Raw genomic sequence first — 46,652 nt, forward strand, 5'->3', positions numbered from 1 at the left:
GTCCAAATCCCGATAGGTCAAGCCGAGCCTTCGGCCCAGTATGTATGAGCTCATCATCAGGCTTACCAAACTGTCCCCAACCTTTGTAGTGCTGCCTTCCCATAGAGCTTTAAATAAGCGGGATACATTGTCAATTACTTCGGTTTTGAGCCACTCAATCACTTTGGCACGTTTAGCTACATCCAAGTCCTTCGGCATATTTGGCATATCCATCTCTCCCTGAAAACAGCTTTATTCTCCATTATAGCATAAAAAAAAGCCGCCCACACAAAGGCCCATGCACCCTGTCCATCCTTAGTCCCGGTTGGTACTCTGTAATCCACCTTCTCTTTGTACTCCAATCGGGCCCAGGTTATTCCTCCCCGCCTTTTCGCTGCAGCTGGGTTCTATAAAAATAGGGCGTGTTACCCACATTGTCGTCCGTGGTCCCACGCCCTTGTTTATTTTCAAGCCTGATTGATTATGATGCCCCGTGGGACTCCATCGTCTCCTTGGAGACAATTCGTTCACAGTACTCAATGATGAGGCTTCTGCGTACAATTCCGATAAAGCGGTTCATATCATCCACGACAGGTACAAAGTTCTGCACCTTGGCCAGATTAATCAGATCCTCCATCCGGGCGTCAATCGACACCGGCTTGATATCCATACGAAAAGGAACATCCTTCAGCAAAAATTTCGAAGCGTTCTCAAAAGTGATTTTGCCTTCCGAATTCTTCATATGCCATAACAGGTCACCTTCCGTTACAGTCCCTGCGTACTGGCCGTTCTTATCCAGTACGGGCACTGCTGTATATCGGTGAAACTCCATCCGTTCCAGCGTCTGCCTGAGCGTAGAATCCAGTGTTAAACAGATCACTTCCTGCTTCGGTAACAGAAAAAAAGCGATATTCATAATGCATTATCCTCCTTATGACTCCAACCTTAGAAGTCATGTTAAGTAACCTTCCTGATTTAAAGCCTAGGTATGCAGGTTACTCCTTCCCCTATCCATACTCATACATACGTTAACTTCGCCATTCTGATTCCTTATATAGGGCACAAAATCAGCAGCCATCCGACTGCTGATTGAGATGAAGCAACGTACTATGACATCATCCGGGTGTACCGGTGTTTATTTATTTCAATTTTTGCTTCTCAGCATCTTTGGGCTGCAGCAGCTGGTCAGCCGGCGTATCGGGGTTCATCCAATTGTCAATTAGATCCCGGGCTTCCTGCACGTCTTCCATGTCGGGCTCGTTATAATAGACGCCGCCAATTTTCATGCCTTCCCCCATGATCGTATAGCTGGTCATATCCACTTTGCCACCGGTCAGCATCTGCTTCGCCAGGTCAATAATGAACTTAGGCTGCATATCGGTCTGGAAATTATCACCCATGATCTCAATCAATTCAGGCACCTTGCCGATCTGATCAAGTTTCATCACCCGCTTGGCCGCTACGTCCAAAAACACTTGCTGTCTCTTCGCACGATTAAAGTCGCTGTCCTCCCGATAACGGACATAATTCAATGCTTCTTCACCGTTATAAATCGGTTTGTTGGCTTCAATCGTGAATTTCTCATGGTCTCTGCCTTTATTAACGATATCCTTGCCGATCGGCAGCTCCACGCCCCCAATGGCATCAACAACATCCTTCAAGCCCTGGAAATTAATGGAAGCATAATAATTAAGCTTCTCCTCGAAAAATGCCTCCATCGTATCTTTGGCCATTTGATGACCGCCAAAGGCAAACGCGTGGTTAATCTTATCTTTCTTGTCCTTACCGATAATATCGACATACGTGTCCCTTGGAACCGAAATTAAGAGCACTTTGGACTCCATGGGACGCACAACCGCATAGATCAACGTGTCCGAACGCGCAGGTTCATCCTCACGCTGGTCACTCCCGAGCAGCATAACCGAGAACGGCTCGCTCTGGAGTACGACAGGTTCAGGTGTCTTGTCGCTCTGGAGCGGTTTATACGATTTCTGTAATGATTCCTCTACATCCTTTGCCATAAACAGATCAAATGCAACAACCGCTAGCTGCGTTCTGAACAAAAAAGCGGTTGAGCCAAGCAGTATGACCAAAGCGAGAGTAATATATATTGATTTCCTCTTCATGAGTTCAATTCCTTCTTTATTATAAAATAAATGAATAGATAAGTCAGATCGTTAAAGGTCCATGCTTGCACCTCAAGCTACTTGGCTCACCCTCCTCTCCTTATTAAACGGAAACTCCTACCGTTGACTCACTTCATATCAGTAGGCCAGTTTCACACATCTTCTATTGTAAACCAGATTATTGTCAAATGTGAACCCTTCACGGGCAGTTCTATAAATCTACCAAATCTTCAGCGATCTGCTAAACAGGTCTCTTATCATGCGTAAGAGCGGCTGAGATCCCCGAATATTGAAACCAGTCATCCAGCCGCTCTCTCCATGTTAACGTTTTGGCGAATCCGTAGTCAAATAGCTTGCGCGTCTCTTCAAATCTTGCTTCTTTGGACTCGGTACCCATGACAACGGCAACAAGCCGACTGCCTTGTTTCTCCGCAGTACCCGTGAAGCAGTATCCTGCATTCGCCGTATACCCTGTCTTTAATCCGTCAGTGCCTTCATAGGAATAAGGGCCTCCTACCGATGGCAGCATCCAATTGGTATTGCTTAAATATAAATTCCGTCCGCTGATCTTGGTTTGGGTCTTGCTGGAGGTGCTAAGAATATCCGGGTGGCTGCGAATCAAATGCACTGCCAGCTTTGCCGTATCCTCTGCGGTCATCGCCGTTTCTCCATCCGATGTCCAGGCTTGATCGTTGGCTGTGTTTCGCTCGACTCCCGACGCATTCACGAATCGCGTCGCGCTGGATAAGCCAATCTCTTTTGCCTTGGCATTCATTTTTCGGACAAATGCTTCCTCCGAGCCTGCAAAATGCTCGGCAAGCGCTACGGCCGCATCATTGGCCGAATAAACCGTTATGCTCTGGAACAATTCGCGTACCGTCACGATTTCGCCGGATTTCAAGGCGATTTTAACGCCGCTTACGTTGCTTGCGGAATCGCTTATCCTGACCTCATCGTCCCAGGATCGGTTCCCGGTTTTAATATCATCCAGAATAACCAACTCGGTCATCAGCTTGGACATGCTTGCAGGCGGTAAAGGTATATCGCCATTTTTGCTGAGCAAAATACGCCCGGTGTTTAAATCCATCAAGACAACCGCTCGCGCGTCCACCTTCGGTTTAAACCCCGCTCGTTCTATATTTCCTATGACAACCGCCCCAATCGGGACGATTATTAACAACATCATGACCAGCCAAAGCCACCGTTTTTTCATAGAATTAGCCCTCCATAATAATAGACGGATAAAAAGGGCATTTGGTCTGCTTTTTTTCGAAAATTTTATTTAGGAATTTTTGTAAAAAAGGCCCGTTGGTCCTCTAAAATGAAAAAGACCCCCATCCGTCCGCAGACGGAGGAAGTCCCCCTAGAATTTTTTTCTAATAATCGCTCTGGTTGCTGTCAGAAACTTTAGATATGAACAGTCATATTAAGCGTAGTGACAAGCAACGAAATGATTGTTACCCATATCGCGATACTCTGGAATCTCCTGCTTGCACAGGTCTGAAGCCAGCGGACAGCGAGTATGGAACTTGCAGCCGGATGGCGGATTCGCCGGGCTTGGGATGTCTCCCTGCAGTACGATCCGATCGCGCTTCAGCGTTGGATCCGGTACTGGCACAGCCGATAGCAAGGCTTTCGTATATGGATGCAGCGGGTTGCGGAACAATTCTTCCTTGCTGGCCATTTCCACCATCGATCCCAGATACATTACCCCAATTCGGTTGCACAAATGCTCTACAACACTGAGATCATGCGAAATGAACAAGTAGGTCAACTGTTTATCGCGCTGCAAGTCACTAAGCAAGTTGATAATTTGCGCTTGAATCGATACATCCAGCGCGGAAACCGGCTCATCAGCCACAATAAAGTCTGGATTCAGAATCAATGCGCGGGCAATCCCGATCCGTTGACGCTGTCCACCTGAGAATTCATGCGGATAACGATCATAATGATAGGCCGCAAGGCCGCAAATCTCAAGCGTTTCAATCACGCGAGCCTTAAGATCCTTACGGTTAACTAAGCCATGATCAATGAGTGCTTCGCCGATCGCTTCGCCAACCTTGATTCTTGGATTCAGGGAGCTGAAAGGATCCTGGAACACGATCTGCATCTTCGGACGCAGTGCACGCATTTTCTCTTTGGACAAGGTATGGATATCCTGACCATTAAAGATAACCTTACCTTCCGTTTTTTCCAGCAGACGGAGAATGGTTCGGCCAATGGTGCTTTTGCCGCAGCCGGATTCACCTACAAGCCCGAAGGATTCACCTTTGTTGATGGTAAAGCTGACTCCGTCAACTGCTCTTACATTACCCACCGTCCGCTGCAATATGCCGCCGGTGATGGGAAAGTATTTCTTCAAACCATCGATTTCGATCAGTGCTTGACTCATTACGCTTTCCCCTCCTCTTCATACAACCAGCAAGCGACCTTATGGCCGTTAGGATCCGTACCGAGCGGAGGCGTCTTCTCTCTACAAATCTGCATGCATGATTCACAGCGATCATGGAAGTGACAGTTGTCACCAAGATCTACCGGATTGGGTACCTGCCCCGGAATCGAATACAGACGTTCCTGGGTCTGATTAATGATGGGCTTAGCTTTCAAAAGCCCCCTGGTATATGGATGCTTCGGCTGCTTGAAGAGCTCAATGACCGGAGCTTCCTCAATAACTTTTCCTGCATACATTACAACAACATAGTCCGCCATCTCCGCTACGACGCCCAGGTCATGCGTAATCAGCATAATGGATGTATTCAACTTCCCCTTGATGTCGCGCATCAGATCCAAAATCTGGGCCTGAATCGTAACATCAAGCGCTGTTGTTGGCTCGTCAGCAATCAGAAGCTTGGGATTACAGCTAAGTGCAATCGCGATCATAATCCGTTGGCGCATACCGCCGCTGAGCTCATGCGGATAGGAGTCGAAAATCTTCTCCGCACGCGGTATTCCTACCAGATTGATGAGGTCGATGGCTCGTTGTTTAGCTTCTTTGCGGTTTACGAGCTGATGCAGCAGAATCGGCTCTACAATCTGTTCCCCGATCGTTAATACCGGGTTCAGTGAGGTCATCGGTTCCTGGAAGATCATGGCGATATCGTTACCGCGAATCAAACTCATTTCGCGCTTGCTCATCTTCAACAGGTCCTTGCCTTCATATAGAATCTCTCCTCCTACTGGAGGTGTATCAATTAAACGCATAAGAGACATGGCTGTTACGCTTTTACCACAGCCCGACTCACCAACCACGCACAGTGTTTCACCCTCACGGATTTTGAAGCTTACATCGTCGACGGCTTTCACGGTGCCTGCGGAGGTTTGAAAATGCGTTTTTAAATTGCGGAATTCAACTAATTCTTTTGCCATATTCGCATCTCCTACTTCTTCATTTTCGGGTCAAGTGCGTCGCGAAGCCCGTCACCGATCAAGTTGATTGCAACTACGGTAACCAGAATACACATACCTGGCGGAATCCATAGCCATGGTCTCTTCCGGAAATCAATCAAGTTGTTTGCCGCAGAAATCATATTTCCCCAGGACGGTGTTGGTGGAACAACCCCAATTCCGAGAAAGCTTAGCGAAGATTCAAAAATAATCGCGCCTGCTACCCCTAAGGTTGCAGATACAATAATGATAGGAATCGTATTAGGAAGCAGATGGCGGAAAATCTTCCGACGATCTTTAAGCCCTAAAGCTTCTGTTGCTTGCATAAACTCCTGCTCGCGGAGCCCCAAGATTTGACCACGTACGAGACGGGAGATGCTGCTCCAGCCCAACACACCGATAATCAACATCAAGAAATAGATACGATCCGTTGGCTCCACCTTCAGGTCTGACAATATCGCGCCCAGAATAATCAGGATCGGCAGCGTAGGCATTGCCATAAAGATGTCAGCCACACGCATAATCAGCGTGTCCACCCATTTACGATAAAAACCCGCTAAAGCTCCCAAGGTTGCTCCGATGATGACCGAAATGCCTGTGGCAACAAGCCCAACCAAAAGAGATATTCGTCCAGCAAGCATCATACGCAGTAAAATATCTCGCCCAAGCTTATCGGTACCTAGCCAATACTTCGAGCTTGGAGGCAAATTCTTATCAGCCACACTGTAATCATATAGAGAATAAGGTGAAAAGTACGGGCCAATAAAACATAACAAAAACATAAATACAACTATGAAAAGTCCGATGACAGCAAGACGGTTTCTGGAAAAACGACGAATAGCAATTCGCCATGGGGAATCCGGCCGCTTCTTCGGAACTGGTAGATTCGTTTTTAATGGTGCAGTCTCTGCGGACAAATGAATCTCCTCCTACTTTAAGCGAATTCTTGGATCTGCAGCTCCATACAGAACGTCAGACAACAGGTTGCCCAGAAGTGTCAGTACGGATATGAATACTGTGAACCCAAGCATGAACGGATAGTCCCGCATATTGATTGATTCCAGATAGACTTGACCGACCCCGGGCCAGATGAAAATTTTCTCCATGATGATGGCTCCACCAAATAAAGATGGAAGCTCAAAACCCATGAGAGTGATGGCAGGAAGCATGGCATTACGCAGCGCATGCTTGAAAATAACCGTACGTTCTTTCAATCCCTTTGCACGGGCTGTGCGGATGTAATCCTGACGGATAACCTCCAGCATGCTTGTACGGAAATACCGTGTCAAACCGCCTGTGCTCAGCATCGTAAGTACAGTAACCGGCAAGAACATATGCCATGCAATATCGATCAGTTGATCCCATGTGTTTCCGTTCAGTCCTGAAGTCTTCATTGTACCAACAGGAAACCATCCTAAATCCAAGGCAAACACCTTGATAAGTAAGAGTCCGATAAAGAAGGACGGCAGTGACATACATAAGAAGACTAATAAAGTTATGATCTTGTCAAACAATGAATATTGAAACTTCGCTGAGAACACGCCAGCAAAAGCAGCTATAATCCAACTCAATATTAAACTGAAAATCGCAATGAAAAAGGAATTCCATACGTAATTATTCATTACGGTCGTGACAGGTTGTTTGTGCACAAGGGAATCTCCGAGATTGCCCTTTAACATATTACCGACCCATGTAAGATAACGCTCAACAGGCGGCTTATCCAAACCATAAATTTCCCGAAGCTGAGCTGCTTTCTCAGCAGTCATCGTCGGGTTGTTCACTGCAGTGATATAATCACCTGGTACCAAAGATGATATTGCAAATATGAGAATCGAGATCCCGATCAATGTCGGGATTATCTGCAGCAGCCTCCGGATAATGTACTGCTTCATAATATTCCTCCCGGCTTATAAGTGCATATGCCCAGCTCTTGCGAGCTGAGCATATGTTTCTTGATGCTATTGTTGAATTTCTGCTTTGTACAGGTCAATTGCGAAATCTTTGTACGGTGTGATGTCAATGCCGTTCAATCTGGAGTTGATTGCCCATGCATCACGTCTTTGGTAAATCGGAAGATCCGGAACGTCTTTATTCAGCACTTGATATGCTTCAGCATAAGCCGCTTTACGCTCTTCCAAATCAAAGGCGTTCAGACCTTTTTTCATTGCTGCATCATAGTCAGGGTTGGAATATCCGATGTCATTTTGCTGTCCATCTGTGATATATACCGTGGAGTCTGGATCTGGAGTCAAGCCCCATGCAGCAAAGAACATGTCGAACTCGCCTTTATCCTTCTTATCCATAATTGCATTAAAGTCCAAAGTTTCAGCTGTCAACTTGATGCCCAGCTCTTGGTAGTTCTGTGTCATAACCGGAATCAAAGCATCAATTACCGGGTTGTCAGCAGTTGCAGAGAAATGAATCTCGAATTTCTTGCCGTCTTTCTCGCGGATGCCGTCAGCACCTGGAGCCCATCCTGCTTCATCAAGAAGCTGCTTCGCTTTTTCCATATCAAACTCGTACGGCTCAATACCTTCATTCGTGAAAGCCCATGATTCGCTGGACTGTGGAATGTTGATTACATTAGCATATTGGCCATAGATAATTTCTACAACCTCAGCGCGGTTCAAACCATAAATCAAAGCTTGACGAACTTTAGGATCTTGGAACTTAGGATCTTTATGGTTCATCGCAACATAACCATAACCATTGGTTGGGAAGATGTTGATGTCCAAGAAGCCCATCTCTTTCAACGCTTCTACGTTATCTTCGTTAACAGTAACCATATCCATATCGATTTCACCGGATTGGAACATAGCCAATCTAGTTTCTTCGGTAGTTGTCTTGTAAATTACGTTCTTAATTTTTGGTGCGCCCAAGAAGTAGTTCGGGTTAGCTTCCAATACAACCTCTTGTCCAGGAGAGAAGCTTTTCAGTACATATTGACCGCTACCAATTGGTTTAGCATGCAGATCTTTCATATATTCCAGGTTGCCTTGCTTGTAACCTTTTCCATAGTATGCTTCTGGTACAAAAGGAATCGTACCGAGATTATCCTTGGTCATGGCGTTTGCTTCGGTAACTTCGATTTCAATGGTATGGTCGTCAATGACTTTAATACCGGAGATATCTTTAGCTTTACCTTCGTTGTACTCTTTACCGCCTTTGATATGAACGGACAACAAATCGGATTGGCCGTCATAGCTGGAATCATGATAAACTTTCATTGCGAAAGCATAGTCTTTTACAGTAACCGGAGTGCCATCAGAATATGTCACGCCTGGCTTCAATTTGAATGTGTATTTCAATTTGTCTTCGGATACTTCCACGCTCTCAGCCAGGCGATTATTATAAGTTCCATCACCGTTCAGCGAGAAGAAAGAATCGAAAATTGCTTCTACAACATATTTGTCATATGCTGTTTGCCAGTAGAATGGGCTAAATACCCCTTTAGGTGCTGTCATACCAACAACGAGTGTGTCTTTACGTGCCAACGCATTCGCCGGATTAGCAGATGGATCTGCTGCCTCGAAATAACCTTGGCTTTCGTCTCCAGTTTCAGCCGGCGGTTCTGTAGTATCTTTGTCGCCTTCAGCTGGTGGTGTTTGCTCCGTTTGCTCCCCTTGACTTGGCTGTTCTGCTGTTTCTCCGCCCGCACATGCTGCCAGTACCGTGATGGCCAAAAGCATGATTGCAAACAGGAGTGACATTCTTTTCTTCATGCGAATCCTCCTCTTAAAAAATGTTGTTGCTATAAATTATCAGGACGAATATTGAAATCATCCTTAAATAATTTCGTACTGAATTCTGAGTTCTCTAGGATGTCATTGCATGATGTGAAATAAATTGAAAGTTTTACAGAAAATATACCATTGGTCAATTAGTGCCAAAGTCTCTAGCAAAATCTTCTTGCCTATAAAATTAATGTTATGATACGTGTAAATTTAGGTAACGTCAATTACTTTTTTTCATTTTTCTCAAAAATCATGTTTTTAACGTCATTTTTGAGGTTAATAATTAAGTTTATCTCCGTTGTATATCCTTAGTTTACTGAAAATGTATGTAATATCAAGATTTATTTACAATTTATAACTATAATCACTTAAGGTTCAACCGTTTTTATGTGATATTTCATTACATAAACCCTAAAATTAAATGACCACTTTCATTGTTTGGGTTAAATCCGTTAAGTATACGTAATCTTATTTAACATTTGCTGAGTTTGTCTCCCGTGATTACAACTAGAAGCCACTTTTATGTAATATATTATCCTTACAATATGCTTCAATTCAGTATTAGATGACGTGTATTTATGGTTCAGCTTTTTCATAGTTTAGCCTCCTACAGCGTTACTGCTTAAAAAAAGCAATCCAGGACTGTGGTCCGGATTGCTTTTATGTTGAATTCCATGTCAGATAAATCAACCTTGCTCTTTCATACTTGCGAACTACAGATTCTTTACCCAAGCGAGCTTTAAATCCATCTCCTCAATGCACTGCTGGTGATCATGCGTATCGTCAGCCACTAACGGCGTTACCGGATACATTCGCATCTGCCCGCGATACGTATGAAGCAGCGGAAACACCGCATGTCTTCCTTGGATCTCCGGATCCAGCCACTTTTCCATGTTTTCCTCTGACAAAATCGCCGGCATTCGTGTTTCGAACTCTCGAATCGCTTCATTGGCTTCTGTCATTAGAATCGTGCATGTTCTCATTTCATTTCCCCTGGCATCGCGCCATGTCTCGTATAAACCAGCCATACCGAATATTTCATGATCCCCGATTACGGTCCGAACCGCATAACTCCGTTTACCGACCGTTCGCCAGTAATATAAACCGTTACAAGGGATTACACAGCGTCTTGTGTCAATCGCTTTACGGTAAGTGGGATTCTGATCAACCGTTATAATATCAGCATTGACTGCGTCTTTCCCCCAGTAGGGCACTAACCCCCATCGATACTCATCGAGCACTCGCTCTCCCTGTTCCTGAATAATGACCGGCATCGTTTGGGTAGGGCTAATGTTGTACCGGCTCTTGTAGTAATACATTACCCGATTAATGCCAAAACGTTGATTCACTTCATCGATCCCTGCGGACAGCGAGAATCGTCTGCACATATAACTACCTCCTTTTTCCTTTATCGTTTGGATATTGGAGGCGGAATATGCATAATAAGACTAACAACATGGAGCTTCCACTGCTTGTACGCTTGTATCCCTGGAGTGGACATCACAAAATTGAAAGATTTCTGCAAGTTTTATGTAATCACAATATTAAATTTTCTGTACCACTCTGCCGTGGCAATGTTCTTCTATCATGTTTGTATACGATAGACATCATTCTCGATTGTGTAAGCATGGGGTCTGCCTAAAATCGTTCTCATTTTTGAGACATCTTTTGGAGGGTATATTACTTTCAAAGTGGAGATTGTCCCAGCGCTCATTTGATGAGCTGATACGTACCTATATATAATAGAAGGAATTTTTTCAGTTTGCTTCTTTTTCGTCTTTATGACCGGTTTTTTATTTCTTACACGGAGTACTCCATTATGTTTAAAATGTATTGCTTACAATAGACACTGTCCGTTTGAAGCAGACATGGTTTCAGGGCTTTAAAACTGGAAAGCTTTACACCAGGCTTCTATTTGTCGGCAGCTATTTTCCTCCTTTAGTGTACACTCTGGGGAGACACGATTCTTCCGTGGAGACATTAAGCATCCCAACATTTGGATAACCTCGTTTCACGCATAAATTAATTTTGCCTCAAAGCTCTGAGCCTTCATACTTGTAAGTTATGCTTGGTTTTACTTGTATGACTCTCGTCTCTAACATTTCCCATCATATCTCACACGAAGCAACCCTGGTCTCTTCCATAATAAAAAAGCGGTCCAGCCTAATTGTAGGCTGGACCGCTCTGACACAAATGATTACTCAGTTGTGTATGGAAGCAATGCGATTTGACGGGAGCGTTTGATTGCAATCGTCAGGGCACGCTGATATTTAGCGCTGGTACCTGTTACACGACGAGGCAAGATTTTTCCGCGCTCGCTGATGAATTTCTTGAGCAGGTCTGTATCTTTATAGTCAATGTGAGTAATTTTGTTCACAGTGAAGAAACATACTTTACGACGCTTGTTGCGGCCGCCGCGGCGTGCCGGTCTTTTGTCGTTGTCTCCGCCTTCTCTTTGTTTAAAAGCCATGTGTTGTCAGTCCTTTCCGTATTAAAATGGCAAATCATCATCCGAAATATCGATCGGTTTTCCTTCATCGGAAAAAGGATCCTGATTGTTGTTTCGCGAGTAATTATTGTTCCCGCGGTTTCCGCCACTGCTATTGCTGTTGCTTCCTCCGCTAAACGATGATTCCTCACGATTTCCTCCGCCACCGCTTGTTTCACGGTTTGACTCCAAGAAGCGAACATTATCGGCAATGACTTCGGTGACGTATACACGCTTACCTTCGTTATTCTCGTAATTCCGCACTTGTATGCGCCCTTCTACAGCCGTCAGACGGCCTTTACGCAGATAGTTTGCACAAGTCTCCGCAAGCTGTCTCCAGGTCACGACCGGAATGAAATCCGCTTCGCGCTCCCCGCCTTGTCCAGTAAACGGACGATCGACAGCAAGTGTAAATTGCGTTACAGCAACACCTGAAGGAGTATATCGCAGCTCGGGATCCTTAGTCAGTCGGCCAATCAAAATGACACGGTTCAACAATCCAATCCCCTCCTTAGAACGAAATCAATTACAAAGTTTTTTTACGTATTAAGCAACGTCGTTCGTGATGAGATAACGAATAACTTCGTCAGAAATCTTCATGAGACGCTCAAGCTCAGCTACAACTTCAGGTGTTGCGTTGAAGTTTACCAGAACGTAGACGCCATCACGGAATTTCTTGATCTCATACGCAAGACGGCGTTTACCCATTACGTCATGCTTTGTAATTTCTCCGCCGTTGGAGATGATGCCTTGGAATTTATCGACTGCAGCTTGAACAGCTTCTTGTTCAATGTCAGGACGAATAATGTACATCACTTCATATTTGCGCATATGTTTCACCTCCTTATGGACTTCGGCCCTCAATCTCTGTTGAGAGCAAGGAGCGAGTCTAACTCGCACCATAATACTATATCAGAACGGGTGATCGGATGCAAGTTTCTTTTCGGTGCTGAATCTGTGCTCTTCCCTTTATTCCCGCGCCTTTCTCACTTTCCCTGCAATGATTTAGGGTCCAATGGCGCATGATAATACATGCAGTCCATCCATCATAATGAGGAGGAATTCCACAATGGGAGAACAGTCCGAATTTCGTGCGGGTGATAAAGCCCCAAACAACGGCATTTATATGGAAGTTGGCGTCAGAGACCACATCATGGGGATCGAAAACCCTCGTCAAATTAAAATGAGCAAAGGCGATACCTTTCCCGAAACCCAAAATGATGATCGTGTATGGTTAAACAAGCGCCGAGTGCAGCCTAAGTAATCAAATCGCCTGAATGGATCAACAGCCTAAAAGAGCTTTGCACATGTGCCTACGGCATCCTGTGCGGTGGGAGTTGTCAGAGCATTGCTTGAATACTGTCAGCTAATCCATGAAAACTAAACGTTTAATTACAGAATTTTTAGCCATTAAAATTCGCGTGTATACAAACGGAGCTTTATGCGCACATTATAATCAGGCGGTGCATGAGAGAGGTGTGGTTCCGTTGAACGTTGCAGCAGAACGACGCATGAGGTTTCTAATCGTCACACGGATTGCAAGCTGAGGAAATGAGCCGAATGCTTGACCGCTTGGACAAGTGAAGCTATTGACACGGTTCGCAGAAGTGCTGATAAATGATTCCAATTCACAAGCACCGCCTACCCAGAAGGAAGGGCCCAATCGGGCCCTTCTTTTTTCGTTCAAAGCTCGTAGCTCAAGCTTGTAGCAACGAAAAACACCCCCAGCAGATCGTCAGCTTGAGGGTGTTTTATTCAAGGGCGCTTTACAGGCTTAACGCCTATCTTATGTATCAAACATCGTTTATATCCATAACAGCGGAACTTTAAACGATTGGTGGCGGAAAGGGTGGGATTCGAACCCACGCACGCCTTGCGACGCCTAGCTGATTTCGAGTCAGCCCCCTTGGGCCTCTTGGGTACCTTTCCACAGCAGAATTGATTATATCATGGAAACGTTATCTGGTCAATAGCTTGTCTATCTCACTGTTCCTTGGAAATCAATGGCCCCCTGGAACGCTTAGGAGAGGAGATATCACGGTGTATCTCCTGCCCCTTCCGTCTCCTGAGCCGAACGCAAAACCTTTTTCATATTCTTCTCAAACTTTACACGGGGGATCAACACGCTGTGCTGACACTTGGTACATTTGATCCGAATATCCATCCCCATGCGAATAATCTCCATCTCATTATTTCCACAAGGATGAGGCTTCTTCATTTGAACGATATCCCCTAACTGAAATACCTTGCGCTCCATGGCTATCGCTCCCTTTTGCTTCTATTACTTCTTCTATCTATTATATATCATTGGATAACCGATTAGATCAAGCCTGAACGCGTTCTTGGCCCATATCCAGTGCTTCCATAGCCTGTTTGATATCCGTAAAAATCTGGCGCTCCACGTTTTCTCTTGCATTGGGATTGCATTCCGCCACAATACGAACAACATATTCAGAAGTATTCAATGACTGGATTCCTAATACATCCGGTGTCCGCTGGACCTCTGGGCGACGGTCCATGATTCCCGTAAGGGCCGACTGAATCAGCGTAATCGTATCCTTCACCTGCTGGTCGTTCTTTACGGGTAAATCTACAATGGCTAATGAGTTAGAAAGGGAGTAATTCGTGACGCTGGTAATCATTCCGTTCGGAATAATATAGGTCTCCCCATTCAATCCCTTAACACGCGATGTGCGAAGTCCGATCATTTCAACAGTTCCCCGGTACTCACCACTCTTGATTACGTCGCCTACCGCAAACTGATCCTCGAATATAATGAAGAATCCGGTAATAACATCCTTCACTAAACTCTGTGCACCAAAACCTATTGCAAGGCCAAGTACCCCGGCACCGGCTAACAGTGGTCCTAACTTGAAGTTGAACTCTGAGAGAATGATCAAAATCATAACAAAGTTGCACACAAAGGAGGTTACATTTTTCAGCAACTCCCCTACTGTGACAAAACGCCTTGAATTCACTTGAATTCGGCTCTTCTCCTGCCTAAGGAGAAACTGATCAATCATTTTATACACGACTCGTATCACGAGACGCGTCAGAATAAAAATGATAATGACCCGAATGCCGGATGACAGGATATTCATCCACATCTCTTCATTCGTTAACCATCTCCATATCTGATCTTTCAAACCCTCAGCCTCCTCAGCCAATGTCTCTAAATTTACATTATCTGCATCCCCAGATAAGTAACTAAAGCCCCTCATCCCTGATGTTCTCCCCTTACTCTTCGATGTTGATATACTTTTCGTTGTTATCCAGCGCAAAGATCCCCCGAATCTCCACACGCTCCTGTCGGATGATCTCTTGAACATCATTTAACGCATCAGATGGGAATTGAATCGATAATGCACAGCCAGCCGTAATCTCTTTTGGTGTAGGAAAAAGATCAATTTCGATATCCGCGTACTCCAGCAGCATTTCTGCACGCAGCGCCTGCTGGGTGGAATCAAATGCGATCAACATCGCGCCTTCCACTGCCCCGTCCCCCTCCATCATGGCTATCATTCCCTCTTATTTCTTATCATCATCATTCCCAATGATTAAGAGTTTTATATAAACCTTTTCATAGATCAAGTATATTCATATACCTCATACAGTCCAGGCACATCTTCTTATCCTGAGAACATTCTTCTGTCCGAGCAGAATATAATTCACATTTTAAGCGAATCCCAAAGTATAAAAACAGTCTTTCATCCATATACTGATACTACCAAATGCAGACGAAAGGAAGATTCTATGAACCGTCTATCTAAAATCACGTCTCGCCCGGAGGCTTCCAGCTTAAAAATACCACACACGGACCCTAATATCCATTCTGCTATTATACATCGCTTGCTCTTCCATCTCTCTGACGGCCGTATTCAGCATCGTCCGCTTGTCATTGTCTGCATCGGTACCGACCGGTCTACCGGCGATTGTCTGGGACCCCTTGTCGGCACCTCACTTGCGCGCTACAATAGTTCTCTGTTTCATCTCTACGGTACGCTGGACGAGCCTGTCCACGCCATGAATCTGAAGGATACGCTAACAGCCATACACGAAAAATTCGACAACCCTTTTGTGATCGGCATTGACGCGTGTCTGGGTCAATCATCCAGTGTAGGCTCTATTCAGATATCCGATGGCCCTCTCAAACCCGGAGCTGGCGTACACAAAGAATTACCGCCGGTCGGCGATATCCACGTAACGGGCATCGTCAATGTCGGCGGCTTTATGGAATACTTCGTATTGCAGAACACTCGCTTAAGCTTGGTCATGCGGTTGTCTGATATTATTGCAACCTGCCTATTTGCAGGCATTAAAGAGTGGAACCGTTCTACCCTTCTTGCAGCGCAAGAGTGACGGCCTCTTTTTCTTCCGGAGACAATGGATATTTGGACTGCCCATCCTTCAGTGGTTTAGCGTACACATAGGAGCTCTCCCGGTTATGCAGGCCGGTCAGCACAATCCCTTCCTCTTGTTCACTGAGAATAGCCAGGGAGAAGCTCATTTCGTTCCCCCGCTCGCCAAACGCATTGTATCTTACGATACCAACCTTGGACTTCATCCCTTTCAAACTGCGGCTGATCGTATCCAGCATTTTTTGATGATGGGCATGGCCCTCTTCAATCTCATCCATTTGGATTTTCAGTTGGACCAACAGCGATTCGATATCTTCTACCCCACTGCCTGCCATCATCGCATCATAACGACGCTTCATTTTACGCAGTTTTGTCCCTTGAACAATTAAAGTTATCCATAAGATCAAGATGATCATGACCATTCCGACGACAAACCAATGAAGCTGCTCCATGATCAATTCATTTAATTCAGACATGCTTTCTTCCTTCCTCTTCTCCATCTTGATCTATTTGATTATCTATGAATTTCCGCAATCGCCTTACGCATGAACTCTACCTCGTCACGGCTAGTAGATATCCCCACACTCGCTCTGACTGCACCTGTCTGTTCCGTGCCTGATGCCATATGAGCAAGCGGTGTGCAATGAAAACCAGCACGCACGGCAATCCCATATTCCCGGTCCAGTCGAAAAGCTAACTCGGACGCGCTGTATCGCTCTGACACAAAAGCTACGATACCTGTCCTCGCTTGACCAAGTGCAGGACCTAATATACGAAGGTCCCCTACCTCTTGCAGACCCTCAATCATATATTGGGTTAGCTCCCATTCGTGCTGGTAAATATGCTGCGGAGTCCATTCAAGTACCTTCTTCACACCCGCTTGCAGTCCCGCATATCCAATCGTGTTAGGCGTCCCTGCCTCATATCGATCCGGACGTACCGTCGGCTGTTCAATAGCCTCTGATTGACTCCCTGTGCCTCCGTGCAGCAATGGTTCCAGATCAATATCAGGCGAGATATACAACCCGCCTGTTCCTTGCGGCCCCAGAAGCCCTTTATGCCCCGGAAAAGCCAACATGCCTACATGCATCGCCTCCACATGAATATCCAGCATACCGGCACTCTGGGCAGCATCTACGAGCAGTACAGCCCCTTTTCTCTTCACCAATTCTCCGATTTCAACGAGAGGAACGATCGAACCAAGAAGGTTCGAACTGTGACTACACACAACAAGCCTAGTATTGGAACGAAAGGCTCCCTCTATTAGTTGCAAATCAAGCTGACCTTCCTCATCTACAGGAATATAGTCTACTTGTATCCCTCGGGTGCGTTTCAAATACTCTAACGGTCTGCGCACTGAATTATGTTCAATCATGGTCGCAATCACGTGATCGCCCTCACGCAAATACCCTTTGATCGCTAAGTTCAGCGCTTCAGTTGTATTCGATGTCAGCGCAATATCATTAGGATTCTTCACCCCAAACAAGTCTGCGAGCGTCCTCCTTGTTCCATAGAGCACACGGGAAGCTTTCACCGCCATCCGGTGACTCCCACGTCCCGGGTTTGCAGCCGCCTCTTCCATCGCCTTTCTCATCGCCTCAAATACTTCAGGCGGCTTTGGCCACGAAGTGGCTGCATGATCCAGATAAACGATCGGGTCCATGATGCTTCACCTTCATCTTTGCCGTATTGGTGTCTCTTTACAGGATATGTCCAAATATCTTCAAGTTCGGAGTATCAAGGCTTTGGCTTCACGTTTAGTTAAATAAAGACATATCTCATTCCCATACAGGAACGTCGACATGTCTTTGGTTTTTAATCGCACTCATTGCTTTTCAACCATTTGTGATTCAACCCGTCACGCATGATAGTTTCTTATTCAATAGAACTGCGGCTCTTTACTGAAGAAGTTCCAACAACCGCTCCAGGTCCTGTTTACTATAGTAATTAAGCTCAATCTTCCCTTTATCCTTATTGTGCTTAATTTTGACCGTCGTTTTGAAACGTTCTCTTAGATCCTCTTCCAGATGATCGATATAAGGATCTCTATTCTTAACCTTGGGCTTTGCTTTATCCGTTGGTTTACGATCCAGATTCTTAACCGCTTCCTCTAATTCACGAACACTCCACTCTTGCTCCACGCACTGTTTCGCCAACTGTTTAACAAGAATGGGATCCTTAATTCCAACGATCGCCCGGGCATGTCCCATGGATAATGTTCCACGTGAAACATTGTCCTTCACTTCTTCAGGTAGAGAAAGCAGCCGCAAAAAGTTAGCGATGTGTGAGCGGGACTTACCCACCTTCAATGACAGTTCTTCTTGGGTTAAGGAAAATTGTTCCATCAGTCCTTGATAAGCTACAGCAATCTCCATGGCGTTCAGGTTCTCCCGCTGCAGGTTCTCGATCAGGGCGATTTCCATGACTTGTTGATCGCTAAAAGATCGAACCACTGCCGGTATCGTTGCTTTGCCGCAATATTGAGATGCCCGGAATCTGCGCTCCCCGGCAATAATCTCGTATCCTTTCAGCACGCTGCGGACGATAATCGGTTGGATAACTCCATGCTGACGGATCGATTCCGCCAATTCCTGGATAGCCTCATCGTTAAATGTCTTGCGCGGCTGATATGGATTCGCTCGCAATTGACTAAGCGGAATTTCCACTACCTTGTCATCATCATGAATAGACAAAGATGGAATAAGCGCATCCAGCCCTTTTCCCAATCGTTTACTCATACGAGATCACTTCCTTTGCCAGCTCCAAGTATACTTCCGCTCCCTTAGATCGAGGATCATAAGTAATGATCGACTGTCCATGAGATGGTGCTTCACTCAAACGAATGTTTCTAGGAATAATCGTTCTATACACTTTTTCCTGAAAGTACTTCTTCACTTCTTCAATTACCTGAATGCCCAAGTTCGTGCGAGCATCCAGCATCGTCAATAATACACCTTCAATCTTGAGCGATGTATTCAGATGTTTCTGAACAAGGCGAACCGTATTCAGCAGCTGACTCAGACCCTCCAGTGCGTAGTATTCGCATTGAATCGGGATGATCACGGAATCGGCTGCGGTCAATGAATTGATCGTTAAAATGCCAAGCGATGGAGGACAATCAATCAAAATATAATCATACTGGGGTTTGACTAATTGAAGTGATTTCTTCAATCTTACTTCACGGGATATCGTAGGAACAAGCTCAATCTCAGCACCAGCCAATTGAATGGTTGCCGGAATGATGTCCAGGCCTTCGACGTTAGTCCCGCAGATGGCGTCCTTCGGGTGTACTTCATTGATGATAATATCGTAAATGCAATTTGCAACATCGGCTTTATTAATGCCAACCCCACTCGTCGTATTGCCTTGGGGGTCTATATCCACCAAAAGCACCCGTTTGCCAAGCGAAGCCAATCCAGCTCCCAGATTGACGGAAGTCGTTGTTTTGCCGACACCGCCCTTTTGATTTGCTATGGCAATTATCTTTGACACTCATTTCACCTCAATGTAGGAAGACTCTTCTAAGTAGTCGCAATAGATGATATACAGCCATAGGCTGTATATGTATTAAGCGAACGATCCCGCAGATTTCGGGATGCCCAGGATATGGCGGCGATGAAAATGAGTAATAATAAATTACATGTTTCTCATCTACAACAACAAACCAAAACCCTTCGTTAAGAAACACAGCCTGCTGCAGAGCATTATCTCTTGATCAACAGAAAAAGCGGTACGATGCATACCGCTTCACACCATATCTTAACGTTTAGGTATTTTTATAACGATTTCATAGTGATCTTCATGATCATTCTCTGTTGTTTTAATAGCCATCCCCGAACCTGATACCATATCGATCGATTGACGAATCGTGTTCAGAGCCAGTCGAACATCCTTACTGTACGATATACGCTTGGCCTTCTTCATTGTTGTTACTTCTTTATAAAAGGCGATTCGTGCCTCCGTCTGCTTCACATTCAGCTCCTTGGTAATGATCTCGTCCAGCACTTTAAGTTGGGTTTCTTCATTATCCAATGAAAGCAGGGCGCGCGCATGACGTTCCGTCACCTTGCGTTCCATCAATGCCACCTTGACTGCTTCTGGCAGCTGCAGCAAACGAATTTTGTTTGCAATCGTGGATTGGCTTTTGCCTAGCCGCTGTGCCAAACTCTCTTGTGTCAATTGGTGAAGATCAATCAACTTCTGATAAGCCACTGCCTCTTCAATTGAAGTAAGTCCTTCACGCTGCAGATTCTCGATTAACGCAATGGAGGCAGCTTGTGAATCGTTGAACTCGCGAACAATGGCCGGAATCGTGTCCAGACCCAGCTTCTTAACCGCACGCCAGCGGCGTTCCCCTGCAATGATCTCATACATGCCATTTCGGACACGAACGACAATAGGTTGAATGACTCCATGCGTTTTAATTGTCTGGAGTAATTCATCAATCTTCTCGTCATCAAAAATCGTCCGTGGCTGGTATGGGCTGCTGACAACCTCGTTTACCGGGATTTGTTTCACTTCATCCCCTTGGTTCCGCTCTGCCGCTAAGCCAAACAATCTCGAAAATTGTTCTTTCATTCCGTATATTACCACCTAATTTCATGATAGCACGGATAAGCCTCCGAATATCCCGGAATCGGTTATACGATTGGATAACCACAACATGGAGTCATACACGGATGGTTCCACCATCCATTGGCGCGCTAGAATCCACTGTGGTGCCAGGCATTTCCCTGCAAAAACAGATTTCATACTGATCGGAGAAAGACGCCTGTGGTGATCTTTGCCGTATTTCTCTGATCCAAACCGCTGCATGAAGCGGCTGCTTCTTGAGAGATATAACAGGAGGTTTTATCATGTTGCTTACGATCAATCGATATCTCACAAGTGGTATATATCTACTTCTATTTCGCTTAAGGCCATGATCCCATGGGATGGCATGGTACCTTCCAAAAAACAGCAGCCACAACGATCAAAGTTGTTGACTGCACGAAGCAAGGATGGAAAAGTGACCAAACCAGGATTTATACTCTTTCATCCTATTAAAGAACGGGCAAACCTGCCCTTCTGTCCAAATGGATACTACGATTCTATTCTACCACTTTTTGTCCTATAACTCTATTCTCCAATATCACCTTTTTTCCTTCATTTCTCGTTTGCTTTATACATGATTTGTGCACAGTTCCAAAGTTTTTGCGTCAAGTTCATGTTATTCAGCTACATCATCTTCCCAGCAGCCTTTCTGGAGATTCTAGATTCAGAATAATTGTAAGATATGCCAATAGATTAAATCTTTTGAACAACCATTATCATCAAAATTTAGGGGGAGAAACTCAATGGCTAATAGATTCACTTGAACAATACACATCATAGTTCACTACTCCCTGCTAGTTCCGCTGTCCAGTGCATGAATGGGATGGATAGCTGCAACCTAACTTTTTATGAGATCATCTTCATCCTTCGTTAGTCAAATTAGAAAACTAGTTGATATCAAAAATAATTTGTCAAAGAATTATGCATTTCATAGAGATGGCTAATATATAACTCACAACAAACTTCAAATGTTTCACGTGAAACATTTGAAGTTGATCAGATACATCCACAGCGTGGATGTCCATTCTTATTCACAGCTTGAAATAGAAAACTCCCTTTAGAGGTAACCCTCAGTTCTATTTGATAGAAAACGTAAAAGTGAGCGTACCATAGAGCCCTGAAAATGCTTCTTATGAGGTTCTTAAGGACTTCCTATCACTCTGCAATCTGAGAGAAATTTATATTTTCATGCTTCACCATTCTAATTTAAATGATGGCAACCGCTGGGCATAACCAAATAAATTACAACATTTTTTTTCTATATAGTTCATATGTAAATAAAACAAGTATTAATGGCCTCCCTTTCCGTTCAAGGCAAATCTGCACGGGCAATAAAAAAGAGAAGGACTCTATGAGTCCTTCTCTTGAATGGTTTGATATTTTCTAGCAAAGCTGGTCTCCGCAAGGGAGACCAGCTTGATTGACGTCATCTAGATCGATGGCACAATGCTTACACGATCGGCGTTTTGCTGGCCGTACCCGCTTTACGGGGGTACTTGGAAGGCGTGGCTCCCTTTTTATCGATCACCACGATATGCCGGCCTGATTCCTCTACGGGCAAGGAGAATGAATGGACCTTGTTCAAAGCCGCTCTCAGCTCTTTCAAGCTGCGTGCTGCCTCCTTCACCTCTTCCGTAGGGTCACTGCCCTTCATCGCGGCGAATCGCCCCCCTACCTTCGTGAAAGGTAGGCAGAACTCGTTCAACACAGCCATGCGAGCAACCGCTCTTGCTGTGACCAGATCGAACCCGTCACGGTACCCCTGCTTACGAGCAACCTCTTCCGCACGCCCGTGAATCAGTTCGACCCCCGTCAGGCCAATCGTATCCACAACATGCTTCAGAAAGTTGATCCGTTTGTTAAGTGAATCCACAATCGTCAGGTTCACATGCGGGAAACATATTTTCAGAGGAATACCAGGGAAGCCAGCCCCTGATCCGATATCCGCCAGATTGCCGATTTGGGTCATATCCACATAAAAGGCGAGCGTAATCGAATCGTAAAAATGCTTCGTGTAGACTTGCTCCCGTTCCGTAATCCCGGTTAAATTCATTTTTTCGTTCCACTCCACCAGTAGTTCGTAATACACCTCGAACTGTTGGAGCTGTTTCTCATCAATTGTGATCCCGTGCTCTCCGAGCCGGTCAACAAAAACCTTCTGAATGTCGTCCATTCCTTATCCTTTCGCTGCGGTTACCCGGTTATAATGCTCCAGGTAAACGAGAAGTATCGATATATCCGCTGGCGTTACGCCAGCAATGCGCGATGCCTGACCGATGGAGATCGGACGGATCTTGTTCAACTTCTGCCGGGCTTCCATAGCCAGTCCGTTGATCTCGTCATAAACGATATCCTCCGGAATGCGTTTCTTCTCCATCTTCTGCAACTTTTCCACATGTCCCAGCTGTTTTTCAATATAACCCGCATATTTGATTTGAATTTCGACTTGCTCCTTCATTTCCTCATCCAGCTCGTATGGAGACGGGGAGAGCGACTCAATCATCGCAAACGTAATTTCCGGACGGCGCAGAATCGTCAGCATATTGCTTCCGTCCACAATGGGTGCTGATCCGGCTGCTTCCAGCATCGCATTTACGTCAACCGGCTTCACCTTCGTTTGGCGAAGACGCTCGATCTCCTGCTCAACGAGCTGCTTCTTCAGCACGAATTTGGCATAACGCTCTTCCGAGATCAGTCCGATATCATGGCCGATTTCGGTAAGACGCAGATCGGCATTATCATGGCGAAGCAGCAGACGGTATTCTGCACGGGAGGTGAGCAAACGATAAGGCTCATTTGTCCCTTTGGTCACCAGGTCATCAATCAGCACTCCAATATAACCCTGGGAGCGATCCAATATAACAGGCTCTTTGCCCTGCACTTTACGTGCCGCATTGATACCCGCCATAATGCCTTGACCTGCTGCCTCTTCATATCCCGAGGTTCCATTGATCTGTCCAGCCGTAAACAGACCCGGCAGTTTTTTCGTTTCCAGAGACGGCCACAGCTGCGTTGGCACCATCGCATCATACTCGATAGCATACCCGTTACGCATCATTTCTACCTTCTCCATTCCGGGAATGGAGCGAAGCACCGCAAGCTGAACATCCTCAGGCATGCTGGTGGATAGCCCTTGCACGTAGTATTCTTTCGTATTTTTACCTTCAGGCTCAAGGAAAATCTGATGCTTCGGCTTGTCGGCAAAACGAACGATTTTGTCCTCGATAGACGGGCAGTAACGTGGTCCAGTACCTTCAATAACACCAGAGAACATCGGTGCGCGGTGAAGGTTGTCATTGATAATCTGGTGCGTATCCACCGACGTATACGTCAACCAGCAAGGCAGCTGCTCATTGTCGGAGGATTTCGTTTCATAAGAGAAGAACTTAGGCTTCTCATCCCCAGGCTGAATTTCGGTCTTGGAGAAATCAATCGTATCCTTATGCACCCGCGGTGGTGTACCCGTCTTGAATCGAACAAGGTCGAAGCCAAGCTCGCGCAGGTTATGCGCAAGTTTTACGGACGGCTGTTGATTGTTCGGACCGCTCTCATACATCAATTCACCCATAATGACTTTACCGCGCAAATACGTACCGGTTGTCAGCACAACCGCTTTCGCACGATATTCCGTACCCGTCTGCGTCACGATCCCAACGCATACGCCATCTTCTACGATGAGCTGATCCACCATACCCTGACGAAGGGTAAGCTTCTCTTCCTTCTCCATCGTCTCTTTCATGGTATGCTGATAAGAGAACTTATCCGCTTGAGCACGCAGCGCGTGGACAGCCGGACCTTTACCTGTATTCAACATTCTCATTTGAATGAAGGTTTTATCGATATTGCGTCCCATTTCTCCGCCCAGTGCGTCGATTTCACGAACGACATGGCCTTTTGCAGGCCCTCCAATGGACGGGTTACATGGCATAAAAGCAACCATATCCAGGTTGATAGTAACCATCAACGTTTCAGCACCCATTCGTGCAGATGCAAGTGCAGCTTCACAGCCGGCATGTCCTGCACCGACTACAATCACATCATAAGTGCCACCCATATAACTCATAGCTCACCCTCCTGTTCTAATTGTGTTATATACGTAATCAAAGGCATCCATCTCGGATATCCCTGAAATTGTTGAGCTGTTCCTACTATATATAGTAAGCCTTGAAGCTTATTTACCCAAGCAAAACTGTGAAAAAATCTGATCAATGAGTGAATCGCCAACCGCTTCACCCAATATCTCACTTAGCTGTTCCCAGGCCATTCTCACATCGATTTGGATCATATCGATCGGAATGAGCTGTTCAGCTGCATCATAAGCATCCTGCAGCGACTGCTTGGATTTCTTCAGCAAAGCGATATGTCGTACATTGCTCACATACGTCAGATCTCCGCCTTCAATCTGGCCGCTGAAGAACAAGTTGGATATAGCCTCTTCCAGCCGGTCAATACCCTCTTGCGCCATCACCGACATCGGAACGATCAATTCATCAGGATAGTATCGATGGAGAATGTCCTGATCGAGATTAGACGGTAAGTCCATTTTATTCATAATGACAATACATTGTCTACCGCGTATTTGTTCCATCAATTCCAATTCGTCCTGATGCAGCGGTTCGTTGGCATTCAGCACAAGCAGAATGAGATCCGCTTCGTTCACCGCATGCTTGGATCGTTCAACGCCGATCTGCTCGACCACATCCATCGTTTCCCGGATACCCGCGGTATCAAGCAGCTTCAACGGAATGTTGTTAATGGTGACAAATTCCTCAATCACATCGCGAGTCGTACCGGGTATATCCGTCACAATGGCGCGATTATCCTGGGCCAGCGTGTTCAGAAGCGAAGATTTGCCCACATTGGGGCGACCGATAATAGCTGTCGTAATCCCTTCACGCAGGATTTTCCCTTCTTGCGCGGTCTTCAGCAGCTTATCAATTTCACCCATGACAAGCTGGCTTTTCTCTTTAATGAATTCTGAAGTAAGCGACTCTACGTCATGCTCTGGATAATCGATATTCACTTCGATATGGGCCAGTGTTTCAACTAAGGTATGCCGCAGCTCGTTAATTTTACGGGATAACGTCCCTTCAACCTGCTTGAGCGCAACGGAGAAGGCGCGATCGGATTTCGAACGAATCAAGTCCATGACCGCTTCCGCCTGGGACAGATCGATCCGACCGTTTAAGAAAGCCCGCTTCGTAAATTCACCGGGTTCCGCCAACCGGATGTTTAATTGAAGCAACAGATCCATGACGCGTTTTACGGAGATGACGCCGCCATGAGCACTGATCTCAACAACATCCTCGGTCGTGAACGATCGAGGAGCACGCATCACAGTTACAAGGACCTCTTCGAGGTTTTCTCCCGTTTTGGGATCCACAATATGACCGTAATGAACGGTATGGGAATCCACTTGTGTTAACTTGTTTTTACTTTTGAATATACGCTCCACTTCCTGAACGGAGTCCGGCCCGCTGACGCGAATAATCGCAATGCCGCCTTCACCGACAGCTGTTGAAATAGCTGCAATCGTATCACTAAACATCGTTTCCTTCACCTCTTTCTGTATAAAAAGCATCGGAAATACAGCCATACCATGTACAATCCGGCTGCTACATCTATCAACATGAAGGGAAAAACCTCCAACGAGGTCTTCCTCTATAGGTCTCTTTAAAAAACAATGACTCCCTCTTGAAGCTTAAGGAGTCATTGTTTATATAATCTTCAACTCATTTAGGACGACTTGGGTGTAATGACAACCCGCCGGTTCGGCTCTTCGCCCTTGCTGTACGTTTTCACGGCTCCATGCGATTGGAGTTTAGCGTGAATCACCTTCCGCTCAGCAGCAGGCATAGGCTCAAGCACAATCTCTTTACGGGTCTTCAGAACCCGTCCCGCTAACCGATCCGCCAGATCCTCCAGCGTCTTCTTGCGACGGTCTCGGAAGTTCTCCGCATCCAGTACGATGCGAAGATAGCTGTTGGAATAACGGTTAGCTACGATATTGGCCAGATACTGAAGGGCATCCAGAGTCTGACCTCTACGCCCGATCATTAGTCCGAGTCCGGCGCCAGAAATTTGAAGCGTGGTAAAGTCTCTCCCCTTCTCAACCTCAACCGAAATATCTAGCCCCATGGCTTGTCCGGTATCCATAAGAAAGGTGATGGCTTCCTGGTAAGGATCCTTGCCTTCAAACGAAGCTGTGGCAGGGTTCTCTATATCACTGCTGACAGCAGGAGCTTCCTGCGTCATGACAGAGGTATTGGAGACCTGAACCACTTTGGCCGGAACGGCTTGCGCGTTTGTAGGAGGTGCTTCCTTCACAGATGAATCGCCGCCGGCACCGTCAGGCAGGAGCGTTAGTTCGACTTTCGCTTCCTTGACCCCGAACAGGCCCAGGAATCCTCTTGATGGCTGACTCAATACTTGAACCGATACACGGTCTTGACTTACACCCCATCGGGCCAGCCCTTGTGCGACAGCATCTTCAATGGTTTTTCCTGTTGCGACGATTTTACTCATCTCGACTTCTTGGCTCCCTTCGAACCTTTTTTCCCGCCTTTGCTGCCACTCTTTTTCCCGCCCTTGTTACCGCTCTTATTGCTCTTCTGACCGTCGGTTGCGCTGGCAACGCTTGCCACGACAGCAGCCTTGTCATTGTTGCGGTACAAGAAGTAGTTCTGCACGATGGTGTAGAGGTTACTGTAGAACCAGTACAACGGAAGTGCCGAAGGGAACTGGAAGGACATTACAAAGATCAGAATCGGATAAACGAACAGCATGAACTGCATCATCCCCATTTGTGGAGACGGGTTCATCTTCATCATCATTTTCGTTTGGAAATAAGTGGTCACAGCGGCAAGCACCGGCAAAATAAACAGCTTGTCCGGTTGACCTAGTTGTAGCCACAGGAATTCGTGATCACGAAGGAGATTGTTATAGTAAATCGAATGATAGAGTGCGATAAATATCGGCATTTGTACGATCAGCGGCAAACATCCCGCCATCGGATTAACCTTATTCTCCTGGAAGAGTTTCATCGTTTCCATTTGAACTTTTTCCGGTTGATCTTTATATTTCTCGCGAATTTTCTGAATTTCAGGCTGAATGGCCTGCATTGCCTTCGAGCTTCTGACCTGTTTCAGAGTCAGCGGTAAAATCAAGGTACGGACGATAAGCACCATCACGAGTACGGACAATCCGTATTCACCGTTAAACCATGTAGCAAACGTATCAAGTGCCCATGTAAAGTAATAAACAACGTTGCTCTGCCAAAAGCCTCCATTTTTCAAGTCTTCAATGGTACGCGTTTGGTCAGCTCCAGGCGCACAACCTGATATAACGGCCACTGCAAGTATTACAGCGGTGAGGAGGAACCATTTTCCTCGTCTTGTCTTCATGAACGACACTTCAAAACCCCTCTCTTCGCCATTCCATTCCACGGTAAATCATAACATATTTATATGGACAAATAAACACATGGTTCAGCCCCTCTTCGCTTTCAGAAGGGACGATTTCCTCAGCACATGAAGCACGCTTTTTTCCAGCTCCTGATACGACTTATCGAGGGCTCCCTTTCGAACGATAAAGATCAGGTCGATATGCTCGATAATCTGATGCTGATGGTGCCTGACAATCTCTTTAACCAGCCGTCTCATCCGGTTGCGGACAACCGCATTGCCGATCTTTTTGCTGCATGAAACGCCAACGCGAAACTGCTCTACCTCTTTTTTGCGTGACCAATAGACAACAAATTGATGATTGGCGAAGGACTTTCCGTGTCGATATACCCGGCTGAAATCAGCGCGGTTCCGTAAACGAAGTTTTCTATGCACAAGTTTCTCCCGCCCTGCCGTTATTCAAGTTCAATAATCATAAGCCTCTTTGGCATCTCTTCTATTATAAGAGTATAGTCATGCCAAAACAGCGATAAACATTCCAATTGGAATACTTTAAGCCTACTTTAGCTTATATTCTGCCGGTTTCAAAAGGAACCTCCTCACACTGCAGGAGATATTACGAAAAAAAGACCACCTCGGTGGTCTTCGTGGCACAATATTACGCGCTCAGTACTTTTCTGCCTTTTTGACGGCGGTTAGCCAATACTTTGCGTCCGTTCTTCGTGCTCATTCTTTTACGGAAGCCATGTACCTTTTTACGTTTGCTTACATTCGGTTTGAAAGTCGGTCTCATGATTAATGCACCCCCTTACAGGAATATGTCTTACCCATATTTTAAGATCATAACGTCAATCGACGCACTTTCACGGAAGAATAGACCGCGATTTGTTGAACCGACGTCTATGGACGTATCTCTTGTAAACAGACCGCTAAATGGTAGCGGATAATGTTCTCATCTTCACAGAAAATGCCTTTATACATTTAATCACGTTCAGACCCAAAAGTCAAACCTTACTTGACCTCGGCAAGCACTTAAGTTTTCCACAAGTAGTCATTATTGCTAGTTTTGAATTATCCACATGGGGATAACCTATTTTTAAACATTGTGGATGTCATTTTTTCGATCCATGTAAGTCCTTTCATCCCTTGCATGCCCCTTATTTACACAAGAGCTATAAAGGAGTAGTATAAATAATTGAATTTAAGTTGTATACAAGTATACACCTAAGAAGGAGCTGCATTGTTTTATGAAAATAGGCATGATCGGTCTGGGGAAAATGGGCCTCAATCTAGTTCAGAATCTGATTCATCATCAGCATCAGGTCGTAGCTTACGACTTAAATACGGAATTGGTCGATCAAGCTGCCCAGTGCGGTGCCGAAGCCGCAGCATCAACTGAATTGCTTGTTGCGAAACTGGATAAACCCCGCATCGTATGGATGATGGTGCCTGCCGGAAATATCGTGGATTCCGTCATTGATTCTCTCACTCCGCTCCTCGAGCCCGGTGATATTCTGATTGACGGCGGCAACTCGCATTATAAAGATTCCAAAGCCCGTGCAGCACGTCTGGCGGACCAAGGCATTCATTATTTCGATGCTGGTACTTCCGGAGGCATGGAAGGCGCCCATCATGGTGGCTGCTTTATGATTGGGGGCAATCGCGACATATTCACCAGCATTGAGCCCCTGTTCAAGGATATGGCTGTCGAGAACGGTTACTTGTATGCCGGCGAAAGCGGCAGCGGACATTTTCTGAAGATGGTCCATAACGGAATCGAATACGGCATGATGCAATCCATTGCGGAAGGCTTTGAAGTATTGGAAAAAAGCGCATTTGACTTCAACTATGAGGATGTCGCCCGGGTATGGTCCAATGGATCCGTCATTCGCGGCTGGCTCATGGAGCTGACACAAAACGCATTTTCCAAGGATCCGAAGCTGGACGGAATCAAAGGCGTGATGAAATCGTCCGGCGAAGGAAAGTGGACCGTTGAAACGGCACTTGAGGTTCAAGCAAGCGCGCCGGTTATCGCCATGTCGCTGTTTATGCGCTATCGTTCCCTTGACCAAGATACGTTCCACGGCAAAGTCGTTGCAGCGCTGCGTAATGAATTTGGCGGCCATGCGGTTGAGAAGTCGGAATAACGTTGATTCTCTTCTATACACCTGCTGCTTCTTAAGGGCATCATGTCGAAAGCCTCATCATGGTCCCTTCTCCTTTCGATGTGGTATCATTACCACTAGAGAAAATTAGAATCAGTACGGATTGGAGAATTATGCTATGAAATTTCCCTCAACATGGCTTCAGGGGGCCTCTTTAGGAGAGGCCATCGCCAGTGAACTGAGACTGCAGATTATTAGCGGCATCATCAAGCGCGGAGAAATCCTGTCCGAAAATCGGATTGCAGGTGAATTCGGCACCAGCCGATCTCCTGTGCGGGAAGCAATGAAAACGCTGTCCAGCGAAGGATTAATCCAATTGGAGCGCATGGGCGCTGTAGTCATGGGCCTATCGCTCAAAGAAGTAGAGGAATTATACGATGTTCGTTTCCTTATCGAGAGCTTTGTTCAAGGCCAGGTGTTTGCGAATCCCCAGCCGGAATTAATCCAGCATTTAAAACAAATCGTCGATCGGATGGAGCTTGCAGCCAAACATCAGGACCCGGTTGAATTCTCCTATCAGGATTTGGCTTTCCATGAACGGATTATTACGGAGGCGAACCATAAACGGATTCTTCATCTATGGAAGAGCATTCGCCCTATCGTGATCACGGTCATGTTAATTACGACCCGTCAGGTGTTTGGTGGCGGAGGCACCAAGATTCGGTATGTCATGGACAAGCATCTTCGGCTAATTGCAGAGATGGAATCCCTGGATCCGGCACGGATCCAAACGGCGGTTCAGCATTACTTCGATGATTCCCGTCAGACGCTTCATCTTAGTTTTCCGGAGGGTTAACTTAATCCTCCCTTCCTCCGTCTTACGAAACACTGTGCACGCTCTAAGTTGTCGACAAGTATACAATAGAATTCGCCTTTGTTTTGGGTATACTACCGCAGAACAGCTCGATATTAACCATTTCCCAATTCAAAATGGGTAATCTATAGGAGGAAGCAAAATATGAATTCACTATTCGGTCTCAGTCATAATGCTACCTTAATGATCTGGACACTGCTGACGATCGTCTTCCTGATCGTGCTGATTTCCAAATATAAATGGAATCCTTTCGTAACTTTATTGATCTCCGCACTGATCCTTGGTCTATTGACGGGCATGCAGCCTGCGGATGTGATCACTTCGATAACCGGCGGTCTTGGCGGAACGCTTGGAACGATTGCAATCGTTATCGCCCTAGGTACCATGCTCGGAAAAATGATGGCCGAATCCGGCGGCGCTGAACAAATCGCCACCACCCTCGTGGACCGCTTCGGCGAGAAGCGCGTCCATTGGTCCATGATGATTGTTGGCTTTATTGTGGGTATTCCCGTATTTTTCGAAGTGGGCGTCATCCTGTTAATACCTATTGTCTTCACAGTTGCACGCAAAACGAAAATGTCTCTGCTGCACATCGGCATACCGATTTTAGCCGGATTGTCCACCGTTCACGGTTTAGTACCTCCGCATCCCGCTCCAATGATTGCTATTAAAGCATATGATGCGGACCTTGGCATGACGATTCTCTACTCGTTCCTGGTCGGGATCCCGGCAGCGATACTGGCTGGCCCGGTGTTTGGCAAATTCATTGGCAAACGGATCCGAACCGAGCCGCCCGAGGAGCTTGCCGAGCAGTTTTCAAGCCAAGCTGATCGCCGATTGCCCGGCTTCGGCATCACGTTGTTTACAATCTTGCTGCCGGTCATACTGATGCTTATCGGTTCCGCAGCCGATATCATCGATCCGGAATCCACTAGCATGATATCCGTGTTCTGCAAATTTATCGGACATGAAATCATTGCATTGCTCATAGCTGCGGTCTTCTCCTTCTACTCGCTGGGATTCGCGCGCGGCTTTAATAAACATGATCTATCCCGCTTCACCAGCGAATGTCTCGCTCCAATCGCTACGATCATTCTGATCATCGGCGCAGGCGGCGCTTTCAAGCAGGTTCTGATCAACAGCGGCGTCGGCAATGCCATCGCCGAAATTGCAACCGGTGCAAATATCAATGTGATCCTGTTTGCGTGGCTTGTCGCGGCACTCATTCGGATTGCAACAGGTTCTGCAACCGTAGCCATGACAACCGCCGCAGGAATTGTTGCTCCTGTGCTCGCAATGACGCCCGGGGCCAACGTTGAGCTAGTGGTGCTCGCTACCGGGGCAGGCTCCATCGTACTGTCCCACGTGAACGATGCCGGCTTCTGGATGGTAAAAGAATTCTTTAACATGACGGTAGCCCAGACGCTGAAGTCCTGGACCGTGATGGAGACGATCCTGTCCCTGACCGGACTCGTGTTGGCTCTCGTTCTCAATGTAATTGTATAATGAAGCAATAAGACACATGGGGGCTCCTTGGAATGCTGATATGTTAAGCAGCGAACCGGGTGCCCTTACGTAGAAAGAAGGTATGTCTCATGAGTACTCAGAACTATATGATCGGTGTCGATATCGGAACAACCAGCACCAAGGCGGTCCTTTTCAAAGAGAATGGTGAGGTTGTAGCCAAAGCCGGCGGTGAATATCCGCTGCTCACCCCTACTCCCTCTACGGCGGAGCAAGATCCGGAGCAAATCTTTCAGACCGTCATTTCCTCTGTTCAAGGGATCATGACGCAGAGCGGGATAGATCCTGCTCAAGTTCTATTCGTTTCTTTCAGTGCGGCCATGCACAGCGTTATCGCCGTAGATAGCCAAGGCACCCCGTTGACTCGCTGTATTACATGGGCCGACAACCGCAGTGCTGCCTGGTCTGCGAAGCTCAAAAAAGAACTCGGCGGTATGGAGCTGTACCTTAGAACCGGAACTCCGATCCATCCGATGTCCCCTGTGACCAAGCTGATGTGGATGCGCCATGAGCTGCCCTCCCTCTTTAACCAAGCAGCTAAATTCATTTCGATTAAAGAATATGTTTACTTCAAACTATTCGGCCAATATATTGTGGACCACTCCATTGCCTCCAGTACCGGGATGATGAACCTTGAGGATCTGGCATGGGATCAGCAGGCGCTGGAGCTCGCTGGCATCACGGAGGACCATTTATCTACGATCGTACCAACTACACATATCATGGAAGGCCTGAAAAGCGAGTATGCCGCAGCCATGGGGCTCTCCACTTCCACACCCTTCGTGCTTGGAGCTGCAGACGGCGTCCTGTCGAACCTCGGCGTGAATGCCATCAAGCCGGGAGTCGTTGCCGCTACCATCGGTACGAGCGGTGCGATCCGTACGGTTGTCGACAAGCCGATGACCGATCCGAAGGGTCGTATTTTCTGCTATGCATTAACGGAGAAGCACTGGGTTATCGGCGGCGCAGTCAACAACGGCGGCATGATTTTCCGCTGGGTACGCGATGAATTTGCTGCCTCTGAGGTCGAAACCGCTAAGCGGCTCGGCATCAATTCTTATGATGTACTAACCAAAATCGCGGACCGTATTCCGCCAGGCTCGAACGGGCTGCTATTCCACCCGTACTTAACCGGAGAACGCGCACCATTATGGGATCCGAATGCACGTGGATCGTTCTTTGGCTTAACCCTGAATCATAAAAAAGAGCATATGATCCGCTCCGTGCTGGAGGGCGTGATCTTTAATATGTATACCGTTCTGCTGGCGATGGAGGAACAAATCGGCCGGCCGGCCAAAATTCACGCCACCGGAGGTTTCGCCCGTTCACCGATCTGGCGGCAGATGATGGCGGATATTTTTGACCAGCAGGTGATCGTGCCGGAGAGCTACGAGAGCTCTTGCCTTGGGGCCGTAGTCCTCGGTCTGTACGCTACAGGAAGAGCGGATTCGCTCGACATTGTAGAGACGATGGTCGGCGGTACGCATGAACACCAGCCTGTGAAGGAAAGTTCTGATGTTTATAAGGCTCTGCTGCCGATCTTTATCCGCATTTCGCGCAAGCTGGAAGAAGATTATGAAGCCATTACCGAATTCCAGCGCCGATTCGAGCAATCGTAAGATTACTATAGAAGGAACAATCTTGATTCGACGAATATTCTTGAGGAAAAATACAGAACGTGTGCAGATATTGTTTTTCTTGCGATATGTCATGCTGCGAGGTTTATTTTTTCTGGATATCTTTAAATAAAAGCCCGTTTTCGATGGATCCGATCCATGGCGAAAACGGGCTTTTTTTGTCATAATGCCTGAGAAAAAATATCCACAGTGAGAATCCTCTCGTCGTAAGCAAGAAAGCTTCGGTCAGGTTTCATGAGGTAGGTCCTTCCGTCAGGATAACTCACTTCATATGTCCGCATCCATGGTTCCCCCGCTCCGAAAAAAGCCCTCAATTGGAAATCTATCGATTCCATTTAAGACTATCCACAGCCATTTTTCACCTTTGGTCGATTTGTGGGTTGCTAGAACATTCAACCATAAGTTATGAACAGATGGTGAGAGAAGAAAATTCTGCTTGCGAATCGGACAACCTGTGAATAATTTTTTGCGCTTTGAGGCCAATGATGTCGAAGGCTAAACAAATTATAAACAATATATAGTGGTGTGAATAAAAATTATGCACAACGTATTGAATTTGTGGATAAATTAGCGACATACATTGAAAATAAGGCCTTCTTTTGCTATGATGATATTACTTTTGGTTGTGAATATGTGAATGAAGCTATAATATTATCAACAGGCTGTGGATAAAGTTGTGAACAATTTCAATTTATCCATATTTTTTTGTTTCCACAGGAGTTAGTTCTGGGGATAATTAGACATCATTCATTTTCTTTCGACAATTCCACACATGGCTCTAGCCACATTTGGAAGATTTAAAGGAGTGACAGTTTTGGAAAGCCATACTTCCGAATTATGGCAAGAAATATTATCGATCATACAAACCAAGCTGAGTAAACCGAGTTTTGACACTTGGTTTAAAGCTACCAAGGCATTGACCATTAACGATCACTCCGTCGTCATTTCCGCACCGACAACGTTTGCTGTGGAATGGCTGGAGAGCCGATACACCAAGCTGGTTAGTGCAACCGTATTGGAGGTGGTGGGCAAGCAGGTGGATGTCCGCTTCGTCATTGAGGAGGCCAAAGGACACGAACCTGTGCCGCAGCAGATCTCGCCGCCGCTAGAAATATCCGGGGAAGAAATTCAGTCTCATATGCTGAATCCGAAGTATACGTTTGATACCTTTGTCATCGGTTCAGGCAACCGGTTCGCCCATGCTGCATCGCTCGCTGTTGCCGAAGCTCCGGCTAAGGCGTATAACCCATTATTCCTATATGGTGGAGTTGGACTTGGAAAAACCCACTTGATGCATGCCATCGGCCACTATATTCTGGAGCACAATCCCAGCAGCAGAGTCGTGTATATTTCCTCCGAGAAATTCACCAACGAGTTCATCAACTCCATTCGGGACAACCGCGCTGAAAGCTTCCGCAACAAGTACCGCAACGTCGATATTCTGCTCATTGACGATATTCAGTTCTTGGCAGGCAAAGAATCGACGCAGGAGGAATTTTTCCATACGTTTAACGCCCTGCACGAAGAGCGGAAGCAGATTATCATATCCAGTGACCGGCCGCCCAAGGAGATTCCGACGCTGGAAGAACGGCTCCGTTCCCGGTTCGAATGGGGATTGATCACCGATATTCAACCGCCGGATCTGGAGACGCGGATCGCCATTCTTCGCAAGAAAGCGAAGGCCGAGAATCTGGATATTCCGAACGAAGCCATGATGTATATCGCCAATCAGATCGATACGAACATTCGTGAACTCGAAGGTGCCCTGATCCGTGTCGTTGCCTATTCCTCCCTGACCAATCAGGACGTAACAACGCATCTGGCAGCCGAAGCCCTGAAGGATATCATCCCGTCCAGCCGGCCGCGAATGATTACGATTCAGGACATCCAGCAGAAGGTCGGCGAGTATTACAACCTCAGGCTGGAAGACTTCAAAGCCCGCAAACGAACCAAAGCCGTTGCATTTCCGCGGCAAATTGCCATGTACCTGTCCCGCGAATTAACCGACTATTCCCTTCCCAAGATCGGAGAAGCATTCGGAGGCCGGGATCATACCACTGTCATCCATGCCCATGAGAAGATTACCCAATCTCTGAAAAATGACCAGGAGTTGTTCAAAGTGGTCAATAATATTACGGAGAAAATCAAAAATCCAACCTGAACAAGTTCAAAGCCTATGCACAATCTATACACATGTGGATAGGCTTAATTTTATGCCTTTTCTGGGGCTTATCCACATATTCAGTGCCCCTATTACTATTACTAATAATAATTAATAAATAATTTAACCATAAAGAGGGGGATCCTCTTGGCATTCGCCAAGTGAAAAAACCCCTCTCATTTTTCCGTAAGGAGTGAAATTGATGAAAATCAGCATATTGAAAAATGTATTAAACGAATCCATTCAACACGTATCCAAGGCGATTTCCAGCCGAACCACGATTCCGATCCTCAGCGGCATTAAACTGGATGTCACGTATTCGGGTGTCACACTAACTGCTAGCGATACTGATATTTCCATTCAATCGTTTATTCCTTCGGAAGATGAGAAGCACACCATCGTCCAGGTAGAGCAGCCTGGCAGCGTTGTGCTGCCGGCCAAATTTTTTGTTGAAATCATCAAGAAACTCCCTTCCCAAGAAATCCAGATGGAGGTAAAAGAGAACTTCCACACCTTTATTTCTTCGGGAGCTACGGAAATTCAGATGGTGGGTTTGGACCCGGAAGAATTCCCGGTATTGCCAAACATTGAAGACAGTCAAACCGTTTCTTTGCCCGGAGATCTGCTGAAAAACATGATCAAGCAAACGGTATTCTCCATTTCCACCCATGAAACAACGCCTATTTTGACCGGGGTATTATGGAGTCTGAACGATAATGAATTGAAATTTACCGCAACAGACCGCCACAGATTGGCAACTCGCTCCGCACAACTGGACAATGCACAGGACATCTCGTTCAACAATGTCGTCATTGCCGGTAAAACGCTGAATGAGCTGAGCAAAATTATTCCGGACCAAAATACGCTGGTGGATATCGTTGTGGCCGATAATCAGGTATTATTTAAAATTGACCGTGTTCTGTTCTATTCCCGTATACTGGACGGCATTTATCCCGATACTTCTAGAATTATTCCAACATCGCATAAAACAGAACTCGTTTTGGACACAAAAAAATTAAGCGAGTCGATCGACCGCGCCTACCTGCTCTCCAAAGAGGAGAAAACGAACATTGTTCTCCTTCAAACGATGGAACAAGGCGGCATCGAGATCTCTTCCAGCTCCTCCGAGCTTGGTAAAGTGCGTGAAGAATTGGATCTGATCGATTTCAAAGGGGAGCCGCTGCGCATCTCATTCAACTCCAAATATATGCTGGACGTGTTAAAGGTGGTTGAAAGTGAACAGCTGATGATCGCTTTTATGGGGGTAATGAGCCCAATCATTCTTAAACCGCTGGACGACAGCAAGAGCCAATATATTATTCTGCCGTACCGTACGGCCAATTAAAGTTATCCCCATGTTGATAGGGATGAAAGGACGAGGTCATGAAACAAATATTTATCCACAGTGAATATATCAAGCTGGATCAGTTCTTGAAGCTCTCAGATTGCGTATCCACAGGTGGGATGGCGAAGGCGCTGCTTGCGGAAGGGGCAGTTCTGGTCAACGACGAGAAGGAAGAGCGGCGCGGACGCAAACTGGTTCCCGGCGACATCGTCAAGGTAGAGGATTGCGGGACGTTTCAGGTGGCAGCACAATAGACAGCCTCCCGCAGCCGCTTTGGCGCTAAGCGCGGAAGACGAGGGAGAGGATAAGCTTGTTTGTCAAAAATGTCAGCCTGCAGCATTATCGAAATTACGAGAAACTGCAGCTTGAGGCGTTTGGCGATGTCAATTTGATCATCGGACGCAATGCCCAAGGAAAGACGAATTTGATGGAGGCGCTCTTTGTGCTTGCATTAACGAAGAGCCATCGGACCTCCAAGGACCGCGAATTGATTGGATTTGAGCAGTCCAGTGCGCATATATCAGCCGAGATTGAGCGCAAGTACGGCCCCTTGAGGCTGGAGCTGAGTTTGTCTCAGCAGGGGAAGAAGGCAAAAATCAACGGACTCGAGCAGCGGAAGCTTAGCGATTTCATCGGCTCGCTCAATGTCGTGATGTTTGCGCCCGAGGATCTGGAGATTGTCAAAGGCACGCCGGGGGTTCGCCGCCGGTTTCTTGACATGGAGATCGGGCAGGTCGCGCCAAGCTACCTGTTTCACCTGCAGCAATACCAGAAGGTGCTTGTGCAGCGCAACAATCTCCTGAAGCAATTATGGGGAAAGGGCAGTGCCGAACAAGCGATGCTGGACATTTGGAACAGCCAATTGGCAGAGCATGGTGTTAAAATCGTCAAGAAGAGGAAACAATTTATAAAAAAGCTGCAAAAGTGGGCTGAGAGCATTCATCAGGGAATCACAAACGGCCTGGAAGAGCTCTCTTTACACTACCTTCCGTCCTTTGCTGACGCGGAGGAAGAAGATGAAGCTGTCTTATTTGAGACATTTATGATAAAATTATCACAAATGAAAGAGCAAGAAATACGGCGTGGTATGACATTGGCAGGTCCTCATCGAGATGATCTGGCTTTTTATATTAATGGCAAAGAAGTCCAAACGTATGGATCTCAAGGTCAGCAGCGGACGACGGCGCTATCTTTGAAACTGGCTGAAATCGAGCTGATACAGGAAGAGATCGGTGAATATCCGGTGCTGCTTCTGGATGATGTGCTTTCTGAATTGGATCCGTACCGGCAGACACAATTGATCGAGACATTCCAGAGCAAAGTGCAGACATTCATCACGGCGACGGGCATTGAGAGTTTGAATACCGACAAATTGAAGGGTGCCAGCATTTTTCATGTCCATGACGGACAGGTGGGCTCTTAAGGAGTGATTCCATATGTATATTCATTTGGGCGGAGAGAAGATCATCCGTTCGTCGGAGCTGGTTGGGATTTTTGATATCTCGATAGAGAAATCTTCAAAAATCTCCAAGCAGTTCGTCACGCATGCCCAGCAGCATAAAGTCGTGGAGATGATTGGCGAAGAGGATCCGAAATCCATTGTGGTAACGAAATCAATCGTCTATTACTCTCCGATCTCCTCTGCAACGCTTAAGAAACGAGCAAATCATTTTGTAGCTCAGGCATAACAGAATCTGTAGAAGTAGGTGAAGGCATGTCTATGAATCAACCGACATATGATGAGAATCAGATTCAGGTACTGGAAGGATTGGAAGCCGTTCGTAAACGTCCCGGAATGTATATCGGGTCAACCAGTGCCAAGGGTTTGCATCATTTGGTATGGGAAGTTGTGGACAATAGTATTGACGAGGCGATGGCGGGAATATGCGACCATATCGAAATCATTGTCCATGAGGATAACAGTGTTACCGTTGTCGATAACGGGCGCGGAATTCCGGTCGGCGAGAACGCCAAACTGAAGAAGTCGACGCTGGAAGTCGTTATGACCGTCCTTCATGCCGGCGGTAAATTTGGCGGCGGCGGATATAAAGTATCCGGCGGTCTGCATGGTGTTGGTGTCTCGGTCGTGAATGCACTGTCTTCGAAAGTCGTGGTTCAAGTCAAACGTGACGGGCACATCTACCAACAGGAGTATCATCGCGGCGTACCTCAATATGATATCAAGGTCATCGGGGATGCCGACGATACCGGTACAACCGTAACCTTCCTGCCGGATCCGGAGATTTTCACGGAAACAACAGAGTATGATTACAACACGCTGCTTACACGGATTCGTGAACTGGCGTTCCTGAACAAGGGCATTGCGCTTACGCTGACGGATGAACGTACGGGTGCCTCCGACTATTTCAAATACGAAGGCGGAATCATTGAATACGTCAAGTTCCTGAATGAGAAGAAGGAAGCACTGCACGAAGACCCTATCTACGTTGAGGGCTCACGGGATAATATTCAGGTCGAAGTATCGCTCCAGTACAACGACAGCTATACCGAGAATATTTATTCTTTTGCCAATAATATCAACACGCACGAAGGCGGAACGCATGAATCCGGCTTTAAGAGTGCGCTCACTCGGATTATCAACGACTATGCCCGCAAAACGGGATTGATCAAAGATAACACCAACAACCTGTCGGGTGACGATGTGCGTGAGGGATTGACGGCGATCATCTCGGTCAAGGTACCGGAGCCGCAGTTCGAAGGACAAACCAAAACCAAGCTAGGCAACAGTGAAGTGCGCGGTATTGTGGAGTCCCTGTTCGCTGAGAAGCTGCAGGAGTTCCTGCAGGAGAATCCGTCGGTTTCCCGTCGGATCCTGGAGAAGGCGCTCCAGGCATCACGTGCGCGTGAAGCGGCGCGTAAAGCCCGCGAGATGACACGCCGGAAGAGTGCGCTTGAAGTCAGCGCATTGCCAGGTAAACTGGCAGACTGCTCTTCCAAGGATGCCTCCATCAGTGAGCTGTACATCGTCGAAGGCGACTCTGCCGGCGGATCCGCCAAACAGGGACGCGATCGGCATTTCCAAGCCATTTTGCCGCTTCGGGGTAAAATTCTCAACGTGGAAAAGGCGCGGCTTGACCGCATCCTCTCCAATGCGGAGATCCGGGCGATCATTACGGCGCTGGGTACGGGGATTGCGGAAGATTTCGATCTGTCCAAGGCCCGTTACCACAAAATCATTATTATGACCGATGCCGACGTTGACGGCGCGCATATTCGTACCTTGCTGCTGACGTTCTTCTACCGTTACATGCGTAAGCTGGTGGAAGCGGGTTATATCTATATCGCCCAACCGCCGCTCTTCAAGATCGAGCGCAATAAGGTGATTCGTTATGCCGGCAGTGAGAAAGAACGCGACGAGATCATTAAGGAATTCGGTGAGAACGTCAAAATTAACGTGCAGCGTTATAAAGGTCTCGGCGAGATGAATGCCGGACAGCTGTGGGAGACGACGATGGATCCAGAGAGCCGTACCATGCTTCAGGTGACCATTGAAGATGCAATCCTGGCCGATACGTTGTTTGATACCCTGATGGGCGATAACGTTGAACCGCGGCGGGATTTCATTCAAGAGCATGCGAAGTCGGTCCGTAATCTGGACGTATAAAGTTAATAAATCAAAAAGGGGCATCCCAAGGTCTGTGAAGGCCTCAGGGACTGCCCCTTTAATTTTCCCGATAGACGTGATTTGGTGCGTTCGCCATGAATCTTGGGATTAACATATATCGCAGGCTAACCGATCTTTTTGGCTTTTTTCTTGCCGGTTAAGTTACGCCCATAAGAGGTTGCATATTTTTTTACTTGATTGTAGACGCTGGGATCTTTGAAAAATTTCTTGAACGGGAACAGTGCAGGTTTGGTATTAACCTCCAAGATCCAGATGTTCCAGCGACCGTCGATGGCAATATCGAGGCCGATTTCTTTCAGCTTGGGATAGGATTTCTGCAGCTGCGATGCGACATTCACCCCAAGCACATTCAGCTCTTTACGGATGTTCTCTGCCTCTTCCGCCGTCATATGCTCGGTCATCAGCGGTTTATAGTGCTGGGCTGCCCCACCGCTATGGTGGTTGGTAATGATTTTATTCTTGGCCGCTACCCGCCCGATTATTCCTGTGCTCACCCACTGGCCAGATGGACTCTTCTGAGTAAGTACACGTAGATCAAAGGGGCGGCCTTTATGGCGAAGCAGATGGATGCCTTGCTGAATGAGATAATCCTTCCCCTGAAACAAAGCGTTCAGTGTTTTATTGAGGCTCTCCAGGGAGGTGAATATTTCAGTTTTCTGTTCATAACGAAGCTTGTAGGAAGTGGTGGTGGTTTCGTCGGCATCACCGTTTTGGGATTGGAGCTGCTCGACTGACATGACGCCGACGCCGTAGGTCCCCCGGTCAGGCTTGATATACACAAGCGTATGTGTGCCCAGCATGTCACCAAGCGCCTCCAATGAGTACTGGCGGGTAGAGGGAATATAAGAGGCGAGACCTTTATTTTTCAAGAGTATTTTTGTTTTCGCCCACTTGCTTGCAACGCGTTGGATAGTCAACCATCTTCATCCTTTCCAGCTGTATGATGGGAGTGACAGGATTTGACCTGCCTCGTAAACAAACTAGTGTCCATCCGGTTGATTTGAAAGAATCGGGGCATCTCCAGCAAGAGAGCTGAAACCCGGAAAACATAGGACAAGTATGACAAACAGTGGTATAATATAAAGATGTGATGCTACGAAAAGTCCTGTGCAATGCATTGTATGTGAAAAGGGGCACGGAGGACAGGGCGTATATCCCGGTTTCCGGGCAAAAATCATTCTTTCACTTGATCCATCCCGTGTTTAATTGTGCACGGTTTGTGAAAGTAATATAATAAAGGTTAGTGCGTTTTTAGGTTTCTGATCACTATTCTGCTTTTTTCACATAGATCAAGGCATGGTTGATAGGAAAATGAAGGAGGTCCAGCATGGCGGAAGAAAATTTCTCCCAAATCAAAGATCGTGACATCGGTACCGAGATGCGCGAGTCCTTTATGGACTACGCGATGAGTATCATTGTCAGCCGGGCTTTGCCGGATGTACGGGACGGAATGAAGCCAGTACACCGTCGTATTTTATATGCGATGTCTGAACTTGGAATGGCCCCGGATAAACCGCATAAGAAATCGGCAAGAATTGTTGGCGAGGTTATCGGTAAGTACCATCCTCATGGTGATTCCGCTGTTTACGAATCCATGGTTCGGATGGCGCAGGACTTCTCCATGCGTTATATGCTTGTTGATGGACACGGAAACTTCGGATCCATTGACGGCGATATGGCAGCGGCTATGCGTTATACCGAGGCTCGTTTATCGAAGATTGCTATGGAAATGCTGCGAGATATTAATAAAGAGACAATAGACTTTGCTCCTAACTATGATGGTGAGGAACAGGAGCCGGTCGTTCTTCCTGCGCGTTATCCTAACTTGCTGGTAAACGGCGTGTCCGGGATCGCAGTAGGTATGGCTACCAATATTCCGCCTCATAATCTCGGTGAAGTTATCGATGGCGTTCAGGCGATGATTCGAAATCCTGATATCACGCCGATGGAACTGATGGAATATATTCAAGGACCGGATTTCCCGACATCGGGATATATTCTGGGACGTGAGGGGATTCGCCAAGCATATCGTACGGGCCGTGGGTCCGTTACGATGCGGGCGAAAGCAACCATAGAAGAGAATAACAACAAGGCGCGCATTGTCGTTCACGAGATTCCGTATCAGGTGAACAAGGCTCGACTGGTTGAGAAGATCGCGGAATTGGTTCGCGATAAGCGGATTGACGGCATTACGGATCTCCGCGACGAGTCGGACCGTAACGGTATGCGGATTGTTATTGAGCTGCGCCGGGACGTCAACCCGAATGTCGTTTTGAATAACCTGTACAAGCATACCGCTATGCAGTCTAATTTCGGTATTAACATGCTGGCCATCGTAAACAATGAGCCGAAAATTTTGAACCTTCGCGACGTGCTGTTCTACTATTTGGAGCATCAGGTTATCGTTATCCGTCGCCGGACCGAGTTTGAACTGAAGAAGGCGGAAGCTCGTGCTCATATTCTCGAAGGTTTACGGATTGCGCTGGATCATCTCGATGAGGTTATTGCCCTCATTCGCGCGTCGCAGACTACAGAGGCAGCCCGCGAAGGCTTGATGGAGCGTTTCGGCCTTAGTCATGAGCAGGCACAGGCCATTCTGGATATGCGTTTGCAGCGCCTGACCGGACTCGAACGCGAGAAGATTGAGAACGAGTACCAAGAATTGCTTGCCAGAATCGCTGAACTGCGCGAGATTTTGGCTAATGAGCATCTTGTGCTTCAAATTATCAATGATGAGCTCCAAGAGATTAAGGAGCGCTTCTCGGATGAACGCCGTACTGAAATTACGGTCGGGGAAGACAGCATTCTGGATGAGGATCTGATTCCACGGGAAGAAGTGATCATCACCATTACGCATACCGGTTACATCAAGCGTCTGCCTGCGAACACCTATCGCAGCCAGAAGCGGGGTGGCCGCGGCGTTGTGGGGATGGATACGAAGAGTGAAGACTTTGTCGAGCATCTCTTCGTCACGAATTCCCACCACTACCTGATGTTCTTCACGGACAAAGGGAAAGCGTACCGGTTGAAAGCCTATGAGATTCCAGAGCTTAGCCGTACCGCCCGCGGAACGCCGATCATCAACCTGATTCAGATTGAACAGGGCGAGTCGATCAATGCCGTGATCCCGGTGGAGAGCTTTGACAGCGATAATTTCTTGTTCTTCGCCACGCGGCAGGGTGTCGTTAAGAAAACTCCGCTTGAGGATTATGTCAATATCCGCAAGGGCGGTCTGATTGCGATCAACCTGCGCGAGGATGATTCCCTGATCGAGGTTAAGCTGACAGATGGTCAGCAGGAGATCATCATGGGAACGGCTCAAGGCATGTCCATCCGCTTCAAGGAGAGCGATGTTCGCTCGATGGGAAGAAGCGCGACGGGAGTTAAAGGGATTACGCTGGATGACGATGACGAAGTCATTGGCATGGACGTGGTGGACCAGGAGCTTGATATCCTTATTGTAACGACCAAAGGTTACGGCAAGCGGACGCCTGCAAGCGACTACCGCAGCCAGACCCGTGGCGGCAAAGGGATCAAGACCATCAATATTACGGAGAAAAATGGACCGGTTGTAGCACTTAAGGTCGTGAAATCCGAAGAGGATCTCATGATTATTACGGCAAGCGGCACCATCATCCGTACGAGCATGGAGGGCATCTCTACCATGGGCCGTTATGCTCAGGGCGTGAAGCTGATCAACATCCGTGAGGATGATTCCGTAGGTACCGTGTGCCGTGCGGACAAGAGCGATGAGCCTGAAGCGGGTGAAGAGGAAGAAGAAGGTCAGGACGGCACAGAGCCGGTTGAGCCGACAGAAGAATAAACGATAGTATCGAGCATGAATGCAAATTTGCATTCATGCTCTTTTTTGCCTTACCGGATTACAAATTCAGGGAAATGGTATTGTACAGGCCGCAAAAGACGAACTATAATATGTATATTATAAGGTGAGTTTGCTGCCGCGACGCAGCTTAATAGATGGAGAGGGTTGATCATGACGATCAAAGCCGTGAATGAAGTGGTGGCTGGAGTAAAGCTGGCCAAAGATGTGCATACACCTCTGGGGGGGCTTTTGCTTCACAAAGGGAAAGTTTTGCTTCCCCGGGATCTAGAGGTATTAAAAGCTTTCATGGTGGACCATGTAATTGTAGAATCCGTTGAAGCAGATAGTACAAGAATACCGACCGTAAAATCTGCCGGACAGAAGCCGTCGCTGATCTTTACGGGGAATCAACAGGGCAGTGGGAACGAAGAGGCACCTGTTCGAAAAGACTTGGCGTTGCATGAGGAATACGACAAGACCATGACCCTTGTCAAAAACTGTTACCAGTCCGCCATAACAGGCGAGCTGCGAATGTATGAAGTTCGTAATCAATTGGACAACTTATTAAAACACCAACATGAGTATCATATCCTTAAATTCATTCCTCGCATGACCAATCGCCATGATTATCGGTATCACAGTGCCGTGCTATGTGCCCTTTCCTCCTATAAGCTGGCACAATGGATGGGGCTCCCGCAGAAAGATTGGATGCAGGTTGCCTTTGCGGGACTGCTGCATGATATCGGAAATGCCAAGATTGATCCGATTGTGTTGAACAAACCTTCCAAATTAACCGAAGAAGAGAACGAAGAAGTGCGTCAGCATACGACCTACGGTTATCAGATTCTCAAGAATGTTGCGGCTGTGAATGAAGGAGTTCGGCTCGCAGCTCTCCAGCATCATGAGAAAGTAGATGGCTCGGGGTATCCACTGCGGCTGGAAGGGAACAAGATTCATATCTATGCCAAGATCGTTGCTGTTACGGATATCTTTCATGCGATGACACTGGATAAGTTCTATCGGAATGCTCAATCCCCTTATGTTGTGCTGGAACAAATTCAACTAGAGGCCTTTGGCAAGCTGGATCCAAAGATCGTTCAGACTTTTATCCAAAAGGTAACGGCCTTGCATTCAGGTACTCGAGTCCGGTTGAGCAATAGTACTTCGGGAGAAATCGTATTTACGGACGCCCAGCATCCAACGAGACCAATGGTATCGGTTCAAGGAGAGATCATTAACCTGATGCAACAGCGTCAACTCTATATAGAAGAAGTCATTTACTGATTTTCAAAAAAGAGTTGACTTACATAGGAATGCTGTGATATATTATTTCTTGCCGCTTCTGAGCGGGCATATATCGCAGCTTTCAATGAAATAAAAGTTTTCAAAAAAAAGCTTGCTAAATAATTGAGAGTGTGATATATTATAAGAGTTGCTGGTGCGAACGAGATTCGCCGGTAACGAAGAAGTTG

General features: G+C 46.7%; 44 protein-coding genes and 1 tRNA gene (1 of these 45 only partly in view). 14 read left to right on the top strand and 31 right to left on the bottom strand.

The genetic code is table 11. The annotated features are described in order from the left end of the window. The 13 genes from DP091_RS11875 to rpsF all read right to left on the bottom strand — a co-directional run. Positions 1-198, bottom strand: the 5' portion of a protein-coding gene (locus DP091_RS11875; RefSeq protein ID WP_174819218.1) for a MazG-like family protein. 105 nt of this gene lie to the left of the window's left edge; the window shows 198 of its 303 coding nt (coding positions 1-198); it begins with the start codon at positions 196-198; the stop codon falls past the left edge of the window. Positions 199-460: 262 nt separating this feature from the next. Continuing rightward, on the bottom strand, positions 461-895 hold the full coding sequence (locus DP091_RS11880; protein WP_071219346.1) for a CBS domain-containing protein: 435 nt from the start codon (positions 893-895) through the stop codon (positions 461-463). Positions 896-1,118: 223 nt separating this feature from the next. Then, positions 1,119-2,105 carry an LCP family protein gene (locus DP091_RS11885; RefSeq protein WP_113058519.1) on the bottom strand — a complete coding sequence of 329 codons (987 nt, stop codon included), beginning with the start codon at positions 2,103-2,105 and terminating at the stop codon, positions 1,119-1,121. A 241-nt stretch (positions 2,106-2,346) separates the two neighbouring features. Further along, positions 2,347-3,318, bottom strand: a complete 972-nt coding sequence (locus DP091_RS11890; protein WP_113058520.1) for a D-alanyl-D-alanine carboxypeptidase family protein — start codon at positions 3,316-3,318, stop codon at positions 2,347-2,349. Positions 3,319-3,531: 213 nt separating this feature from the next. Beyond that, on the bottom strand, positions 3,532-4,497 hold the full coding sequence (locus tag DP091_RS11895; RefSeq protein ID WP_113058521.1) for an ABC transporter ATP-binding protein: 966 nt from the start codon (positions 4,495-4,497) through the stop codon (positions 3,532-3,534). Then, positions 4,497-5,471: an ABC transporter ATP-binding protein gene (locus DP091_RS11900; RefSeq protein ID WP_113058522.1), complete on the bottom strand. Its 975-nt coding sequence runs from the start codon at positions 5,469-5,471 to the stop codon at positions 4,497-4,499. The genes DP091_RS11895 and DP091_RS11900 overlap by 1 nt, the downstream gene beginning before the upstream one ends. Positions 5,472-5,482: 11 nt before the next feature. Continuing rightward, positions 5,483-6,406: an oligopeptide ABC transporter permease gene (gene opp4C / locus DP091_RS11905; RefSeq protein ID WP_113058523.1), complete on the bottom strand. Its 924-nt coding sequence runs from the start codon at positions 6,404-6,406 to the stop codon at positions 5,483-5,485. 12 nt (positions 6,407-6,418) lie between these two features. Next, complete coding sequence (locus DP091_RS11910; RefSeq protein WP_113058524.1) at positions 6,419-7,381, bottom strand: ABC transporter permease; 963 nt, start codon at positions 7,379-7,381, stop codon at positions 6,419-6,421. 66 nt (positions 7,382-7,447) lie between these two features. Continuing rightward, complete coding sequence (locus DP091_RS11915; RefSeq protein ID WP_113058525.1) at positions 7,448-9,211, bottom strand: ABC transporter substrate-binding protein; 1,764 nt, start codon at positions 9,209-9,211, stop codon at positions 7,448-7,450. Positions 9,212-9,936: 725 nt separating this feature from the next. Then, the gene (locus DP091_RS11920; RefSeq protein WP_113058526.1) at positions 9,937-10,611 is read right to left on the bottom strand and encodes an SOS response-associated peptidase; all 675 of its coding nucleotides are present in this window, start codon (positions 10,609-10,611) and stop codon (positions 9,937-9,939) included. An 809-nt stretch (positions 10,612-11,420) separates the two neighbouring features. After that, positions 11,421-11,693, bottom strand: coding sequence for a 30S ribosomal protein S18 (rpsR, locus tag DP091_RS11925; RefSeq protein WP_006207333.1), 273 nt, complete (start codon positions 11,691-11,693; stop codon positions 11,421-11,423). A 21-nt stretch (positions 11,694-11,714) separates the two neighbouring features. Next, positions 11,715-12,209, bottom strand: coding sequence for a single-stranded DNA-binding protein (ssb, locus tag DP091_RS11930; RefSeq protein WP_071219337.1), 495 nt, complete (start codon positions 12,207-12,209; stop codon positions 11,715-11,717). 48 nt (positions 12,210-12,257) lie between these two features. Next, complete coding sequence (gene rpsF, locus DP091_RS11935; protein ID WP_009591503.1) at positions 12,258-12,542, bottom strand: 30S ribosomal protein S6; 285 nt, start codon at positions 12,540-12,542, stop codon at positions 12,258-12,260. Between the two features lie 238 nt (positions 12,543-12,780). Here rpsF and DP091_RS11940 point away from each other — a divergent pair, with 238 nt between their 5' ends. Further along, the gene (locus DP091_RS11940; RefSeq protein ID WP_071219336.1) at positions 12,781-12,975 is read left to right on the top strand and encodes a YjzC family protein; all 195 of its coding nucleotides are present in this window, start codon (positions 12,781-12,783) and stop codon (positions 12,973-12,975) included. 574 nt (positions 12,976-13,549) lie between these two features. Here the strand turns inward: DP091_RS11940 and DP091_RS11945 are convergent. The 4 genes from DP091_RS11945 to DP091_RS11960 all read right to left on the bottom strand — a co-directional run bounded on the left by DP091_RS11945 (position 13,550) and on the right by DP091_RS11960 (position 15,233). Then, positions 13,550-13,640: transfer RNA gene (locus DP091_RS11945), tRNA-Ser, on the bottom strand. 106 nt (positions 13,641-13,746) lie between these two features. Next, entirely contained in the window at positions 13,747-13,968 is a 222-nt protein-coding gene (locus DP091_RS11950; RefSeq protein ID WP_071219319.1) for a DUF951 domain-containing protein, read from the bottom strand. 67 nt (positions 13,969-14,035) lie between these two features. Next, positions 14,036-14,932 (bottom strand): mechanosensitive ion channel family protein, encoded by an 897-nt coding sequence (locus DP091_RS11955; RefSeq protein ID WP_113058527.1) that lies wholly within the window; start codon positions 14,930-14,932, stop codon positions 14,036-14,038. 16 nt (positions 14,933-14,948) lie between these two features. Continuing rightward, positions 14,949-15,233, bottom strand: a complete 285-nt coding sequence (locus DP091_RS11960; RefSeq protein WP_373456918.1) for a putative Se/S carrier protein — start codon at positions 15,231-15,233, stop codon at positions 14,949-14,951. A gap of 231 nt (positions 15,234-15,464) precedes the next feature. Between DP091_RS11960 and yyaC the strand changes: the two genes are divergently transcribed. Continuing rightward, a complete protein-coding gene (gene yyaC / locus DP091_RS11965; RefSeq protein WP_113058528.1) occupies positions 15,465-16,070 on the top strand; it encodes a spore protease YyaC in 606 nt (201 codons plus the stop codon). Here yyaC and DP091_RS11970 read toward each other — a convergent pair. The 12 genes from DP091_RS11970 to rpmH form a co-directional block, all read right to left on the bottom strand. Further along, the gene (locus DP091_RS11970) at positions 16,045-16,545 is read right to left on the bottom strand and encodes a DUF4446 family protein (protein WP_113058529.1); all 501 of its coding nucleotides are present in this window, start codon (positions 16,543-16,545) and stop codon (positions 16,045-16,047) included. The two genes, yyaC and DP091_RS11970, sit on opposite strands and share 26 nt — an antisense overlap. Before the next feature lie 38 nt (positions 16,546-16,583). After that, positions 16,584-17,732: an aminotransferase class V-fold PLP-dependent enzyme gene (locus tag DP091_RS11975; protein WP_113058530.1), complete on the bottom strand. Its 1,149-nt coding sequence runs from the start codon at positions 17,730-17,732 to the stop codon at positions 16,584-16,586. 235 nt (positions 17,733-17,967) lie between these two features. After that, positions 17,968-18,807 carry a ParB/RepB/Spo0J family partition protein gene (locus DP091_RS11980; RefSeq protein WP_113058531.1) on the bottom strand — a complete coding sequence of 280 codons (840 nt, stop codon included), beginning with the start codon at positions 18,805-18,807 and terminating at the stop codon, positions 17,968-17,970. Beyond that, the gene (locus tag DP091_RS11985) at positions 18,800-19,561 is read right to left on the bottom strand and encodes a ParA family protein (RefSeq protein ID WP_113058532.1); all 762 of its coding nucleotides are present in this window, start codon (positions 19,559-19,561) and stop codon (positions 18,800-18,802) included. The genes DP091_RS11980 and DP091_RS11985 overlap by 8 nt, the downstream gene beginning before the upstream one ends. Positions 19,562-19,828: 267 nt before the next feature. Then, a complete protein-coding gene (noc, locus tag DP091_RS11990) occupies positions 19,829-20,647 on the bottom strand; it encodes a nucleoid occlusion protein (RefSeq protein WP_071219312.1) in 819 nt (272 codons plus the stop codon). A 1,465-nt stretch (positions 20,648-22,112) separates the two neighbouring features. Then, positions 22,113-22,835: a 16S rRNA (guanine(527)-N(7))-methyltransferase RsmG gene (rsmG, locus tag DP091_RS11995; RefSeq protein WP_113058533.1), complete on the bottom strand. Its 723-nt coding sequence runs from the start codon at positions 22,833-22,835 to the stop codon at positions 22,113-22,115. 3 nt (positions 22,836-22,838) lie between these two features. Then, positions 22,839-24,725, bottom strand: coding sequence for a tRNA uridine-5-carboxymethylaminomethyl(34) synthesis enzyme MnmG (mnmG, locus tag DP091_RS12000; RefSeq protein ID WP_113058534.1), 1,887 nt, complete (start codon positions 24,723-24,725; stop codon positions 22,839-22,841). Positions 24,726-24,833: 108 nt separating this feature from the next. Beyond that, the gene (mnmE, locus tag DP091_RS12005) at positions 24,834-26,210 is read right to left on the bottom strand and encodes a tRNA uridine-5-carboxymethylaminomethyl(34) synthesis GTPase MnmE (RefSeq protein WP_113058550.1); all 1,377 of its coding nucleotides are present in this window, start codon (positions 26,208-26,210) and stop codon (positions 24,834-24,836) included. A 188-nt stretch (positions 26,211-26,398) separates the two neighbouring features. Next, complete coding sequence (gene jag, locus DP091_RS12010; RefSeq protein ID WP_113058535.1) at positions 26,399-27,187, bottom strand: RNA-binding cell elongation regulator Jag/EloR; 789 nt, start codon at positions 27,185-27,187, stop codon at positions 26,399-26,401. Beyond that, on the bottom strand, positions 27,184-28,074 hold the full coding sequence (locus tag DP091_RS12015; protein ID WP_113058536.1) for a YidC/Oxa1 family membrane protein insertase: 891 nt from the start codon (positions 28,072-28,074) through the stop codon (positions 27,184-27,186). The genes jag and DP091_RS12015 overlap by 4 nt, the downstream gene beginning before the upstream one ends. 75 nt (positions 28,075-28,149) lie before the next feature. Further along, entirely contained in the window at positions 28,150-28,500 is a 351-nt protein-coding gene (gene rnpA / locus DP091_RS12020; RefSeq protein WP_009591465.1) for a ribonuclease P protein component, read from the bottom strand. A 223-nt stretch (positions 28,501-28,723) separates the two neighbouring features. Next, positions 28,724-28,858: a 50S ribosomal protein L34 gene (rpmH, locus tag DP091_RS12025; protein ID WP_006207379.1), complete on the bottom strand. Its 135-nt coding sequence runs from the start codon at positions 28,856-28,858 to the stop codon at positions 28,724-28,726. Positions 28,859-29,312: 454 nt separating this feature from the next. Between rpmH and gnd the strand changes: the two genes are divergently transcribed. The 10 genes from gnd (at position 29,313) to gyrB (ending at position 41,336) form a co-directional block, all read left to right on the top strand. Further along, entirely contained in the window at positions 29,313-30,212 is a 900-nt protein-coding gene (gnd, locus tag DP091_RS12030) for a phosphogluconate dehydrogenase (NAD(+)-dependent, decarboxylating) (RefSeq protein ID WP_113058537.1), read from the top strand. 136 nt (positions 30,213-30,348) lie between these two features. Further along, positions 30,349-31,026 (top strand): GntR family transcriptional regulator, encoded by a 678-nt coding sequence (locus DP091_RS12035; protein ID WP_113058538.1) that lies wholly within the window; start codon positions 30,349-30,351, stop codon positions 31,024-31,026. A 162-nt stretch (positions 31,027-31,188) separates the two neighbouring features. Beyond that, positions 31,189-32,550: a GntP family permease gene (locus tag DP091_RS12040; protein WP_113058539.1), complete on the top strand. Its 1,362-nt coding sequence runs from the start codon at positions 31,189-31,191 to the stop codon at positions 32,548-32,550. 89 nt (positions 32,551-32,639) lie between these two features. Beyond that, positions 32,640-34,187: a gluconokinase gene (gene gntK / locus DP091_RS12045; protein ID WP_113058540.1), complete on the top strand. Its 1,548-nt coding sequence runs from the start codon at positions 32,640-32,642 to the stop codon at positions 34,185-34,187. Positions 34,188-35,019: 832 nt separating this feature from the next. Next, positions 35,020-36,366, top strand: coding sequence for a chromosomal replication initiator protein DnaA (dnaA, locus tag DP091_RS12050; RefSeq protein WP_113058541.1), 1,347 nt, complete (start codon positions 35,020-35,022; stop codon positions 36,364-36,366). A gap of 202 nt (positions 36,367-36,568) precedes the next feature. After that, a complete protein-coding gene (gene dnaN, locus DP091_RS12055; protein WP_113058542.1) occupies positions 36,569-37,711 on the top strand; it encodes a DNA polymerase III subunit beta in 1,143 nt (380 codons plus the stop codon). A gap of 38 nt (positions 37,712-37,749) precedes the next feature. Next, a complete protein-coding gene (gene yaaA / locus DP091_RS12060) occupies positions 37,750-37,965 on the top strand; it encodes a S4 domain-containing protein YaaA (protein WP_009591516.1) in 216 nt (71 codons plus the stop codon). A 56-nt stretch (positions 37,966-38,021) separates the two neighbouring features. Continuing rightward, positions 38,022-39,134, top strand: coding sequence for a DNA replication/repair protein RecF (gene recF, locus DP091_RS12065; RefSeq protein ID WP_113058543.1), 1,113 nt, complete (start codon positions 38,022-38,024; stop codon positions 39,132-39,134). A 13-nt stretch (positions 39,135-39,147) separates the two neighbouring features. Further along, complete coding sequence (gene remB / locus DP091_RS12070) at positions 39,148-39,399, top strand: extracellular matrix regulator RemB (RefSeq protein ID WP_071219299.1); 252 nt, start codon at positions 39,148-39,150, stop codon at positions 39,397-39,399. A gap of 26 nt (positions 39,400-39,425) precedes the next feature. Beyond that, positions 39,426-41,336 (top strand): DNA topoisomerase (ATP-hydrolyzing) subunit B, encoded by a 1,911-nt coding sequence (gene gyrB / locus DP091_RS12075; protein WP_113058544.1) that lies wholly within the window; start codon positions 39,426-39,428, stop codon positions 41,334-41,336. Positions 41,337-41,461: 125 nt separating this feature from the next. Here the strand turns inward: gyrB and DP091_RS12080 are convergent, their stop codons facing one another. After that, positions 41,462-42,274, bottom strand: coding sequence for a YheC/YheD family protein (locus DP091_RS12080; protein ID WP_113058545.1), 813 nt, complete (start codon positions 42,272-42,274; stop codon positions 41,462-41,464). Positions 42,275-42,684: 410 nt separating this feature from the next. Here DP091_RS12080 and gyrA point away from each other — a divergent pair, with 410 nt between their 5' ends. After that, positions 42,685-45,180 carry a DNA gyrase subunit A gene (gene gyrA / locus DP091_RS12085; RefSeq protein WP_113058546.1) on the top strand — a complete coding sequence of 832 codons (2,496 nt, stop codon included), beginning with the start codon at positions 42,685-42,687 and terminating at the stop codon, positions 45,178-45,180. A 171-nt stretch (positions 45,181-45,351) separates the two neighbouring features. Next, a complete protein-coding gene (locus DP091_RS12090) occupies positions 45,352-46,464 on the top strand; it encodes an HD-GYP domain-containing protein (RefSeq protein ID WP_113058547.1) in 1,113 nt (370 codons plus the stop codon). Here DP091_RS12090 and DP091_RS31575 read toward each other — a convergent pair. Further along, positions 46,458-46,652: hypothetical protein (locus DP091_RS31575; RefSeq protein ID WP_220091167.1), on the bottom strand; the 195-nt coding region annotated here is incomplete at its 5' end. The genes DP091_RS12090 and DP091_RS31575 overlap by 7 nt on opposite strands.

The sequence above is a fragment of the Paenibacillus sp. MDMC362 genome, assembly GCF_003269305.1.
Lineage (GTDB): Bacteria > Bacillota > Bacilli > Paenibacillales > Paenibacillaceae > Paenibacillus_AQ.

What these genes read in the sequence shown, in the direction of transcription:
- DP091_RS11880 (WP_071219346.1), bottom strand. Translation starts at nt 895, where the DNA reads ATGAATATCGCTTTTTTTCTGTTACCGAAGCAGGAAGTGATCTGTTTA.
- DP091_RS11885 (WP_113058519.1), bottom strand. Translation starts at nt 2,105, where the DNA reads ATGAAGAGGAAATCAATATATATTACTCTCGCTTTGGTCATACTGCTT.
- DP091_RS11890 (WP_113058520.1), bottom strand. Translation starts at nt 3,318, where the DNA reads ATGAAAAAACGGTGGCTTTGGCTGGTCATGATGTTGTTAATAATCGTC.
- DP091_RS11895 (WP_113058521.1), bottom strand. Translation starts at nt 4,497, where the DNA reads ATGAGTCAAGCACTGATCGAAATCGATGGTTTGAAGAAATACTTTCCC.
- DP091_RS11900 (WP_113058522.1), bottom strand. Translation starts at nt 5,471, where the DNA reads ATGGCAAAAGAATTAGTTGAATTCCGCAATTTAAAAACGCATTTTCAA.
- DP091_RS11910 (WP_113058524.1), bottom strand. Translation starts at nt 7,381, where the DNA reads ATGAAGCAGTACATTATCCGGAGGCTGCTGCAGATAATCCCGACATTG.
- DP091_RS11915 (WP_113058525.1), bottom strand. Translation starts at nt 9,211, where the DNA reads ATGAAGAAAAGAATGTCACTCCTGTTTGCAATCATGCTTTTGGCCATC.
- DP091_RS11920 (WP_113058526.1), bottom strand. Translation starts at nt 10,611, where the DNA reads ATGTGCAGACGATTCTCGCTGTCCGCAGGGATCGATGAAGTGAATCAA.
- rpsR (WP_006207333.1), bottom strand. Translation starts at nt 11,693, where the DNA reads ATGGCTTTTAAACAAAGAGAAGGCGGAGACAACGACAAAAGACCGGCA.
- rpsF (WP_009591503.1), bottom strand. Translation starts at nt 12,542, where the DNA reads ATGCGCAAATATGAAGTGATGTACATTATTCGTCCTGACATTGAACAA.
- DP091_RS11940 (WP_071219336.1), top strand. Translation starts at nt 12,781, where the DNA reads ATGGGAGAACAGTCCGAATTTCGTGCGGGTGATAAAGCCCCAAACAAC.
- DP091_RS11950 (WP_071219319.1), bottom strand. Translation starts at nt 13,968, where the DNA reads ATGGAGCGCAAGGTATTTCAGTTAGGGGATATCGTTCAAATGAAGAAG.
- DP091_RS11955 (WP_113058527.1), bottom strand. Translation starts at nt 14,932, where the DNA reads ATGAGGGGCTTTAGTTACTTATCTGGGGATGCAGATAATGTAAATTTA.
- DP091_RS11960 (WP_373456918.1), bottom strand. Translation starts at nt 15,233, where the DNA reads ATGATAGCCATGATGGAGGGGGACGGGGCAGTGGAAGGCGCGATGTTG.
- yyaC (WP_113058528.1), top strand. Translation starts at nt 15,465, where the DNA reads ATGAACCGTCTATCTAAAATCACGTCTCGCCCGGAGGCTTCCAGCTTA.
- DP091_RS11970 (WP_113058529.1), bottom strand. Translation starts at nt 16,545, where the DNA reads ATGTCTGAATTAAATGAATTGATCATGGAGCAGCTTCATTGGTTTGTC.
- DP091_RS11975 (WP_113058530.1), bottom strand. Translation starts at nt 17,732, where the DNA reads ATGGACCCGATCGTTTATCTGGATCATGCAGCCACTTCGTGGCCAAAG.
- DP091_RS11980 (WP_113058531.1), bottom strand. Translation starts at nt 18,807, where the DNA reads ATGAGTAAACGATTGGGAAAAGGGCTGGATGCGCTTATTCCATCTTTG.
- noc (WP_071219312.1), bottom strand. Translation starts at nt 20,647, where the DNA reads ATGAAAGAACAATTTTCGAGATTGTTTGGCTTAGCGGCAGAGCGGAAC.
- rsmG (WP_113058533.1), bottom strand. Translation starts at nt 22,835, where the DNA reads ATGGACGACATTCAGAAGGTTTTTGTTGACCGGCTCGGAGAGCACGGG.
- mnmG (WP_113058534.1), bottom strand. Translation starts at nt 24,725, where the DNA reads ATGAGTTATATGGGTGGCACTTATGATGTGATTGTAGTCGGTGCAGGA.
- mnmE (WP_113058550.1), bottom strand. Translation starts at nt 26,210, where the DNA reads ATGTTTAGTGATACGATTGCAGCTATTTCAACAGCTGTCGGTGAAGGC.
- jag (WP_113058535.1), bottom strand. Translation starts at nt 27,187, where the DNA reads ATGAGTAAAATCGTCGCAACAGGAAAAACCATTGAAGATGCTGTCGCA.
- rpmH (WP_006207379.1), bottom strand. Translation starts at nt 28,858, where the DNA reads ATGAGACCGACTTTCAAACCGAATGTAAGCAAACGTAAAAAGGTACAT.
- gnd (WP_113058537.1), top strand. Translation starts at nt 29,313, where the DNA reads ATGAAAATAGGCATGATCGGTCTGGGGAAAATGGGCCTCAATCTAGTT.
- DP091_RS12035 (WP_113058538.1), top strand. Translation starts at nt 30,349, where the DNA reads ATGAAATTTCCCTCAACATGGCTTCAGGGGGCCTCTTTAGGAGAGGCC.
- DP091_RS12040 (WP_113058539.1), top strand. Translation starts at nt 31,189, where the DNA reads ATGAATTCACTATTCGGTCTCAGTCATAATGCTACCTTAATGATCTGG.
- gntK (WP_113058540.1), top strand. Translation starts at nt 32,640, where the DNA reads ATGAGTACTCAGAACTATATGATCGGTGTCGATATCGGAACAACCAGC.
- dnaN (WP_113058542.1), top strand. Translation starts at nt 36,569, where the DNA reads ATGAAAATCAGCATATTGAAAAATGTATTAAACGAATCCATTCAACAC.
- yaaA (WP_009591516.1), top strand. Translation starts at nt 37,750, where the DNA reads ATGAAACAAATATTTATCCACAGTGAATATATCAAGCTGGATCAGTTC.
- remB (WP_071219299.1), top strand. Translation starts at nt 39,148, where the DNA reads ATGTATATTCATTTGGGCGGAGAGAAGATCATCCGTTCGTCGGAGCTG.
- gyrB (WP_113058544.1), top strand. Translation starts at nt 39,426, where the DNA reads ATGTCTATGAATCAACCGACATATGATGAGAATCAGATTCAGGTACTG.
- gyrA (WP_113058546.1), top strand. Translation starts at nt 42,685, where the DNA reads ATGGCGGAAGAAAATTTCTCCCAAATCAAAGATCGTGACATCGGTACC.
- DP091_RS12090 (WP_113058547.1), top strand. Translation starts at nt 45,352, where the DNA reads ATGACGATCAAAGCCGTGAATGAAGTGGTGGCTGGAGTAAAGCTGGCC.